54 protein-coding genes (2 of these 54 only partly in view) are annotated in these 56,731 nt (G+C 69.2%); 17 read left to right on the plus strand and 37 right to left on the minus strand.

Annotated elements, in window-relative coordinates; translation table 11 throughout:
• From BLR21_RS44735 to BLR21_RS29040, 3 genes are all read right to left on the minus strand, one after another.
• On the minus strand, positions 1 to 389 hold the start of the coding sequence (locus BLR21_RS44735; RefSeq protein ID WP_090010842.1) for an ABC transporter ATP-binding protein. The gene continues 532 nt to the left of window position 1, outside the view; 389 of the gene's 921 nt are visible here — the first part of the coding sequence; it begins with the start codon at positions 387 to 389; the stop codon falls past the left edge of the window.
• Positions 389 to 2,032 (minus strand): ABC transporter substrate-binding protein, encoded by a 1,644-nt coding sequence (locus tag BLR21_RS29035; RefSeq protein WP_090010845.1) that lies wholly within the window; start codon positions 2,030 to 2,032, stop codon positions 389 to 391. The genes BLR21_RS44735 and BLR21_RS29035 overlap by 1 nt, the downstream gene beginning before the upstream one ends.
• Positions 2,033 to 2,147: 115 nt before the next feature.
• Positions 2,148 to 3,143 carry a LacI family DNA-binding transcriptional regulator gene (locus BLR21_RS29040; protein WP_090010848.1) on the minus strand — a complete coding sequence of 332 codons (996 nt, stop codon included), beginning with the start codon at positions 3,141 to 3,143 and terminating at the stop codon, positions 2,148 to 2,150.
• Positions 3,144 to 3,407: 264 nt separating this feature from the next.
• Between BLR21_RS29040 and BLR21_RS29045 the strand changes: the two genes are divergently transcribed.
• Entirely contained in the window at positions 3,408 to 3,947 is a 540-nt protein-coding gene (locus BLR21_RS29045) for an MOSC domain-containing protein (RefSeq protein ID WP_218130990.1), read from the plus strand.
• A gap of 463 nt (positions 3,948 to 4,410) precedes the next feature.
• On the opposite strand, the gene BLR21_RS29050 is transcribed toward BLR21_RS29045, so the two are convergent.
• On the minus strand, positions 4,411 to 5,106 hold the full coding sequence (locus tag BLR21_RS29050) for an alpha/beta fold hydrolase (protein WP_256334995.1): 696 nt from the start codon (positions 5,104 to 5,106) through the stop codon (positions 4,411 to 4,413).
• A gap of 187 nt (positions 5,107 to 5,293) precedes the next feature.
• On the opposite strand from BLR21_RS29050, the gene BLR21_RS29055 reads away from it, so the two are divergent.
• From BLR21_RS29055 to BLR21_RS29065, 3 genes are all read left to right on the plus strand, one after another.
• A complete protein-coding gene (locus tag BLR21_RS29055; protein ID WP_256334996.1) occupies positions 5,294 to 6,226 on the plus strand; it encodes an anti-sigma factor RsbA family regulatory protein in 933 nt (310 codons plus the stop codon).
• 61 nt (positions 6,227 to 6,287) lie between these two features.
• Complete coding sequence (locus BLR21_RS29060; protein WP_090010856.1) at positions 6,288 to 7,586, plus strand: wax ester/triacylglycerol synthase family O-acyltransferase; 1,299 nt, start codon at positions 6,288 to 6,290, stop codon at positions 7,584 to 7,586.
• A gap of 22 nt (positions 7,587 to 7,608) precedes the next feature.
• On the plus strand, positions 7,609 to 8,274 hold the full coding sequence (locus BLR21_RS29065) for an HAD family hydrolase (protein ID WP_090010859.1): 666 nt from the start codon (positions 7,609 to 7,611) through the stop codon (positions 8,272 to 8,274).
• Between the two features lie 25 nt (positions 8,275 to 8,299).
• On the opposite strand, the gene BLR21_RS29070 is transcribed toward BLR21_RS29065, so the two are convergent.
• The 3 genes from BLR21_RS29070 to BLR21_RS29080 form a co-directional block, all read right to left on the minus strand.
• Positions 8,300 to 9,580: a serine/threonine-protein kinase gene (locus BLR21_RS29070; protein ID WP_090010862.1), complete on the minus strand. Its 1,281-nt coding sequence runs from the start codon at positions 9,578 to 9,580 to the stop codon at positions 8,300 to 8,302.
• 156 nt (positions 9,581 to 9,736) lie between these two features.
• Entirely contained in the window at positions 9,737 to 10,354 is a 618-nt protein-coding gene (locus tag BLR21_RS29075) for a ScbR family autoregulator-binding transcription factor (protein ID WP_090010866.1), read from the minus strand.
• Positions 10,354 to 10,761, minus strand: a complete 408-nt coding sequence (locus BLR21_RS29080) for a nuclear transport factor 2 family protein (RefSeq protein WP_090010869.1) — start codon at positions 10,759 to 10,761, stop codon at positions 10,354 to 10,356. The genes BLR21_RS29075 and BLR21_RS29080 overlap by 1 nt, the downstream gene beginning before the upstream one ends.
• Positions 10,762 to 11,014: 253 nt before the next feature.
• On the opposite strand from BLR21_RS29080, the gene BLR21_RS29085 reads away from it, so the two are divergent.
• From BLR21_RS29085 to BLR21_RS29100, 4 genes are all read left to right on the plus strand, one after another.
• The gene (locus tag BLR21_RS29085; protein ID WP_256334997.1) at positions 11,015 to 11,323 is read left to right on the plus strand and encodes a helix-turn-helix transcriptional regulator; all 309 of its coding nucleotides are present in this window, start codon (positions 11,015 to 11,017) and stop codon (positions 11,321 to 11,323) included.
• 149 nt (positions 11,324 to 11,472) lie between these two features.
• Positions 11,473 to 11,991: a lamin tail domain-containing protein gene (locus BLR21_RS29090; RefSeq protein WP_176929845.1), complete on the plus strand. Its 519-nt coding sequence runs from the start codon at positions 11,473 to 11,475 to the stop codon at positions 11,989 to 11,991.
• Positions 11,992 to 12,127: 136 nt separating this feature from the next.
• On the plus strand, positions 12,128 to 12,763 hold the full coding sequence (locus BLR21_RS29095) for a lamin tail domain-containing protein (protein ID WP_090010880.1): 636 nt from the start codon (positions 12,128 to 12,130) through the stop codon (positions 12,761 to 12,763).
• A 187-nt stretch (positions 12,764 to 12,950) separates the two neighbouring features.
• Positions 12,951 to 16,694: a S8 family peptidase gene (locus BLR21_RS29100; RefSeq protein WP_256334998.1), complete on the plus strand. Its 3,744-nt coding sequence runs from the start codon at positions 12,951 to 12,953 to the stop codon at positions 16,692 to 16,694.
• Here BLR21_RS29100 and BLR21_RS29105 read toward each other — a convergent pair.
• Positions 16,679 to 17,650, minus strand: coding sequence for a helix-turn-helix domain-containing protein (locus BLR21_RS29105; protein WP_090010886.1), 972 nt, complete (start codon positions 17,648 to 17,650; stop codon positions 16,679 to 16,681). The two genes, BLR21_RS29100 and BLR21_RS29105, sit on opposite strands and share 16 nt — an antisense overlap.
• Positions 17,651 to 17,760: 110 nt before the next feature.
• Between BLR21_RS29105 and BLR21_RS29110 the strand changes: the two genes are divergently transcribed.
• A complete protein-coding gene (locus BLR21_RS29110) occupies positions 17,761 to 18,564 on the plus strand; it encodes an intradiol ring-cleavage dioxygenase (RefSeq protein ID WP_090010888.1) in 804 nt (267 codons plus the stop codon).
• On the opposite strand, the gene BLR21_RS29115 is transcribed toward BLR21_RS29110, so the two are convergent.
• A complete protein-coding gene (locus BLR21_RS29115; RefSeq protein WP_090010891.1) occupies positions 18,538 to 19,800 on the minus strand; it encodes a PucR family transcriptional regulator in 1,263 nt (420 codons plus the stop codon). The two genes, BLR21_RS29110 and BLR21_RS29115, sit on opposite strands and share 27 nt — an antisense overlap.
• Before the next feature lie 81 nt (positions 19,801 to 19,881).
• Here BLR21_RS29115 and gabT point away from each other — a divergent pair, with 81 nt between their 5' ends.
• The 3 genes from gabT (at position 19,882) to BLR21_RS29130 (ending at position 23,002) form a co-directional block, all read left to right on the plus strand.
• Positions 19,882 to 21,165 carry a 4-aminobutyrate--2-oxoglutarate transaminase gene (gene gabT / locus BLR21_RS29120; RefSeq protein ID WP_090010894.1) on the plus strand — a complete coding sequence of 428 codons (1,284 nt, stop codon included), beginning with the start codon at positions 19,882 to 19,884 and terminating at the stop codon, positions 21,163 to 21,165.
• Positions 21,060 to 22,472 carry an aldehyde dehydrogenase family protein gene (locus BLR21_RS29125; protein WP_420843920.1) on the plus strand — a complete coding sequence of 471 codons (1,413 nt, stop codon included), beginning with the start codon at positions 21,060 to 21,062 and terminating at the stop codon, positions 22,470 to 22,472. The genes gabT and BLR21_RS29125 overlap by 106 nt, the downstream gene beginning before the upstream one ends.
• 278 nt (positions 22,473 to 22,750) lie before the next feature.
• Entirely contained in the window at positions 22,751 to 23,002 is a 252-nt protein-coding gene (locus BLR21_RS29130) for a type 1 periplasmic-binding domain-containing protein (RefSeq protein ID WP_090010900.1), read from the plus strand.
• Between the two features lie 342 nt (positions 23,003 to 23,344).
• On the opposite strand, the gene BLR21_RS29135 is transcribed toward BLR21_RS29130, so the two are convergent.
• Positions 23,345 to 23,839, minus strand: a complete 495-nt coding sequence (locus BLR21_RS29135; RefSeq protein ID WP_090010903.1) for a hypothetical protein — start codon at positions 23,837 to 23,839, stop codon at positions 23,345 to 23,347.
• A gap of 116 nt (positions 23,840 to 23,955) precedes the next feature.
• Here BLR21_RS29135 and BLR21_RS29140 point away from each other — a divergent pair, with 116 nt between their 5' ends.
• Positions 23,956 to 25,287, plus strand: coding sequence for an amino acid permease (locus BLR21_RS29140; protein WP_256334999.1), 1,332 nt, complete (start codon positions 23,956 to 23,958; stop codon positions 25,285 to 25,287).
• 69 nt (positions 25,288 to 25,356) lie between these two features.
• On the opposite strand, the gene BLR21_RS29145 is transcribed toward BLR21_RS29140, so the two are convergent.
• The 3 genes from BLR21_RS29145 to BLR21_RS29155 form a co-directional block, all read right to left on the minus strand.
• Positions 25,357 to 25,614, minus strand: coding sequence for a helix-turn-helix domain-containing protein (locus BLR21_RS29145; RefSeq protein WP_090010909.1), 258 nt, complete (start codon positions 25,612 to 25,614; stop codon positions 25,357 to 25,359).
• 267 nt (positions 25,615 to 25,881) lie between these two features.
• Positions 25,882 to 26,517 (minus strand): UdgX family uracil-DNA binding protein, encoded by a 636-nt coding sequence (locus tag BLR21_RS29150; RefSeq protein WP_090010911.1) that lies wholly within the window; start codon positions 26,515 to 26,517, stop codon positions 25,882 to 25,884.
• A complete protein-coding gene (locus BLR21_RS29155) occupies positions 26,495 to 26,674 on the minus strand; it encodes a CsbD family protein (protein ID WP_090010912.1) in 180 nt (59 codons plus the stop codon). The genes BLR21_RS29150 and BLR21_RS29155 overlap by 23 nt, the downstream gene beginning before the upstream one ends.
• 201 nt (positions 26,675 to 26,875) lie before the next feature.
• Between BLR21_RS29155 and BLR21_RS29160 the strand changes: the two genes are divergently transcribed.
• The gene (locus BLR21_RS29160; RefSeq protein WP_256335000.1) at positions 26,876 to 27,220 is read left to right on the plus strand and encodes an ANTAR domain-containing protein; all 345 of its coding nucleotides are present in this window, start codon (positions 26,876 to 26,878) and stop codon (positions 27,218 to 27,220) included.
• On the opposite strand, the gene treZ is transcribed toward BLR21_RS29160, so the two are convergent.
• The 8 genes from treZ to BLR21_RS29200 all read right to left on the minus strand — a co-directional run bounded on the left by treZ (position 27,139) and on the right by BLR21_RS29200 (position 37,193).
• Positions 27,139 to 28,821: a malto-oligosyltrehalose trehalohydrolase gene (gene treZ, locus BLR21_RS29165; protein ID WP_090010914.1), complete on the minus strand. Its 1,683-nt coding sequence runs from the start codon at positions 28,819 to 28,821 to the stop codon at positions 27,139 to 27,141. The two genes, BLR21_RS29160 and treZ, sit on opposite strands and share 82 nt — an antisense overlap.
• A complete protein-coding gene (gene treY, locus BLR21_RS29170; protein ID WP_090010916.1) occupies positions 28,818 to 30,896 on the minus strand; it encodes a malto-oligosyltrehalose synthase in 2,079 nt (692 codons plus the stop codon). The genes treZ and treY overlap by 4 nt, the downstream gene beginning before the upstream one ends.
• Positions 30,896 to 33,001, minus strand: coding sequence for a glycogen debranching protein GlgX (gene glgX, locus BLR21_RS29175; protein ID WP_090010919.1), 2,106 nt, complete (start codon positions 32,999 to 33,001; stop codon positions 30,896 to 30,898). The genes treY and glgX overlap by 1 nt, the downstream gene beginning before the upstream one ends.
• Positions 33,002 to 33,133: 132 nt before the next feature.
• Positions 33,134 to 33,406, minus strand: coding sequence for a hypothetical protein (locus BLR21_RS29180; RefSeq protein ID WP_090010920.1), 273 nt, complete (start codon positions 33,404 to 33,406; stop codon positions 33,134 to 33,136).
• A gap of 119 nt (positions 33,407 to 33,525) precedes the next feature.
• Positions 33,526 to 33,828, minus strand: coding sequence for a hypothetical protein (locus BLR21_RS29185; protein WP_090010922.1), 303 nt, complete (start codon positions 33,826 to 33,828; stop codon positions 33,526 to 33,528).
• Positions 33,829 to 33,922: 94 nt separating this feature from the next.
• The gene (locus BLR21_RS29190) at positions 33,923 to 35,737 is read right to left on the minus strand and encodes a 4-alpha-glucanotransferase (RefSeq protein WP_090010924.1); all 1,815 of its coding nucleotides are present in this window, start codon (positions 35,735 to 35,737) and stop codon (positions 33,923 to 33,925) included.
• Between the two features lie 105 nt (positions 35,738 to 35,842).
• A complete protein-coding gene (locus BLR21_RS29195) occupies positions 35,843 to 36,268 on the minus strand; it encodes a RidA family protein (protein WP_090010926.1) in 426 nt (141 codons plus the stop codon).
• A 10-nt stretch (positions 36,269 to 36,278) separates the two neighbouring features.
• Entirely contained in the window at positions 36,279 to 37,193 is a 915-nt protein-coding gene (locus tag BLR21_RS29200) for a LacI family DNA-binding transcriptional regulator (RefSeq protein WP_090011017.1), read from the minus strand.
• A gap of 31 nt (positions 37,194 to 37,224) precedes the next feature.
• On the opposite strand from BLR21_RS29200, the gene BLR21_RS29205 reads away from it, so the two are divergent.
• Complete coding sequence (locus BLR21_RS29205) at positions 37,225 to 37,674, plus strand: peroxiredoxin (RefSeq protein ID WP_090010928.1); 450 nt, start codon at positions 37,225 to 37,227, stop codon at positions 37,672 to 37,674.
• Here the strand turns inward: BLR21_RS29205 and BLR21_RS29210 are convergent.
• The 11 genes from BLR21_RS29210 to BLR21_RS29260 all read right to left on the minus strand — a co-directional run bounded on the left by BLR21_RS29210 (position 37,661) and on the right by BLR21_RS29260 (position 50,539).
• Complete coding sequence (locus BLR21_RS29210) at positions 37,661 to 38,179, minus strand: MmpS family transport accessory protein (protein ID WP_090010931.1); 519 nt, start codon at positions 38,177 to 38,179, stop codon at positions 37,661 to 37,663. The genes BLR21_RS29205 and BLR21_RS29210 overlap by 14 nt on opposite strands.
• Before the next feature lie 88 nt (positions 38,180 to 38,267).
• On the minus strand, positions 38,268 to 38,837 hold the full coding sequence (locus BLR21_RS29215) for a TetR/AcrR family transcriptional regulator (protein ID WP_256335001.1): 570 nt from the start codon (positions 38,835 to 38,837) through the stop codon (positions 38,268 to 38,270).
• 2 nt (positions 38,838 to 38,839) lie between these two features.
• On the minus strand, positions 38,840 to 39,790 hold the full coding sequence (locus BLR21_RS29220; protein WP_090010935.1) for an LLM class F420-dependent oxidoreductase: 951 nt from the start codon (positions 39,788 to 39,790) through the stop codon (positions 38,840 to 38,842).
• Between the two features lie 61 nt (positions 39,791 to 39,851).
• Entirely contained in the window at positions 39,852 to 40,508 is a 657-nt protein-coding gene (locus tag BLR21_RS29225; RefSeq protein ID WP_256335002.1) for an O-methyltransferase, read from the minus strand.
• A gap of 13 nt (positions 40,509 to 40,521) precedes the next feature.
• A complete protein-coding gene (locus BLR21_RS29230) occupies positions 40,522 to 41,280 on the minus strand; it encodes a hypothetical protein (protein WP_090010937.1) in 759 nt (252 codons plus the stop codon).
• Positions 41,280 to 42,788, minus strand: a complete 1,509-nt coding sequence (locus tag BLR21_RS29235; protein ID WP_090010939.1) for an HAL/PAL/TAL family ammonia-lyase — start codon at positions 42,786 to 42,788, stop codon at positions 41,280 to 41,282. The genes BLR21_RS29230 and BLR21_RS29235 overlap by 1 nt, the downstream gene beginning before the upstream one ends.
• Before the next feature lie 96 nt (positions 42,789 to 42,884).
• On the minus strand, positions 42,885 to 43,610 hold the full coding sequence (locus BLR21_RS29240) for an SDR family NAD(P)-dependent oxidoreductase (RefSeq protein ID WP_176929846.1): 726 nt from the start codon (positions 43,608 to 43,610) through the stop codon (positions 42,885 to 42,887).
• Positions 43,607 to 45,055 (minus strand): AMP-binding protein, encoded by a 1,449-nt coding sequence (locus tag BLR21_RS29245; protein WP_256335003.1) that lies wholly within the window; start codon positions 45,053 to 45,055, stop codon positions 43,607 to 43,609. The genes BLR21_RS29240 and BLR21_RS29245 overlap by 4 nt, the downstream gene beginning before the upstream one ends.
• A gap of 73 nt (positions 45,056 to 45,128) precedes the next feature.
• Entirely contained in the window at positions 45,129 to 45,911 is a 783-nt protein-coding gene (locus BLR21_RS29250) for a M23 family metallopeptidase (RefSeq protein ID WP_256335004.1), read from the minus strand.
• A gap of 1,378 nt (positions 45,912 to 47,289) precedes the next feature.
• Positions 47,290 to 49,407 carry a transglycosylase domain-containing protein gene (locus BLR21_RS29255; RefSeq protein WP_256335005.1) on the minus strand — a complete coding sequence of 706 codons (2,118 nt, stop codon included), beginning with the start codon at positions 49,405 to 49,407 and terminating at the stop codon, positions 47,290 to 47,292.
• Positions 49,408 to 49,504: 97 nt separating this feature from the next.
• Entirely contained in the window at positions 49,505 to 50,539 is a 1,035-nt protein-coding gene (locus tag BLR21_RS29260; RefSeq protein WP_090010943.1) for a carbohydrate kinase family protein, read from the minus strand.
• Between the two features lie 51 nt (positions 50,540 to 50,590).
• Here BLR21_RS29260 and BLR21_RS29265 point away from each other — a divergent pair, with 51 nt between their 5' ends.
• Complete coding sequence (locus BLR21_RS29265) at positions 50,591 to 51,787, plus strand: MFS transporter (protein WP_090010945.1); 1,197 nt, start codon at positions 50,591 to 50,593, stop codon at positions 51,785 to 51,787.
• 51 nt (positions 51,788 to 51,838) lie between these two features.
• Here BLR21_RS29265 and shbA read toward each other — a convergent pair whose 3' ends face one another.
• The 5 genes from shbA to BLR21_RS29290 form a co-directional block, all read right to left on the minus strand.
• Positions 51,839 to 52,534: an RNA polymerase sigma factor ShbA gene (gene shbA, locus BLR21_RS29270; RefSeq protein WP_256335006.1), complete on the minus strand. Its 696-nt coding sequence runs from the start codon at positions 52,532 to 52,534 to the stop codon at positions 51,839 to 51,841.
• Between the two features lie 146 nt (positions 52,535 to 52,680).
• Positions 52,681 to 53,907, minus strand: coding sequence for an SAM-dependent methyltransferase (locus tag BLR21_RS29275; RefSeq protein ID WP_090010947.1), 1,227 nt, complete (start codon positions 53,905 to 53,907; stop codon positions 52,681 to 52,683).
• Positions 53,904 to 54,584, minus strand: a complete 681-nt coding sequence (locus BLR21_RS29280) for a DUF1365 domain-containing protein (protein WP_256335007.1) — start codon at positions 54,582 to 54,584, stop codon at positions 53,904 to 53,906. Before BLR21_RS29280 ends, BLR21_RS29275 begins: the two co-directional genes overlap by 4 nt.
• Complete coding sequence (locus BLR21_RS29285; protein WP_256335008.1) at positions 54,581 to 55,819, minus strand: NAD(P)/FAD-dependent oxidoreductase; 1,239 nt, start codon at positions 55,817 to 55,819, stop codon at positions 54,581 to 54,583. Before BLR21_RS29285 ends, BLR21_RS29280 begins: the two co-directional genes overlap by 4 nt.
• Positions 55,812 to 56,555: an alpha/beta hydrolase gene (locus tag BLR21_RS29290; RefSeq protein WP_420843921.1), complete on the minus strand. Its 744-nt coding sequence runs from the start codon at positions 56,553 to 56,555 to the stop codon at positions 55,812 to 55,814. The genes BLR21_RS29285 and BLR21_RS29290 overlap by 8 nt, the downstream gene beginning before the upstream one ends.
• An 18-nt stretch (positions 56,556 to 56,573) precedes the next feature.
• Between BLR21_RS29290 and BLR21_RS29295 the strand changes: the two genes are divergently transcribed.
• Positions 56,574 to 56,731 carry the beginning of an alpha/beta fold hydrolase gene (locus BLR21_RS29295; RefSeq protein WP_090010953.1) on the plus strand. It continues 667 nt past the right edge of the window, so 158 of the gene's 825 nt are visible here — the first part of the coding sequence; its start codon is at positions 56,574 to 56,576; its stop codon lies off the right edge, out of view.

A 56,731-nucleotide genomic window follows, 5' to 3' on the forward strand; every position in this document is an offset into this window, starting at 1 on the left:
TCCGCCGGGAGGTTCACCCGCTGCAGCAGCTCCTCCACCGTCTCCGTCCGCTTGTGGATCTTCAGCGGGCGGGTCAGGTGGTAGCGGATCGTGTGGACGGGGTTGAGGGACGCGAAGGGGTCCTGGAACACCATCTGGACCTTGCGCCGGTACTCCCGGACCCTGCGCACCTTCTCGCCGTCCAGCAGGATCTCGCCGGAGGTGGGTTCCACGAGCCGCGCGAGCAGCTTCGCCACCGTCGACTTGCCCGACCCGGATTCGCCGACGAGGGCGGTCACGCGCCCGCGGCGCAGGACGATGGAGACGTCCTGCACCGCGCGCACGCGCTTGTAGGTCTTGACCAGACCTTTCGCTTCAAGCGCTGCCTCAAAATAAGGCACTGTGTTCATCAAGACCCCGCGGGCTTCAGCTTCATGACGATCTGCAGGGCGTTCGGCAAGGTGGCCTGCGGCGGACCGTACGGGTCCTCCTCCGTCGGCCAGCCGACCCAGTTCTTCGTGCTGTACTCCGCACCGATCGGACCGGCGGAGGTCGGGATCATGGGGACCTGCTCGACCATGATCTTCTGCAGCACCGCGAGGGCCTTGGCCCGCGCCGCGTCGTCCGGCGCGTTCGCGTACTCGGCCAGTGCCGCGGTCGCCTCGGGGTTGTTGTAGCGGCCGAAGTTCACCGCCGCGGTCTGCCCCATCGGCTTGATCTCCGCGCCGTCCATGATGTTCTGGTACATCTCGTACGGCGTCGCGCCGGTGTTGGTCCAGCGCAGCGAGCCCTGGAACGAGCCGTTCGCGAAGTCGGTCGTCCACGCGTCCGCGGTCTGCGTGCGCACGGTCGCCTCGATGCCGATCTTCTTCAGGTCGCCCTTGATGATGTCGAGGACCGTCAGGTAGTCCGACCAGCCGGACGGGTTCGTGAGCTCGATCGTGACCGGCTTGCCGTCGGGCGCCTTGAGCACGTCACCCTCCAGCTTGAAGCCGGCGGCCGTGAGCTTCTGCTTCGCCCCGTCGACGTCGATCTTGAACTTCGCGTCCTTGTACTCCGGCGCGAGGAACGAGTCACCGGCGGGCAACGGCATGCCGGTCTTCGACTCGAGCTTCGGGAACAGGCGGGCCTCACCCTTGACGAAGATCGCCTCGCGGTCGATCACGTCGCTCATCGCGGACCGCAGCGCGGCGTTGTCGAACGGCGCCACCGTCGTGTTCAGCCACAGGCCGTGGATGCCGAGACCGGCCGGGAACCAGAGCTTGTGGTGCGCCGGGTCCTTGTCGACGTACAGCTTCTGGTAGTCCGGGATGAAGACGTAGGACCACTGGGTCGCACCCGACGCCAGCGCGGTGGTCTGGGCCGTGTTGTCGTTGTACGAGGTGTACTGGATCTCCGGGACCTTGGGCAGTTCCTGCCAGTACTCCGCGCGCCGCGCGATCGTGACGGTCTGCGAGGTGAACGACTTCAGCTCGTACGGACCGGTGCCGACGGGCTTCGGGTTCGTGTAGGTCGTCGGGTCCGGGATGGTGCTCCACACGTGCTGCGGAACCACCATCGCGCTGATGACCTTGTTGCGGTTCACGAACTGCGGGCTCGCGAACGCGACCTCGACCTTGCCGTCCGGCGTGGCCGTGGCGGTCTCGACCTTGAGCGAGTCGCGGTTGTTGAGCGCCGGCCACTTCTTGAGGATCTCGTACGAGAAGGCGACGTCAGCGGCCGTGAGCGGCTTGCCGTCGGACCACTTCACGTTCTCCCGGATCGTGAAGGTGACCTTCCTGTAGTCAGGCGTCCAGTCCCACTTCGTGGCGAGCCACGGCACCGGGTCCTGGGCCGGGCGCGTGTTGTTCACGAACGCCAGCGGCTCGTAGATCTGGTATCGGTAGCCGAGCGAACCCGCTGCCGACGTGGGCAGGAACGGGTTGTGGTTCTCGGTCAGTGGCCCGTTGGGCATGCCCACGGTCAGCACTCCGGCGGCCTTGGTGGCGCCACCAGAGGAGCAACCGGTCGCCGCGAGCGCCAGTGCCAACGCGACGATGACTGTTCTGCGCATGGGGGAATCTCCCGATACGACGATGTATGAGAGCGCTCTCTCATACGTACGGCGAACTAGCCAGGCCGCATGCGGTGGCCTGGCCGGTCCGTTCAGTTGTGATGGAGCGGGTGGGTCAGGGCGCGGATTCGCGCACGATCAACGAGGTCGGCAGCACCAGCGGGTGGTCGGGCATCGGCTGTCCCTCGAGCGTGGAGAGCAGCATCCGCGCGGCGGCGGCACCCATCTCCTGTGCCGGCTGGCGGATCGTCGTCAGCCGAGGTTCGGTGTGTCCCGCGACCGGGACGTCGTCGAAGCCGACCACCGACACGTCGCCGGGGACGGTCCTGCCGGATTCCCGCAGCGCCCGCAGCACTCCGACCGCCGAAAGGTCGTTCTGCGCGAACACGGCGTCGAACGGGATTCCACTCGCGACGAGCTTGTCGACGGCGACCTCACCACCTTCCGTGGTGAAGTCGCCGTCGACGACGAGGTCCGGGTGCAGCGTCAGGCCCGCTTCCGCCAAAGCGAGCCGGAACCCGTCCAGCCTCGCCTGAGTGCACCCGAAGTGCGGTGGTCCGGTGACGACGGCGAACCTGCGGCGGCCCGCCGCGACGAGATGCCTCGCGACATCCGCGCCTCCCTGCCGGTTCGTCGTCGTCACCGAAGGGAACTCCGGGTGCGAGCCGCGATCGTCGATCATGACGACCGGCAGGCCCGCCCGGTAGAGCGTGGAGATGTAGTGCAGGGCGTCCGGTGGCTCGACGACCAGCAGCCCGTCGAAAGCGTTGGCGGACACGTGGTTCGCGAACTGGTTGAGCGACTCAGGCCCGCGGTTCAGCGTGTAGAGCAGCAACCCGTAGCCGTCGGCTTCAAGCGTGTCGACGATGCCCTGCAGCACCTCACCGATCCACGGCCAGGTGAGCGACGGCGCGAGCATCGCGACGGTGCGGGTACGACCCCGGGCCAGGCCGACGGCGCGGGCACTGGGCACGTACCCGATCTCGTCGATGACCTTGCGAACGCGCTGCGCGGTGGAGGCGTCCACGTCCGGCTTGCCGTTCAGCACACGTGACACGGTCGCTTTGGACACCTGGGCGCGTTGGGCGACCTCCGCGATCGTGACACGCATGCCGAACTTCCTTCCGCCGCCTCCTGAAACCGGTTTCGGTACCGGTTCCGACGAGGTGTGACGGAGTCAACAGCCTGACCTCAGGATCAGTCAAGAGCCTTGCCGGAAGTTCGTGAGAGCGTTTCCACGGCCCGGCACATCGGCGCAGGTAGAACACTGTCAGGTGGCACGAACTGAATCACCTTGACCGATTCGTCCTTCCGGGTGCCCTTGCGCCGAACGGAGTACCCGTCGCGTCTCAACTGATCGTGCACAATGGCGCTCATGGGGGTTGTGACAGCGGTCAGCCGCAACGAGGAGTACACGTTCACCAAGCCCGTGCGCGAGAGCATCACTTTGCTCGCCGGACTCGGTGTCGAGGGCGACGTCCACCAGGGCGTCACGGTCAAACACCGATCACGGGTCGCACAGGACCCGACCCAGCCGAACCTGCGCCAGGTCCACCTGATGCACGCCGAACTCTTCGACGAACTGCACGACAAGGGCTTCTCCGTGGCCCCAGGCGAAATCGGCGAGAACATCACGACGCGGGGCATCGACCTGCTCGCCCTGCCCACCGGAACGTTGCTCCACCTCGGCCCGGAGGCCGTGGTCGAGGTGACCGGCCTGCGCAACCCGTGCGTGCAGATCGACGCCTTCTCGAAGGGCCTGCTCAAGGAGGTCGTGGCCAAGGGCCCGGACGGCGAACTCATCCGGCGCGCGGGCATCATGTCGGTCGTGCTGACGGGTGGCGTGGTCCGCCCCGGCGACGAGATCCGCGTCGAGCTGCCCGCGGAACCGCACCGCCCTTTGGCAAAGGTCTAGCCCGGCCACCCGAGGGACCACCCTCGCAAGGCGACCGCCCGCACGGCAGGCGACCCCTCCGCTGGAACAGGAACCAGCCACCACAAGGCAACCCGCGCGGTGCCACCAGACACCCGCCAACGCAAAGCAACCACGCACGCAGCCTGGCGTGGCGATGCGAAGCGAGCCGTCCGAACCTCAACGCTCTGGGTGGCGGTTCGGGTCCGCTCATGGCGATTGGGGCTCTACCTTGAGTGGGCGGGATGCTCCCCTCACGGGCACGGCCGGGCGCTTTTCAGCCCGGCCCTTTTCCGGCCGTCAAGCATCCCGCCAGAGGCTCAAGGTCAAGCCCCAATCGCAACCCCGCGCAGTTCCGTCACGACCTGACGGACCACCCTCGCAAGGCGACCTCTCGCCCGGGAACGCGACCAACCCCGCTGGAACAGGAACCACCCGCCCGCAACAAGACCCGCACACGCCCCAGCTACCCGTTGCCAAAGTGATCATCAAGGATCACCGAGATCGTCCAAGGCGCCTCGACCACCGCCAAATGCGCCGCATCCCCCACCACATAAAGCTCAGAATCCGGCAACTCATCCGCGATGTGCCGCACCAACTCGGTAGGCGTCGCATGATCCTGAGCCGCCGCGATCACCACGGTGGGCACGTCGATCTTCACCAGATCCGGCCGCAGATCCATCCCGCGGACGGCCTCGACACACGCGAGATAGGTCGGCAGGTCGACCTTCAGCAACTCCGCGCGGAAGCGCTGGACGACGGCCGGCGCGCAGGCCGGCGTGAACCACAGCGACACCACCGCGTCGGCGACCGCCTCCATCCCGCGCGAGCGCACCAGCGAGATCCGCTCGTCCAGCCGGGCCTTGTCCGGAACCCACGCGGTGGTGCACACGAGCGCCAGCCGGGAGATCCGGTCGGTGTGCGCGGCCAGCCACATCCCGACCATGCCCCCGAGGGACACGCCGCAGTAGTACACCTGCTGTAACCCCAGGTGGTCCAGCAGTTCCACGACGTCGCCCGCCAGGTCCTCGATCGAGCACGGCCCGGCGACCGGTGCGCTGGCGCCGTGGCCGCGGTGGTCGAAGCGCAACACCCGGAACGGCAGGGAGAACTCGCGCCACAGGTCGGTGGTCGTGCCCAGTGCGTTGCCGAGCACCAGCACCGGTGCGTCCTCCGGCCCGGTCAGCGTGTGGTGAACGAGCACGGCGCCACCTCCTAGCGAGACCCCGACAACCGGGAGTCTGCCTGGGGTGTTCGCCGCTCGCACGGCGAATCCCGCCTGGTGCCCGTGCTCGCTCACAACCACCGGCCTGGCCCCCGCCGAAACACTGTTACGGGGAGCAGAATGGGTGCCGCCCGCAGCCACCGACCCCACCGGGAAGCCGATGAACTCCGTTGCCCCGTTCGCACACGAAGCCCTGTTCTACCGGGACGAGGAGTCCTTCCTCTCCGGTACGGCGAGATTCGTGACGGAGGGTGTCGACAGCGGCGAGCCGGTGCTGGTGGCGGTGCCCGAGGCGAGCATCGGCCCGCTGCGCGAACGACTCGGCGACGCGGCGGAGCAGGTGCACTTCATCGACATGATCGAGGCCGGCCGCAACCCCGGCCGGATCATCCCCGGTGTGCTGATGGCGTTCAGCGCGAGCACGCAGCGCCGGTTCCGTGTGGTCGGCCAGCCGATCTGGCCCGGCCGCACCGAACTGGAGTACCCGGCGTGCGTGCAGCACGAGGCGTTGGTCAACACGGCGTTCGAGGGACGGCCGGGCGTCATCCTGTGCCTGTACGACGCGACGGCGCTGCCCGGCCACGTACTGGAGGACGCGTGGCGCACCCATCCCGTGGTCATCGACGGCGAGCGGCGCGTGGCGAGCGAGTGGTATACGGAGCCCACCGCGCTGGCCGACATCTACAACGTGCCGTTGCCGCCTCCGCCCGCGGACGCCGAGGAGCACTCGTTCTCCGTCGGCACGCTCGCGCACATGCGCAAGCTCGTGTCGGCGTACGCGCACTGGCTGCGCCGCGAACAGGTCGAGGACCTGGTGCTCGCGGTGAACGAGCTCGCGACGAACAGCATCCTGCACGCGTCGGGCCGCGGGGTGCTGCGGCTGTGGCGGGAGGGTGGCACCGTGGTGTGCGAGGTGAGCGACACGGGCGCCGGCTTCCCGCCGTCGTTCACCGGCCTGTCCGGCTTCGGGATCGTGATGGTGAACCTGTTGTGTGACCTGGTTCGCACCCACACGAGTCACAGCGGTACCACCGTTCGAGTGTACTTGGGGCGGTAGGGAGTCACCGCCATCTCATCGCAATGCGCTCGACACGATGACCTGTTTTCCTTGCACGGATATGACAGACCACCTCTCCCCCCTCGACATCGCTTTCCTCGCTATGGAGGGCGACACCAATCCGTTGCACCTCGGCGCGGTCGCGACCTTCGCACCGTCCACTCCGGTGCATCCGGCCCGCATCGCCGCTGTGCTCTGCGAACGGGCGCAAGAGATTCCGCGCCTGCGCCAGCGCGCCCGCACCTCGCTGCTCGGTGGCGCGCGCTGGGTGGAGGACCCCGGTTTCGCGCCGGAGGACCACGTCTTCACGCACCACACGCGCGGTCGTGACCGGTTCGCCACCCTGGTCTCGCACCTCATGGCGCAGCCGCTCGACCTCGCGCGCCCGCCGTGGGAGCTGCACGTCATCACCGGCCTCGCGGGCGGCAGGTTCGCCGTCGTCGCGAAGCTGCACCACTCGCTGTGTGACGGCATGAAGGCCGTCGGCCTGGGAATTCAGCTCTTCGACCCGTCGCGGTTGTCCATTCCGGACGCCGCGGAGCCGGCGACGAAGTCGATCATTCCGTCCCTCCCGTCGCTGCGCGGGATCAAGGACACGATCGACATCGCGTCGAGCGTGCTGATGAACACCCGCCCGCCGACGCTGAACTCACCGGTGCTCACCGCGTCCGCCCGGCCACGCCGCGTGGTCATGTCGCGCCTGGATCTCGCGGACGTGCACCGAATCCGCCGCGCGCACGGCGGCACGGTGAACGACGTGTTGCTCGCCCTCGTCACAGGTGCGTTGCGCCACTGGCTTTCCGCGCACGGCAGCGCCGGTCCCGACTCGGTCGTGCGCGCCCTGATCCCGGTTAACCAGCGCTCACGCTCCGGCGACGGCGCCTCGGGCAACCAGATCTCCGGTTTCCTGGTCGCACTGCCGGTCGGCGAGGCGGACCCGGTGCACCGGCTGCGGAACGTCCGCGCGCAGATGGAGTCCGCGAAGGCGGCCGGCCCGGACCGGGGTGCCGGCGCGTTGCCGCTGCTCGCCGACAAGGTGCCGCCGCTGGTTCACCGCCTGGCCGCGCCCGTCATGGGCCGCTGCGCTCCCCTGCTGTTCGACACGCTGGTCACCTCGGTGCCGCTGCCGTCCGTCCCGCTCTCCCTGGACGGCGCCGCGCTGTGCGAGATGTACCCGGTCTCGCCGGTCGCACCCGGCCACGCCGTCGGCATCGCGCTGTCGGTCTACCGGTCGTCGGTCCACGTCTGCCTGAACACGAACCAGTCGTGGATGTCGGACGCGCACTGGCTCGACAGCGTGCTGCGCCGCGAGCTCGCCTCGTTGCAGGAGAGCAGGGAGCTGGTGGGTTTGCCTAGGTAGACGTGCGGGCAAACCTGGTTTCATGAGCAACACCGTGGTCCTCGACGTGGACGGCACCCTGGTCGACACCAACTACCACCACACGGTGGCGTGGCTGCGCGCCTTCCGCACGGTCGACGTCACCGTTCCGGGGTGGCAGGTGCATCGTGCGGTCGGCATGGGCGGCGACAGGCTGGTGGCCGCCGTGGCGGGCGACAAGGTCGAACAGGACCACGGCGACAAGGTGCGCCAGGCCTGGGAGCGGTACTTCGACGAGATGCTGGACGAGATCCAGCCGCTGGAGGGCGCACACCGGCTGGTCCGCGCCGCCACCGGTCTCGGGCTGGCCGTGGTGCTCGCCAGCTCGGGCAAGCGCAAGCACGTCGAGCACTACCTGAAGCTGCTCGACCCCGGCGACGTTGCATGGACGACCTCGGACGACGTCGAGGACAGCAAGCCGGCACCGGACCTGATCGAGGTGGCGCTGCGCGAGGTCAAAGGTGAGCGCGCGGTCGTGGTGGGCGACTCGGTGTGGGACTGCGAGGCGTCCGCACGGATCGGGCTGCCGTCGATCGGACTGCTGACGGGCGGGTTCGGGGAGGACGAACTCGTCGACAGCGGTGCCTCAGCGGTCTACGCGGACCTGGACACGCTGCGGGCGGAGCTGGCCGACCTGCCGTTCGCCGTGGTGGAGGAACCGAAAGCCTGAAAGAAGCCCGGAACGTCTGACAGGTCTACGGCCGAGGAACGACCGACGGAACCGGAATATCCGAGGGCCTGCCGCGGTCCTTCCTCTCCTTGCTGGGCCTCGTCTCCTCACTCGGCTCCGCCTCGGTGATCTCCACGACCGGAGTCGACGACGGAACGACCCCACCGGCACCCGGCTGCGGCGCCCCGGGCACACCGGGCGCGTCCGAGGTGTTCGACAGTTCCGACCCGTCCGGCGTCTGCACCACGGTCACGGTCGAAGGCGTCACCGTCACGACCTGGGTGCGGGCGTCCGGTGCCACCGGCTTGTCCGCCGCCGGCGCCTCGTTCCCGCCACCGGCGAAGTTCGCCACCACGACGGCCACCGCGGTGACGGCGACGGCCGCGGCCGCGATCGCCGCGCGCTTGCCGCGCCAGGACCTGGGCTCGGGCACGGCCGCGGGCTCGTCCGGTGCGACGGCCGCGTCCGGCAGCAACGCCGGCAACCCGCGGCTGGCCTCGAAAGCGGCCTCCAACGACCGGGAACACTGAGCGGCGGATGGACGGCGCACCGGGTCCATGTCCGTCATCGCGGACAGCAACGACACCCACGCCAGCGGCAGGTCGACGGGAATCCGCGGCGACCGGGCGAGGCGGGCGAGCGCGGCCTCGGCGTCGCCGCCGGGGTACTCGGTCCGCCCGGTCAGGCACTCCAGCAGCACGAGGCCCAGCGAGTAGACGTCCGCGGACGGGCCGACATCGGCGCCGCGCACCTGCTCCGGCGACAGGTACCCGGCCGTGCCGACCAGCACGCCGGACGTCGTCACCCGCGTCACCTCGGCCACCAGCGCGAGGCCGAAGTCCGCCAGGTAGGCCTGCTTCTCGGTGTCGTCGAGCAGGATGTTGGACGGCTTGATGTCGCGGTGCACGACGCCCAGGTCGTGCACGTGGTCCAGCACCGCGGCGATCTGGCTGCCGACCCGCGCCACGAACCGGGGCGGCAGCGGTTCGCGCATCCGCTGGCGCAGCGTGCCACCGGTGATCTCGCGCATCACGAAGTACGGGCGGCGCGACACCGTCCCGGAGGCGTAGACCGGGATGATGCCGGGGCAGTCCAGCGAGACCAGCATCGAGGCCTCGCGCTGCAGGCGCAGTTCGTCGTCGGGCAGGCCGGGGCCCGAGAAGATCTTGATCGCCACCGAGGACGTCGTCGATCGGTCGTACGCGCGGTAGACCTCCGCCATCCCGCCGGACCCGAGGAGCGTGCCGACCACAAAACGGTTGTCGATCACCGACCCGGTCAGATCGCCGTCCCAAGGTGCGCTCATGGGCCTCCGCTCGCCTCACAGCAACCTAACGGGTCGCCTGGAATTCCGGTACCCGCCCATCCGGAAGATCAAACTACGATATGCCCGGCTTCGATCTCCCGGACCACCGCCACGCACCTTGTCGTCGCGGAGGTTCGGCTTGTTAACCAGCGACAGTCACTCGAACCGCAGCTTCTCCCGGACGGGAGCGGTCACGAGACAGCCGGAGGTGGCCCGCCAGAGCCGGCTCAGCCGGACGCGGAGGTCGGTGCCGCCGGTCAACGCCTGTGCCACGAACTGCAACCCGAGCAGCTCGGCCACTATCTGTTCGGCCGCGTGCCGCACGTTCACCTCCGGCCGCAACTCGCCGCGTTCGGACGCCAGCGACAGCAGGTCCCGCACCACCGTGACCCAGCCGATCACCTGCGCGGCCGCCGCGACGTCGAAGAACACCGCCTCCCGCAACAGCTTCGCGCTCACCCGCACGGTCAGGTCGGTCTCGAGCCGGCCGACGAACTCGAACGACATCACGATCAGCGCCTGCACCGGTGACGACTCGACCGCGAGCACCTCGTCGCGCAGCCGGTGCCACAGCAGGGACTGCTCCTCGATGATGGCGACGCCAAGGGCTTCCTTCGAACGAAAATGGCAATACAGCGCACCTTTGGAAACATCCGCCCGCGCGCACACGGCCGTGAGGCTCGATCCGGAGAACCCCTCGCGGTCGAAGACCTCCGCCGCGGCCCGCAGCAGTTTCGCCCGCGTGTGTGCCGACTTCTCGCGTTTGGAACTCATCACTTGATCCGCGCGACGCCGGTCGCGACGGCTGTGGCGAAGGTGTCCGGCATCTGCCAGTACTGCTCGATCTCCCCCAGGTGCACCGAAAGCACCGCGGCGAAGCGCACCTCCACCGGGCTCCCGCCGGCGCGGACCCGCCAGCGCGCCGAGCCGATCACGGCGGCGTCTCCTCCGTCGACGATCACCTGGCGCACCGAGAGCTGCTCCAGGTCGAACGTGGCGAACAAGGTCAGGAACTGGGACTCGACCTCACGCCGGGTGCGCCTGCCGGCCGCCCAGCGGACGCCGTTCGGGTCGGGCGCCTCCCATTCCACGACCGGTGCGCACAACCGCGCGATGCCGGGTGCGTCCTGTGCCGCGAGTCGTGCCAGGAAGACCTGCACCGCTTCGACCGTCGAGAACATTTCACTCACCTTCACCTCCCGGCCATTGCTGCGGCAATGAACTCGGTGCAGCCACACTAGCGAGGCGCTCGAAATGTGAGCGCGCACACCCCATCGGACCAGCTTCGTTTCACCCAAACATCCGATCGGCCGATTCCGCTGGTATCTGAACTTTCAACGACCGCCGGTATCACCGCAATGCACGGCACGAACTCCCGGACTTTGAGGCATGGTTGATGGCGCACCCGTCATCTCACTGAAACGGAGCAGAACCGTGCTCAAGGCAGCCACTCAAGCCCACGAGCACCAGGACACCCCGCCGATTACAGCCTTGATTCCACAGGCACGGCGAGAACAAGGGCTCACCCAGCGCGACCTCGCGGACCTGTTGTGCGAGATCTCACAGAATGACAGCGTCACTCGTGAGGAAGTGTCGAGATGGGAACGCGGTAAACGCATTCCCGGCCCTTACTGGCGTGCCTGGATCAGCGAGGCCCTCGACGTGCCGCACGCAGCCCTCGACCGGGCCGCCGTGATCGAGCGGGAATGCCGCAGGGCGAAGGAGGAAGACCACTTCTGCTAGCGGTGCGCGGGCAGACGGCAGGGGTCTGCCCGCCCGCAGGAGGGCGGTGCCCGCGGCAGCCGACGCGGGCACCGCCGTACCACAAGCCCCAGGCAGCAAGGACCTTTGGCCCCCTGTGCGTCCGCGCACAGGGGGCCAGACTGCGTCACGTGACAGCCTTCGGACACTCCGTCGCGACGTTGCTGCTACTCGCCGGTAGCACGATCGGCGGCACACCGGGCGTTTCCCCGGTCAAGGTCAACGAGATGACACTCGGCCCCGCCGGATTCGTCGAACTGCGCAACACGGCCTCCACCACCGCAGACATCGGAGGGTGGACGGTCCGGACCTGCACCGGCGGCACCGCCGAAATCCTCGCCACCATCTCACCGGGGACCAGTCTGCCCCCAGGCGAATACTTCGTCATAGTCGGTTCCGCGTTCAGCGGAACAGTGCCGAACGGCCTGATCGTGGAGACCGTGGACGGAAGTGGCGTAATCGCCAGGAACCGGCACGGCGCACACACCGACAGCGTCGGACTCAGCTCCTCCTCGCCGTGCCGGGAAGCGGGAGCTGCGACACCCTGCGCAGATTCATCGCTAGGCCGTGACGGCTCCTCGCGCGACACGGATCACAACTCGGCCGACTTCACCTGCCGCATTCCTTCTCCGGGAGAAAGCAACCACTGATCAATCGACAATGGCCCCTTTCGAGTCCGAACGAATGCGAGCAAAGTCAGTCCCAGCGGCAATACAGGTCGTTCCCCCCGACCACAGGGCCGCTCTGAGGAATATCCCGAATTCACTTTCTCGAAGGGACAGGACAATGCGTCGACTGCTGAGCGGAGCTGCCGCCCTGGCAATCGCGAGCACCATCGCGTTCGCCGGACAGGCAACGGCCGCCGAGGAGCCCGAGTCTCCCGAGGTCATGCAGCTGCCGGCAGTGCTGATCAACGAGGTCTCCACCATGGGACCGAACGGCCCGCTCGACGAGGCGATCGAGATCATCAACACCACGGGCGAGCAGGTCGACCTGAGCAACTGGGTCATCAGGATCTACAACCAGCGCAACGAGGTCATCCAGACGATCCCGCTGGTCGACCCGCTCGGCGGGCCGCTCACGCTGGCGCCGGCGAACAACGTCGGCAGCACGCTGGTGCTGACGGGTGCGGAGTTCTCCGGCACCACGTCCACGCCGAACGTTCTCCCGGTGCGATTCACCGGTACCGAAGGCATCCCGGCTCTCGGTGGCGTGGCGGTGTTCGGCAGCCTGGCCCCGACGGCCTTCAAGATCGACGGTGTCGCATTCTCGTCGCCGGTGACCACCGCCAAGGAAGGCGTCCACGCCCAGCCCGAGAACCAGCGCACCGCGCAGCTCGCCGGTTCCAACACGCGCAACCTGCTGAACCATGACACCAACAACAACCAGCGGGACTTCTCGTTGCAGGAACGCACCTTCTGATCAACTTGAGCTGACCGTCAAGCGGGTGCACCGATCGAAGTGCCCGGACCACCTCCCCTCGGTGGTCCGGGCACGTCCATGTGTGTGGCGTGAAGTCGCCAACGGCGACTAACCGCCGCTTTTTACTGTTTCCCAACGATTTGCGGCCCCTCATCCTGCTGTGACCTGATCACTGAGGGAGGGCGCCGTGATTCGACAAGTTCTGGCACTTGCCGTAGCTGCCGCAACGCTCGTCGCACCAGCCGCGTCCGCCGCGTCACCACCGCCGCAGGCGCAGACATCCGAGGCCTCACACCGGATCACGCTCATCACCGGTGACGTCGTCGACTACACCGAACGCTCGGACGGGCGAAAATTCGCCCGGATCCACGCTGCGCCAAGGGAGGGCGAGCAGCCGATCTTCCACACGATGACGACGGCAAAAGGTCTGCACGTCTACCCGTCGGACGCGATGAGCGCCGTCACGTCCGGAACGGTCGAGCGCACGCTCTTCAACGTCACCGATCTCGTGCGCACCGGGCAGTCCGACGACCGCACGACCACGGTTCCGGTGCTGATGACCGGTGGCTTCTCCGCCAGTGCCCACACCCGGATCAGCAGTCTGGACGCTTCCGGCATCCGGGTCGAGAAGTCGAAGGCGCAGGAGTTCTGGCGCTCCCTGGACATGAGCGCGAAGTCCGGCGTGCGGCTGAAGTACGACCGCCCGGTCCGCGTCGCGCTCGACCAGACCACCGGGCAGATCGGCGCCCCGGAGGCGTGGCAGGCCGGCCTGGACGGCACGGGTGTCACGGTCGCCGTCGTCGACACCGGCATCGACGCGAACCACCCCGACGTCGCCGGCAGGATCACCGCGACGGAGAACTTCTCCGACGAACCGGACGTCGTCGACCGGCACGGCCACGGCACGCACGTCGCCTCGACCATCGCGGGCACCGGCCAGGGTTCCGCCGGCAGGTACAGGGGCGTGGCCCCCGGCGCGACCCTCGTGATCGCCAAGGTGTTCAACGGCGCCGGCGAGGCGGACACCTCCCAGGTGCTCGCCGGCATCGAGTGGGCGGCCCGCTCCGGGGCGAGGATCGTCAACCTCAGCCTCGGCGGTGACGTCACGGACGGCAGTGACGAGATGAGCGCGCTGGTCGACCGGCTCGCCGCGGAGACGGGCGCGCTGTTCGTGGTGGCGGCGGGGAACAACGGCCCGGCCGGCCGTTCGGTCACCTCACCCGGTGCCGCCGCGTCGGCGCTCACCGTCGGCGCGGTGGACCGGCAGAACAGGCTGGCGCCGTTCAGCAGCACCGGTCCGCGCATCGGTGACGCGCACGTGAAACCCGAGATCAACGCGCCTGGTGCCGGCGTCGTGGCCGCCCGCGCGGCGAACACCTCGATGGGCGCCCCGGTCGACGGCCGCTACACGGCCGCCTCGGGAACGTCGATGGCGACACCGCACGTCGCGGGCGCCGCGGCACTGCTTGCGCAGCAACACCCCGACTGGGATGCGCGGACGGTGAAGGACGCGCTCGTCACCAGCGCCGCGGACGTCGGCATGCCGTGGTACGAGCAGGGTGCCGGCCGTCTCGACGTCGCGCGGGCCGTCACGCAGAAGGCGACGGCTACCGCGTCGGCGAGCTACGGGCGCCACGAGCGCGGTGCGGGTGGCGTGCTCACCAGGGAGCTCCAGTACGTCAACACCTCCGGCACCGCACTGACCCTCGACCTCACCGCGACGATCAGGGGCTGGGACGGGAAGTCGACGACCGGGTTCGCCCTCGGCGCCTCCCAGGTGACCGTTCCCCCCCGCGGCAAGGCGTCGGCCACCCTCACCCTGGACCCGGAGGTGGGCCCGGCCGGCGTGTACGGCGGCGTGGTCACGGCGACCGGGACCGGGACGACGTTGCGCACCCCGGTCAGCGTGTACGAGGCACCCCGGACGTTCCCGGTCTCCGTGCGGGTCCGCGACGCCGCCGGCAAGCCGCCCGCACCGGCGATGGGACAGCTCATCGACGACACCAACGGTGGCGACGACGTCAACGACCCGTTCGACGAGACCCTGAGCTACTACTTCGACGTCGTGAACGGTGAAGGCATCGCGAACGTGCCGACGGGCCGCTATTCGGCGGTGACCTGGGCGACCGAGAACACGGCGGGAGTACGGCGCTGGTCCGCGCTCGCCGCACCGGAGCTCACCGTCACCGGCGCCGCCGCCATCTCGCTCGACGCACAGCAGACCGTGCCGATCGAGGTCGTGCCACCAGGCCCGGCCGAACAGCGCGACCGCACCGTGACGATGCGTCGTGTGGTACTGGCGGAAGGGGAGAAGGCGCCGCTGATCACCGAGATGGCCGCCTCGCTCGGCAGCGCACCGTGGGAGATCCGAGCGACGCCTTCCGCGGCGGCGAAGAAGGGTGCGATCTCGTTGCAGGACAACGTGACCCTGCAGACCGCGACGGTCACCGCGTCGTCTGGAGGCCGCACGCTCACGACGGACGGCGACGTGGCCGTGCTGTCCGCGAAGTGGCCCGGAGAGCGCGACCTGACCATCGGCGGGGACACGGCGCTGGTGAAGATCAAGCCGGACACGCCGGCCAACATGGTCAAGGCGGCGAACACCGCCGCCACCGCCGCGGCCCAGGCCGGCCAGAAGGCGATCCTGTCCTATGTGGACGCACCGGGTGCGCTCGCGCTCACCGGGCTCTCCAGCGCCGCGCTCCCGGCACTGGGCGTCGGCAACGCGGACGGGGAGTTCCTCGCGAAGCAGAAGTCCTTGAGACTGACCGTCAAACCCGGCCCGGAGTCGGTGTTCAACCTGAGCTTCCTGGACGCCAACGGCATCCCGGCCGGCCACCGCCGAGTGGTGGACCCCGCCAAGCTGGTCAAGCGGCAGACGGCCTACCACGCCGACAAGCCGGGCCTGACCGTGCAGAAGACGTGGTACCCGTTCCCGACCGGTCTGTGGCAGACGCAGATCCTGCGCGGCACCACGTTCACCCCGCCGGCCGCGTGGACGGAGTACATCGGCCCGGGAGACGACCGGATCGTCTGGAAGCGGCACGTGACGCTGAGCGGAACCGACGCCGGGGGCCGGCGTGCGGCCATGACCATGTTCCAGGAGAACGTGTTCCGCGAGGGTGCCGCTCCCGCGCCGGAACGGTGGTTCGCGGGACCGATGCACAGCACCGCGGTAGCACTGCAGTCCGACCACCCGGCCCGCTACCCCGCCGCGAACGGCGCGTGGCGGCAACTCTGCTCGAACTGCCGGACGGGCGACACGTTCGTCCCCGCCCTGCAGTGGACCGACGGCAACCCCGGCCACTACACGAATCCTTATCAGAACAGCAAGTTCTTCACGACCACCAAGGTCCGCCTGTTCCGGGGCGACGCGGAGATCCCGGCCACCCAGCAGCCGCTGGCCTTCTACCCCACCTTCACGATGGCGCCGGAAAAGGCGGTCTACCGCCTCGAAACGGTCGAGACGCACGCTCCGGGAGCCGTGGCGGGCGCGGTCAACCCGGTGCTGTTCACCCTCGCCCCGCGCACCGAGACCACGTGGACCTTCCAGTCCTACCGCTCGCTGAACCCTCCTCCTACCGGATACGCGTGCCACGCGGGTCAGCCGGCCTGCCAGTTCCAGCCGCTCATCCGGCTCCGCCACGACCTGCCGCTCGACCTCACGAACTCCGCGCCGGCGGGCACACCGTTCACCTACCACGTGCACGCGTCCAACAGCGCACCCATCACCGTCGTGAAGGTGCGGTGGTCGGCGGACGAGGGCAGGACGTGGAGCCAGGCGGCGACCCGGCCCAGCGGAGATCGGTGGCAGGTCACGATCGACAAACCCGGCGGCGACGTATGGCTGCGTACCGAAGCCAGGGACGGGGCCGGGAACACGGTCGTGCAGACCATGCAGAAGGCGTTCCGCACTCACTCCGGTAGCTGAGGTGGCAGCAGAGAGGTAGCACCCCGTGCCGCGGCGCGCAGACCCGCCTGGAACCGGGTCTGCGCACCCAGCTCGTCCATCAGCCGGTGCAGCCGCCGCTGGAAGGTCCGATAGCTCAGCCCGAGCTGCTTCGCGATGCTGCGATCCGGCAACCCGGTGGCCAGCAACGCGAGCAGTCGCGCGTCCTCGATCGAGATCTCGGTGCTCGCGGGCTGCCCCGGCAACGACAGCGGCACCGCGTCCTCCCACAACCTCGCGAACAGCGCGCCGAGCGAGTCGAGCAACGCCGACCGGTGCACGATCACCGCGCTCTCCAGCGCCGTCTCGGTGCTGTGCAGCGGGATGAGCCCCAGCTGGGCGTCCGCGAGGATCATCTTCGTCGGCGCGGCGGCGACCACCCGCGCCTCCTCCCCCAGCGACAGCCCCATCTCCAGGTCGGCGCGCAGGTCGTGCAGCTCCAACGCCTGACGCTCGTAGATCCCGCGGAACCGGACGCCGCGGCTCAGCAGCTCCTCCTCCACCGGGTGCAGGGACGTGGGCGCCTTGGCATACGGCGGTTTGTCCACGAAGCAGACCTCCCGCCGCGCGGTACGCATGACCAGGTCGACGCGCCGCGAGATCGCCTCGGCTCCGTGCACGACCTCGACGAGATCGGCGGGCGCACGCACGCCGGCCGCGCGTTCGTACCGGACCTGCAGCTCACCGGCCAGCAACCGGTCACGCCGCAGGTCGTCCTCCCGGCGCAGGAAGTGCATGGCCAGCGCGACGTCCGGGGCCACGGCCGTGTGCAGCCCGTTGACCTGGTGGACGAATCCCAGCTCAGTCAACGACCTCAGCGCGGGGCGGACGACCGGCTCGGCCAGGTCCATGGCGAGGCAGAGTTCGGCCACACCGAGCTGGTAGGAGTCCACGAGCGCCTCGTACACCGCGAACTCCGCCGGACGCAATCCGAGCACGCAAGCAGTATGCCGACTTCGGGCACTCGCCGGCGGGGGCCGGAACGGCCATAAAACACAGACAGGTTCTCCACAGGCGGCTCACAGGATTCGGCCGCAATCTGGATCGCATGACGGACAACCACGACCGCGGCCTCCAGTTCGACCTCGCCACGCTCTTCGGGCGCAGGCGGGCGTTGTCGCTGCTCGGCGGCGCGGGCGTCACGCTCGTGGCCTGCGCCCCGTCGACCACCACCGCGACGTCGACCACCACCACGGCCGGTTCGTCCACCACGGCGAACGGCTCGCCGCTGGAGACCATCCCCGAGGAGACCGCCGGCCCCTTCCCCGGCGACGGTTCCAACGGCCCGAACGCGTTGACGCAGAGCGGAATCGTGCGTTCGGACATCCGGTCCAGCTTCGGTTCGTCGAGCCGCACGGCCGAGGGTGTGCGGCTGACCATCGACCTGACGGTCCAGAACGACGACGGCAAGCCGTTCGCGGGCGCCGCGATTTACGTGTGGCACTGCGACATCAACGGCGACTACTCGATGTACTCGGACCGCGTGAAGAACGAGAACTTCCTGCGCGGGGTCCAGGAGACCGACGCGTCCGGCAAGCTGACGTTCGTCAGCGTCTTCCCCGGCGCGTATGCCGGGCGCTGGCCGCACATCCACTTCGAGGTCTACCCGAGCCTCGCCGAGGCGACCAAGGCCGGCAACAAGATCACGACCTCGCAGCTCGCGTTGCCCGAGACGACGTGCAAGGAGGTCTACGGCACGGCCGGGTACACGCGGAGCGTGCAGAACATGTCGCGGACCTCGTTGAAGCAGGACATGGTGTTCCGCGACGGCGTCGACCACCAGATGGCGACGATGTCGGGCGACGTCCAGTCCGGCTACACCGCCTCACTGACCTTCGCGGTGGAGGGCTAGCCACAGCTCCGCGCGCAGGCCGGGCGAGTCGAGCGAGCGGTTCAGCGCCTGCTCGGCCCTGCGCACCCGGTTGCGCAACGTGTGCCGGTGCACGCCCAGTTCCGTCGCCGCCGGGTCCCACGCGCCGTGGTGGCCAAGCCACACTCGAAGCGTCGCACGGGTTTCCGCGTCGAGCGGCCTCAGCAACGCGTCGGCGAACCCGGCCGGCAGCGGCAGGTTCCCGGCGAGCTCCTCGAACGTGCGGACGCCGGCCTGACGGGCCTGGCGGGCCTCGCGGTATCCCCGCGCGACGCCGGTCTGGTCCACTTCGGACGAAGCGACGCCGTCGAACTCGTCGGTGAGCACGACGATGTCGCCGTCGTGCTCGGCCCAGAACACGTTGTCGTCCGGTGGTTCGGCCGCGAGGAAGACCCGGAACCGGCCGGGCAGTCCGTCGACCGCGAGCCCTGCGAGCAGCATCCGGAACTGGCCTGCGCGGAGCTCTCTCCTGGCCGCGTCGACGGAGTCGTGCTGGGCGAGCGCGAGGACTAGCAGCGACGCGGCCGTGTTGACGATCCCCGGATCCGGCCTGGCGGTGCCGACCGCCAGTACGCCTCGGGCGCGGCTGCCAAGCACCTGCAGGAACACGTGCAGGCCATCGAGCTCGAACGCGACGCTGGCCAGGCCGCCCGCGGTCTTGAGCCGGGCGAGCTCGGCGGTCAGGTCCGGGACGAGGCGGGGGTTGTGGGCGTGCACGGGCTCACCGGCCGCGTCGAGGAGCACTGCCCAGCCGTCGATCCACTGGCCGAGCCTGCGCACCACTCCCCCGACGCCGGTCCGGACCGCGGCTCTGGTGAGTGCGCGCTGGGCTTCGCTGGTCCTGGCCAGCGCCGCGTACTCGTCGGCGGCCAGTGCCTTCGACACGGCCTTGCTGATCGCGATGAACGGCACCTCGCGCGGTACCTCGACCAGTCCCAGTCCCGCCTCTGCCGCCGATTGCACCAGTGCGGGCGGCACGACGTCGTGCCCCAGGCCGGTGCCGAAGCCGAGCCCGACGACCCCCGCGCGCACGAGCCGTTCGACATAGCCGTCCCGCAGGGCGTTGAGGCCCGTCGTGAGCAGCAGCTCGCCACCCTCCAGGAACGGGGTGGGGTCGACGAGCTCCGTGCCGTGCACCCACCCGACCGGCTTCGACACGTCCCCTGCCAGCACCGGCAACGCCAGCTTTTCCGCCAACTCCCGCACCGTGATGGGCATGTGCCAATTTGTACAACCTCAGGCCCAAAGATCGCCATTTCAGACACTGCGCACGCCGCTGACCAGGGCCATGCTGGGCACATGACCCGACTGCGCACCGCGATCCCCGGTCCCCAATCGCTGGAACTCCAGGCGCGGCGCAAGGGCGCCGTCGCCGCCGGGGTCGGTTCGACGCTGCCCGCCTACATCGACTCCGCCGACGACGGTCTGCTGATCGACGTCGACGGCAACCAGCTCATCGACCTCGGTTCCGGCATCGCCGTGACGAACGCCGGCAACCCCGCGCCCGCCGTCGCCGAGGCCGTGCACGCGCAGATCGACAGGTTCAGCCACACCTGTTTCATGATCACGCCGTACGAGAGCTACCTCGAGGTCTGCGAGCAGCTGAACGACCTCACCCCCGGCGACCACGAGAAGCGGTCGGTGCTGTTCAACTCCGGCGCCGAGGCCGTCGAGAACGCGGTCAAGATCGCCCGGCACGTCACCGGCAGGCAGGCCGTCGTGGTGTTCGACCACGGCTACCACGGCCGCACCAACCTCACGATGGCGTTGACCGCCAAGAACATGCCGTACAAGCACAGGTTCGGCCCGTTCGCGCCCGAGGTCTACCGCGTGCCGGCGTCCTACCCGCTGCACGACGGCCTGACCGGTCCCGAGGCGGCGTCCAGGGCGATCGCCGCCATCGAGAAGCAGGTCGGCGCGGACAACACCGCCGCCGTCGTGATCGAGCCGATCCAGGGCGAGGGCGGGTTCATCGAACCCGCCGAGGGCTTCCTGCCGGCGATCGCGCGGTGGTGCCGGGACCGCGGCGTGCTGTTCGTCGCCGACGAGATCCAGACCGGCTTCTGCCGCACCGGTTCGTGGTTCGCGCTCGACCACGAGGGCGTGGTGCCGGACCTGATCACCACGGCCAAGGGCATCGCGGGCGGGCTGCCGCTCGCCGCCGTCACCGGTCGCGCCGAGATCATGGACGCCGTGCACGTCGGTGGTCTCGGTGGCACCTACGGCGGCAACCCGGTGGCGTGCGCGGCGGCTCTGGGCACCATCCGCACGATGCGTGAACGCGACCTCAACGCCGCTGCCCGCCGCATCGAGGAGACGGTGCTGGGCCGGCTCAGGGCGGTCGCGGAGAAGACCGGCATCATCGCGGACATCCGCGGCCGTGGCGCGATGCTCGCCATCGAGTTCACCGAACGCACGCCCGACGTCGCCGCGCGCGTCGCGAAGGCGTGCCACGAACAGGGTGTCGTCGTGCTGACGTGCGGCACCTACGGCAACGTGATCCGCCTGCTGCCCCCGCTGGTCATCCCGGACGACCTGCTCGCCGAAGGACTCGACGTGCTCGAAGGAGCCCTGCTCGCATGATCGACTTCCACACCCCCGAAGACGTCGAGAACGCCGTCGCGAAGGCGCACGCCGTCGCTCCCGAACTGGCCGCGCTGCCCGCACACCGCCGAGCGTCCGCCCTGGACCACGTGTCGCGGCGCCTGGCCGAACGCGCCGAGGAGTTCGCGCAGGCCATCAACGACGACTCGGGCAAGCCGCTGAAGTGGGCGCGCGTCGAGGTGACCCGCGCGATCTCCACGTTCCGCTGGGCCGCGGAGGAGGCCCGCCGGTTCTCCGGTGAGCTGCAGCGCCTCGACACCGACCCGTCCGCCGAGGGCCGCCTCGCACTGGTCCGCCGGGTGCCGCGCGGTCCGGTGCTGGGCATCGCGCCGTTCAACTTCCCGCTGAACCTGGTGGCGCACAAGGTGGCGCCCGCGCTGGCCGTCGGCGCGCCGATCGTGCTGAAGCCCGCGCCCGCCACGCCGAAGGTCGCGTTCCTGCTCGGCGAACTGCTGGCCGAGACCGACCTGCCCGACGGCGCGTTCGCGATCCTGCACCTGTCCAATGAGGACACTGCCGCACTGGTCGGCGACCCGCGCCTGCCGGTCGTCTCGTTCACCGGTTCCGGCCCGGTCGGCTGGGGCATCAAGGAACGCGTGCCGCGCAAGCACGTCACCCTCGAACTGGGCGGCAACGCGGCCGCGATCGTCGCTCCCGACTGGCAGGACGTCGAGTTCGCGGCGCAGCGCATCGCCACGTTCGCGATGTACCAGGCCGGTCAGTCGTGCATCTCGGTGCAGCGCGTCTACGTGCACACCGACGTGTACGACGCGGTCTCGGAAGCCGTGGTGCAGCACGTGAACAAGCTCGACGTGGCCGGCGACGTCGGCCCGTTGATCAACGACGCCGCGGCCGACCGCGTCGAGTCGTGGGTGCGGGAAGCCGGTGCCACGGTCCTGACGGGCGGAACCCGTGACGGCCGCACGTACGCGCCCACCGTGCTGACCGACGTGCCGGAGGACTCGAAGGTCAACGCCGAGGAGGTGTTCGGCCCGGTCGTGACCCTCACGCGGGTGGACAGCGTCGAGGAGGCGTTCGACCGCGTCAACGCGTCCCGGTACGGCCTGCAGGCGGGCCTGTTCACCACGGACGTGCGGCTGGCTTTCCGTGCCGCGCAACGGCTCCAGGTCGGCGGCGTGATCGTCGGCGACGTGCCGAGCTACCGCGCGGACCAGATGCCGTACGGCGGTGTGAAGGAGTCCGGCATCGGCCGGGAGGGCCTGCGCGCGGCCATGGACGACCTCACCGAACAGCGCGTCCTGGTGCTGACCGGCCTGGAGCTGTGACCGCCGGACGTCCGGCGAACGGGTCGTTCTTGACCTTGACTGCGATGATTTGCCCGTGGCCGTCACGATCAGGGATGTCGCACTCCGCGCGCGCTGAGCGCGTCGGGACTCGTCAGGGAAGCCACCCGGCAACGGGTCCTGGACGTCGTCGCGGGGCTCGGCTACCAGCCGAACCGGGCGGCGGGCGAGGCGGGTACCTCGGTGTTCTTCTGCGACAGCAGGGAGGACCCGGACACCGAGGCCGAGCTCGTGCGGACGATGGCGACACAGGTCGACGGGTGCTGTGCGCGTCGCTGCTGTCCGACGACACGATCGCCGAACTGGCGGCGGTGACCCCGCTGGTGCTGATCAACCGCATCGTGCCGGGCGTCTCGTCGGTGCTGATGGACAGCGCGTCCGGCATGGACCAGGTGGTCGCACGCCTGGAGTCGCTGGGCCACGAGGACTACGTCTACCTGGGCGGGCCTGCCGCGGCGTGCTCACTCGGGCCGAGGGAGTCGCTTCGGGTGACTCCCTCACGCAGCCGATGAGTGATGTCTAGTCGTAACCGCGAACGTGCCCGTCCTCGTCGGCGAGAATTTCGTAGCCGTCCATGCCCAGCTCCTTCCGTTGGTGTCTGACCCATAAACAGTAGAGCCTCAGACGCGTCCTGTGGAGTGAATTTATATCGCAACCGGGGTAGCCGCCGATAACCCAGAGGAGTCGTGGTGACGGCTCTATCTCGATTCCGAAGCGTCAAGAACGGCGCAAGAATCGACTGATCACCTGCACGCAACAAAGCGTTCCCGGACGTAACAGGAAATCGATTCAGTGATCGTGAAAGTCCTGGAAGACAGGTATGGCGAATCGCGCCGTTACGACTACGCGAAGAGTCAGTGCGACCCGGCGGTCTCCGTGACCGCCCTCAGCGCCGCGACCACGGCCGAGAACGGCGGCAGGAACGGCTTCGCGGCCGGCACCTCGCCGAGCCACCGCACCCCGCCCCCGTCTATCCGCGACGGTGGCAACGGCACGAGCGTCCCCAGCCGGTGGGTCAGCGCACCCCGCGCCCGCAACCGGATCAGGTTCACCTGCGACGCCTCGTCGGCGGACTCGGTGAGGATGAGCCACCGTCCGGGAGCCGCCGCGGCCGAAGGCAGCACCACCACCGGACCGCCCAGCATCCGCACGGACAGGTAGTGCTGCACCTCCTCACCGATCCCCGCCGCCAGCTCCACGGCGGACACGGTGTGATCGGTGGTCAGCAGCAGCCGGTTCTCCGACCGCAGCACCAGCCATCCCCAGCCCGAGCAACGCTCGAGCGCACCGGCGAACGTGTCGAGCCGCGGCAGAACTCCGGACGGTAGTACTCCCTTAGGCGAGTTCATGGATCTCACCCTCACTTGTTTCAGTACGGTGTAACTCCGATCACACGATTTGACTCTCCGCCGCCATGAACTCACTATCGGCCCGCCATCGGCACACTCGAACGGGGCTGGAGAGCGTGAGTCACCTGCGGGAACGGCATGTCACCATGATCGCGCTGGGAGGCGTGATCGGAGCGGGCCTCTTCGTCGGGACGGGCGCCGGTATCGCGCTCGCCGGACCGGCGGTGCTCATCTCGTTCGGTCTCGCCGGAATTCTGGCGTTGCTCGTCCTGCGCATGCTCGCGGAAATGGCGGCCGAGTATCCGAGCGGCGGCGCGTTCTCCGTGCACGCGGAGAAGGCGATCGGGCCGTGGGCCGGTTTCACGGTCGGCTGGACGTACTGGGCGGCCGTCGGTGTCGTGCTCGCGGTCGAGGCGACCGGCGCGGCCAAGATCGCGTCGGGATGGCTCCCGGCGGTCCCGCAGTGGGCCTGGGTGCTGCTCTTCATGAGCGCGCTGACCGCCGTGAACCTCGTGGGTGTCCGCAACTTCGGCGAGTTCGAGTTCTGGTTCGCGGGCCTCAAGGTCGCCGCGATCGTCCTCTTCCTCGCACTGGGAACGGCGGCCATCGCGGGCCTGCTCCCCGGCGTCGACTCCCCCGGCACGCAGAACCTGAGCGACTTCCTCCCCCACGGCTGGGGTGGCGTCATCGCCGGGTTCATGGCGGTGGTGTTCGCGTTCGGCGGGCTGGAGGTCGTCACGATCGCGGCCGCCGACGCCGAGGACCCCCGGCACGCCGTCAAGAAAGCCGTCCGGACGTCCATGACCCGGCTGCTCGTCTTCTACCTCGGCTCGATGGCCGTCGTCGTGACGCTCCTGCCGTGGAACGACTCCGAGGTGGGCGCCAGCCCGTACGTCGCGGTGCTGAACCGGATCGGGATCCCGGCGGCCGGGCAGATCATGAACGTCGTCATCTTCGTGGCTCTGCTGAGCGCCATCAACGCCACGCTCTACGGCGCCGCCCGCATGCTGAGCTCACTGGCCGAACGCGGCGAGGCCCCGAAAGCCCTGCTGACCAAGAAGAACGGCGTGCCGCGCAACGCGGTGCTGGCCTCCACGGCGTTCGGGTTCTTCTCCGTGCTCCTCAACTACCTGTGGCCGGACACGGTGTTCCTGCTGCTTCTCAACGCGGTGGGCTCGGCGCTGCTGGTCGTCTGGGCGTTCATCGCGATCTCGCAGATCCGGCTGCGCCGCACGATGGCGAACCCGGCGGTCCCCATGTGGGGTTATCCGTACCTCTCCTGGCTGGCGCTGGCCGCGATCGCCGGCATCATCGTGCTGATGCTGAGCGACGAACAGGCTCGCGGGCAGATCCTGTCCACGGGCGTGCTCGTCGCCGTCGTCGCGGCGGTGGCGCTGGTCAGGTCGGCATTGCGCCTGCGCCACCACGACCGATCACAGCTGAAATGAATTTCACCATTTCCTACTGGATTTGCCGGTGATCCCAAACCATAGCTCGACCGAGCGAATTCTCCGCGATCAGGCCGATCGGCTCTGCGGAGTCAGCAGTTCGTTGATGGAATCGAGCGAGATCCCGAGTGCGCCCGCGAGGGCGGCGATGGTGAAGAACGACGGCGTGGGGGCACGTCCCGTTTCGATCTTGCGCACGGTCTCCGCGGACAGGCCGGCCCGGGCCGCGATCTCGACCATGCTCGCCTCGCCGCGGGCGTCCCGCAGCAACTGACCGAGCCGCCTGCCACGCTCCCGCTCCAGCGACGTCAGTGGGATGCGCACCATGGCTGCGGATTCTACGCGAATCAGGCGCACGGCGTGGCGTGAGAAAAGTCCGTTGCGAGCCCGGACGAGCTCGACGTAGGTTCGCTGTACACACGAGAGGAGGTGGTCCGAAGTTGTATAGCAACAGGACTCGTGAGGTGGCTGTCCGATAGGACCGCCTTTTGGTGACGCCTAGTCGTAAACCCAGGCAGCCACCCGGCCCCCGGACTTCGAGCGCTGGTCCCGCTCGGCCTGCTCGCGCAGGAGTCGTCCGGGGGTTGTCCCGTTTCAGGACTCCCGCACGGCCTTCAGGTCCGCGACGAACGCGTCGAACGCTTCGGTGAAGTTCTCCGCGCGCACGACGGACGACGGGTGCACCGTCACCCCGACCCGCAACCCGTCGTGGTCCAGCACCTGACCGCGGTGCTCGGTCAGCTTGAACGACGGCCCCAGCACCGCCTTGGCCGCCACGGCCCCCAGCACGACCACAAGCCGGGGCCGCACCACCCGGATCTCCTCGCGCAACCACGGGAAGCACGCCACGACCTCGCTGCGCCGGGGCTGCTGGTGGATCCGGCGCTTCCCGCGCTCGGTGAACCGGAAGTGCTTCACCGCGTTCGTCAGGTACGCCTTCGAACGATCTATGCCGGCGGCGTCGAACGCCTTGTCCAGCAACCGCCCGGCGGGCCCGACGAACACGTGCCCCTCGGTGTCCTCGCGATCACCCGGGCACTCGCCGACCACCATCAGGCGGGCCGGTACCGGCCCCTCGCCGAACACCGTCTGCGTCGCGTCCCGGTAGAGCTCGCAGCCGTGGCACCCCGCGGACGCCGAACGCAAAGCCGCCCAGTCCGCCCCCTCAGGGACGTACTGGGCGGCATCCGCGGTCTTGCCAGGACTCCTACTTGTCCGAGCGGAAGGCATCCTTGACCTTCTCGCCGGCCTGTTTGATGTCGGCCTTGGCGCGCTCCGCGCGGCCCTCGGCCTGCCACTGCTCGTTGTCGGTGGCATCGCCGACGGCTTCCTTGGCACGACCCTTGAGTTCTTCGGCCTTGTTGTCGAACTTCTCATCGGCACCCATGCAACCCGGTTACCCGGCGAGCACCGCCCGAAACAGTTGATCCCGAAACAGTTGATAAGGTGATCACTCGCGGTTGAGAACCCAGCCGCAGGCCGATGTGACGGCTTGCCCTGGGTGTGCCCGCCCTTCGCAATGCAGCTCCAGAGCACCGTCGTCACACCGGCATGCCGCTGTGACATGACGACGCGAAAGGAGCCGGCGGTGTCGTCCGCGAGAATCACCGCCCTCGAGGCCGAGGTGGCGGGGCTGCGCAAAGCTCTGGTGTCCCGGACTGTCATCGGGCAGGCCACAGGCCTGATCGCCGCACGCAAACCCTGCACACCCCAGCAGGCTTTCCAGCTGCTGGTGCACATCTCCCAGCACCACAACATCAAGCTGCACGTCGCCGCGGACCGGCTGGTCATGGCGTTCGTGCAGGCCTACCTGGGCCGGCCTGTCGACCTGGCCGACCAGATGCTGTGGGATCACGCCGACGCGACGACGGCGAACGAGTCCGGCGGGAGCGACGAAGGGTTCGCCGAGGAGGCGAGCAGCACTTCTCCGTGAGGCAGCGGAACGGGGGTCGTGCCGAGGTTCACCACCACGCGGATCGCTCCGCGGTGCAACACGAAGCACTCCCCGTTCTGCGTCACGACGAACCGGTCCAGTCGCGGGTCGGCCAGCTCCGGGCGGGAGCGCCGCAACGCGATCAGGGCTTTGTAGGTCTCCAGGACCTTGGCGTGGTCGCCTTCCCCTGCCTCGTCCCAGCGCAGACGCGAGTTCTCGACGGTCTGGGGCGACATCGGGTCGGGCACGTCGGACTCGCCCCAGCCGTGCCGCGAGAACTCACGCCGCCGGCCGGTCCGGACGGCCTCCGCGAGCTGCGGGTCCGGGAACGACGCGAAGAACTGCCACGGAGTGGACGCCGCCCACTCCTCCCCCATGAAGATCATGGGCGTGTACGGCGAGGTCAGCACGATTGCAGCGGCACACAACAACTTCCCCGTCGACACGCTCGCGGGCAACCGGTCGCCGGTGGCGCGGTTGCCGACCTGGTCGTGGTTCTGCGTGTACGCGAGGAACCGGTAGCCGGGGATCAGCGCGGTGTCGACCGGCTTGCCGTGGTGCTTCTCCCGGAACGAGGACCAGGTGCCGGCGTGGAAGAACACTTTCTCCAGCGTGTTCTGCAACGCTCCCGGCGCCGCGAAGTCCTCGTAGTAGCCGAAGGTCTCGCCGGTCAGCGCGACGTGCAGGCAGTGGTGCAGGTCGTCCGACCACTGCGCCTGCAGGCCGTAACCACCGGCTTCGCGCGATGTCACGAGCCTGGCGTCGTTCAGGTCGGACTCGGCGATCAACGTGAGCGGACGGCCGACGGAGGCCGACAGGGCGTCCACCTCGGCGGCCATCTCCTCGAGGACGTGGGTCGCCCGCTGGTCCGCCAGCGCGTGCACGGCGTCGAGCCGCAGGCCGTCGACGTGGAAGTCCCGCAACCACTGCAGCGCGTTGTCGATGACGTACCGGCGCACCTCGTCGGAGCCCGGCCCGTCCAGGTTCAGCCCGGGGCCCCAGTCGTTGCGCCCGGCGAAGTACGGCCCGAACTTGTCGAGGTACGCGCCGGACGGCCCGAGGTGGTTGTAGACGACGTCGAGCAGCACGGCCAGACCACGCGCGTGGCACGCGTCCACGAACCGCTTGAACCCGTCCGGCCCGCCGTAGGGCTGGTGGACCGCGCCCCACAGCACGCCGTCGTAACCCCAGCCCTCGGCGCCGTCGAAGCTGTTGACCGGCATGACCTCGACGAACGAGATGCCGAGGTCCACCAGGTGGTCGAGCTTGCCGATGGCCGCGTCGAACGTGCCCTCCGGCGTGAACGTGCCGATGTGCAGCTCGTAGATCACGCCACCCGGCAGCGCCCGGCCGGTCCACGTGCTGTCGGTCCACGCGAACTCGTGGGTGTAGACCCGGGAGGCCTCGTGCACCCCGCCCGGCTGCCACAGCGACCGCGGATCCGGGTACGCGTGGCCCTCGATGACGAACGCGTAGTCCGTGCCTGCCGGAGATTCGGCGGCGGAGTGCCACCAGTCGCCGTCGCGCTTCATCTCGTGATCGAAGCCGTCGACGCGCACGTGCACCGACTCGGGCGTCGGCGCCCAGACGGAGAAACTCACTGATCCCCCTGCACCAGCAGCGCTACCGGATAGGTGTCGAGCAACGACGCCAGGTCCTCCGTCGCCGGACGCCCGGTGAGGACGTCGGTCCACTTCGTCCCCGGCAGCGGCAGAACCGTGTCCTGCCAGCCCTTCTGCTCCAGTCCGACGGGCAGCCGCGTGGCCACCGTGATCACCCCGGACCGCTCGAACGCCAGCACGTGCCCGGCGGCCGGGCCCTCGGCGTGCAGCGGCCGGTAGCCGTGCAGGCCGCGCTTGCGCACGTGCAAAGCCTTCTGCACCACGAGGAGCTTGGCCGCGCCCGAGTCGTCGACCTCCGGCAGCCAGCCGGACTCGATGCGCGCCAGCAGGTCCCGGCGCACGTCGTAGTCGACTGGCCTGCGGTTGTCCGGGTCGACCAGCGAGAAGTCCCACAGTTCGGTGCCCTGGTACACGTCCGGCACGCCCGGTGCGGTGAGCTGCACCAGCTTCTGCCCCAGCGAGTTCGACCAGCCGGGCACCTTGATCCGTTCTGCGAACGCGGCGACCTCGGGCTCGTTCAGCGCCTTCGCCGGCCACGCGGCCACCTCGGCGTCGAACTCGGCGTTCCGGTCGACCCACGAAGTCCTGATCTTCGCCTCGCGCGAGGCCTTCTCCAGGTACTGGCCCAGCCGGTCCTCGGTGAGCGGCCACGCGCCGACGACCGACTGCCACGCCAGGCGGTTCAGCGTCGGTTCGGAGATGCCGTGCTTCTCGCTCATGGCTGTCTCGAACGCCAGGTAGGCGTCCGGGATCTCCGCCAGCACCGCGAGCCGTGCCCGTACGTCCTCCGAACGCTTCGTGTCGTGCGTCGACAGCGCCGTCATCGCGGCCGGCTCCGCGGACTCACGCCGGGCCGCGCGCTGGTGGAACTCGCTGACGGGCAGGCCGAACCTGTCCGGCGAGCCGCCGACCTCGTTGAGCGCCACGAAGTTCGTGTACCGGTAGAACGCCGTGTCCTCGGTGCCCTTCGCGACGACCATGCCGGACGTCTGCTGGATCCTGGTCGCCAGCTCGCCGTGCGGATCCGCGCGGACCTGCTCGTCCAACGCGCGCACGGCGGGCGACCTGCTCAGCCTGACCGCGGTCTCCCAGTACCGCAGGCCTTCCGGCAGGTACGACCGGTACACCGGGAAGTTGACCATCACCTCGGCGACGGCCCGGCACGCCTGGTCGAACTCCACCCCGTCGACGAGGCGCGCGATCCGGCGCACCTCCGCCACCAGGATCGAGTCCGCGACCTGCTGCCGTGAGGCGTGCTCGACCGCGTGGAAATCGCCGGCGTAGGCGTCCGTGGGCGCGATGAACACACCGCAGATCTCGCGCAACGCGTCGTAGCCCGTGGTGCCGTCGACCGGCCAGCTCTGCGGCAGCGACTCGTCCGGCCCGAGGATCTTCTCCACGACCAGCCAGCCGTCGAAGTGCTCGCGCAGCCGCCGGAAGTAGCCGCCGGGGTCGGCGAGCCCGTCCGGGTGGTCGATGCGCAATCCCGTGACACCCCACGACAACACCGCGCGGTGCGTCGCCTCGAACACCTCGGGGTCCTCGACCCGCACCGCCGCGAGCTCGGTGATGTCGAAGAACCTGCGGTAGTTCAGCTCGGTGTTCCCGCGCCGCCAGTTCGCTTTGAGATAGTGCTCGTGGACCTCGTCGGGAGCGTCCTCGGCCAGCACGGGCAGCAGCACCCTGCCCGATGACCAGTCGATGTCGAAGTACCGCGCGTACTTCGAGGCCTGGCCGTGCGCGAGCACGTCCTCCCACCACGGGTTCGGCACGACCATGTGGTTCGGCACGATGTCGACCACCAGGCCGAGGTCCAGCGCCTTCAGCCGGTCCTGCAGCGCGACCCGCCCGGCGTCGCCGCCCAGCTCCGGGCGCGCGAGCGTCGGATCGGTGACGTCGTAGCCGTGGTTCGAGCCCTCCCGCGCGTCGAGCATCGGCGACCCGTACAGCGCGCCGACTCCCAGGCGCGCCAGGTAGTCCGTGATGCCGGCGGCGTCGGCGAAGGTGAACGACGGGGTGAACTGGACGCGGTAGGTCGAGGACGGCGTGCCCATCAGCCGACCCGCTGCAGCACGACGAGCGATCGCGCGGTCAGCACCAGCCGCCCGGACGCGACGATCGGCTTCTCGTTACCGCCGACCTCCCCGGTCGTGGTGTCCACGACGACCCTCCACTCAGGACCGTACTCGGGATCGGGCAACGTGACCTGGATGTCCTCGTGGTGCGCGTTGAACGCCATCAGGAACGAGTCGTCGACCACCCGCATGCCGCGCGAGTCGAGGTCCGGGATGCCCTCGCCGTTGAGGAAGACGACGATGCACCTGCCGAAGTCGTCCTCCCAGTTCTGCTCGGTCATCTCCTCGCCCGCCGGCGTGAACCACGCGATGTCGCGCAGCTCCTCACCCTTGCGGATCGGCCGGCCGGCGAAGAACCTGCGGCGCCGGAACACCGGGTGCGCCTTGCGGAACGCGGCGAGCGCCGAGGTGAACTCGGCCAGCTCGGCGTTGGCCTCCAGCAGCGACCAGTCGACCCACGAGACCTCGTTGTCCTGGCAGTAGGCGTTGTTGTTGCCGTTCTGCGTGCGGCCGAACTCGTCGCCGTTCACGATCATCGGCACGCCCTGCGACAGCAGCATCGTGGCCATCAGGTTGCGCCGCTGCCGCCGCCGGAGCGCGAGGATCTCCTCGTCGTCCGTCGGCCCCTCGACGCCGCAGTTCCAGGACCGGTTGTGGCTCTCGCCGTCCTGGTTGTCCTCGCCGTTGGCCTCGTTGTGCTTCTCGTTGTACGACACCAGGTCGTTCAGCGTGAAGCCGTCGTGCGCCGTCACGAAGTTGATCGACGCGTAGGGCCGGCGGCCGTCGTCCTGGTAGAGGTCGCTGCTGCCGGTGATGCGCGACGCGAACTCGCCGAGCGTCGCGGGCTCACCACGCCAGAAGTCGCGGACCGTGTCGCGGTACTTGCCGTTCCACTCCGTCCACAGTGGAGGGAAGTTGCCGACCTGGTAGCCACCGGGCCCGACGTCCCACGGCTCGGCGATCAGCTTGACCTGCGACACCACCGGGTCCTGCTGCACGACCTCGAAGAACGTCGCCAGCCTGTCCACGTCGTAGAACTCGCGCGCCAGCGTCGCCGCGAGGTCGAACCGGAAACCGTCGACGTGCATCTCGGTGACCCAGTACCGCAGCGAGTCCATGATGAGCTGCAGGGTGTGCGGCGAGCGCACGTTCAGCGAGTTGCCGGTGCCCGTGTAGTCCGTGTAGTACTGCGGTTCGTCGTCCTCGAGCCGGTAGTACGACTCGTTGTCGATACCGCGCATCGACAGCGTCGGCCCGAGGTGGTTGCCCTCCGCCGTGTGGTTGTAGACGACGTCGAGGATGACCTCGATGCCCGCCTGGTGCAGGGCCCTGACCATGCCCTTGAACTCCTGCACCTGGTTGAGCGGCAACGCCGAGTAGCCGTCGTGCGGCGCGAAGAACCCGATCGTGTTGTAGCCCCAGTAGTTGCTGAGCCTGCGCTCCGCCAGCGTGTGATCGCTGATGAACTGGTGCACCGGCATCAACTCGACCGCGGTGATGCCGGTCCTGACGAGGTGGTCGATCATCACCGGATGCGCGAGACCCGCGTACGTGCCCCGCAGGCGCGGCGGGATCTCCGGGTGGTCGATGGTGAGACCGCGAACGTGCGTCTCGTAGATGACGCTCTCGTTGTACGGCGTCTTCGGCAGCCTGTCGTTCGTCCAGTCGAAGAACGGGTTCACCACCACGGACTTCGACACGTAGGGCGCGGAATCCTCGTCGTTGCGCTCGTCCGGCGACCCGAACTTGTACCCGTACAGCGCCTCGTCCCACGACAGGCCGTTGGAGATGGCCTTGGCGTACGGGTCGATCAGCAGCTTGTTGGGATTGCACCGCAGGCCTCGCGCCGGGTCGTACGGGCCGTGCACGCGGTATCCGTAGCGTTGGCCGGGGCCTACGCCCAGCAGGTAGCCGTGGTGGACGAAACCGTCCACCTCCGGCAGCCTCACGCGTGTCTCCGCGCCGTCCTCGTCGAAGAGGCAGAGCTCGACGTACTCCGCGACTTCGGAGAACAGGGCGAAGTTGGTGCCCACGCCGTCGTAGCCGGCGCCAAGCGGGTAGGACCTACCGGGCCAGGGTCGCACAATGCTCCTCGTCACAAAAAACTAGCTACCGAAATGACCCTATCCGTGCAACAACGGCGTGGCATCACGTCGCTGTGGCACGGCAGGCCGGGTTGTCAGCTGATCCGGTTTGCCCGGTGCGGGGTCGACGTTTCAAGGCCACCAGCCCGCGTGCAGCGGGTCTTCCGGTGCGTCGGCTCGGCCTTCACCGCACCACGAACCGAGGGGGGTCTTGGACGACGGGAACCAGGCCACGACCGCACAAGTACCCCGCCGACGCGATTTGTACTCCTGCCATCGCCGGAACTCCGCGAGCGGGAGCTGACGCGGCGAGGCGCGCGCGAACCTCGCGGCACCACGGTGCGCGGGCAACGCCCGCACCGGGGCCGGGTTCGGTGCGAACCGGTAGGCCTGGTGGACGATCACACTCGAACCCTACGAGCGGGCACCGACGATTCCGGCCCGCTGCGGCAAGGTTCTCACGAGAGTGGGAGCGGCTTTATTCGATCGTGTGATCGTCACCCGCCGGCGACTACCGGACGCAGTCAAACTCCTTCGTGCGCCAGCACCAACTGGCCGCGGGCGGCGGTCAGCAATGTGCGGGCTTCCTGGATCTCCACGTACTTCAGGTGTTCACACGCGGCCTGCGCACACGCCAGCGCGTGCTGCAGGGCGATGTTGTCGTCCACGGGACCGGCGTCCCGCAGCGCGTCACGCAGGGATTCCTCCGCGCGCCGTGCCCCGACGACCGGGTCGCCGAGCGCGGTGGGCCTCACCGAAGCGAGGACCTGCTCGACGGCCAGTTCAAGCACGCCGGTCGATGTCCGGGTGCCCACGGCTGAGCTCATTTGGTACGCCACCTCCAAGAACGTTCGTCTTCCGCCGTCCGGTGACGGCCTTAGGGTACTCCTCAGGTCTATGACCTGCCGTTACGCAAAAGTTTCATCTTCCGCGGTTGCGGAGCGGCCGGGTGATCTCCCGGACGCGGGGGAAGAACTCGTCCAGTACCACCGGCAGGGGGATTCTCCAGTTCGGGTGCTCGTCGATCGTGCCCGGCACGTTCGGCTGCCGGGTTTCCCGCAGAGCGTCCTGAGGTGAAGTCAGGACCAACGCGCAGGGTGCCTGCGCGAGCAGTTCGTGGGCGCCCTCGACCCGGTCGGCGGGCTTGATGCCCTCCTGGCGCATCAGCTCGTCGAAGTCGGGGCCGTCCGGTCCGGCGAAGAACGTCGCCGCGGTCGGCAGGTCGTGCGTCGAGATGCTGGCCATCTGGTTCGGGTTCCACTGCGACGGCGGGATCAGCGGGTGCCCCTCGGCGTAGTAGTCGCGCTGGAAGTAGAGGACGGCGCTGGTCAGCATGCCGTTCTCCTGCAACGTCTTCGTGACGATCGGTTCGACCGTGCCCAGGTCCTCGCCGACCACGACCGCGCCCGCCCGGTACGCCTCCAGCGCGAGCACGCCGAGCATGGCGTCCGCGTCGTAGTGGACGTACGTGCCGCGTGACGGCGGTTCGCCCGGCGGGATCCACCACAGCCGCCACAGACCCGCGACGTGGTCGATGCGGATGCCGTCCGCGTGCTGCAGGACGCTGCGCAGCACCTGCCGGAACGGCCGGTAGCCGGTCTCGGCGAGCCTGTCCGGGCGCCACGGCGGCAGGCCCCAGCCCTGGCCGTCCGCGCTGAACGCGTCGGGCGGCGCGCCCACCGTGACGTCGATGGCGAACGCGTCGGGGTCGGCGAACGTGTCCGCGCCACCCGGATCGACGCCCACCGGCAGGTCGTGGATGACGCCGACGGCCATGCCGGCCTCGTGCGCGGCGAGCCGGACGTCCTGGAGCTGGCGGGTGCAGAGGTGCTGCAGCCAGGCGTAGAACCCGACCCGTTCGGCGGGTGGGTCGGCGCGGTCGGCCGGCCACCGGCGCCAGTCCTTGCCGTGGATCTCGGCGAGCGCGCAGTAGGTCGCGAACTTCTCCAGCTCGGCGTCCATCTCGACCTCGCCGCCGGGGAAGAGCAGCTCCAGGGCCTGCTTCTTCGCCTCCCACACGGCGTCGTAGTCGATCAGGTCCTGGTTCGCGGGCTTGAGGTCGCGGATGAGCTGCCGGGTGCGCGGGCAGGCCTGCAGGAACTCGGCCGTGTCGGTGACGCGCAGGTACAGCGGGTTGACGAACCGGCGGCTGGTCGGCGAGTACGGCGAGCGCTCGACGGGGTGTGTCGGGCTCGGCGCCTGCACCGGGTTGACCAGCACGACCCCGGCGTCGAGTTCGAGGGACGACCTGCGGGCGATCGTGGCGAGGTCGGCGAAGTCGCCCATCCCCCACGACTCCTTCGACCGCGCGGCGTAGAGCTGCAGCATCCAGCCCCACGTGCGGGGCACTTCGGGCAGCGTCCTGGGCGCGACGGCGAGCGTGACGGTCTGGTCCTCGGTCACCACGCGGTGCCAGCCGAGCGGCACCGAGTCCGGGACGTGCCGTTCGACGGCGAACGAGGTGCCGTCCTCCAGCTCGATGGTCGCGGGCCCGCTCAGGTCGTACGTCTCGTACTCGCGGATGACGATCGTGGACGGGAGCTTCCGCTCGGCCCTGCGCCGCTCGACCTCGGCGAGCTCGCGGGCGACCGAGTCCTCTGTGGACGCGTCGACTCCGAACTGGGCGAGGATCTTGACCACGACGTCGCGATCGACCGAGACCTCTTGCTGGTCCGCGTTTTCGTACCGAGTGGCCACGCCCCAAGCGTCCGCCAGCCGCGTCACCGACTCCTCCACAGGTACAAGCTATGTCACAGCTCGGTCCGCATTACCAGAGCAAATGGTCCCTGGTCACCCGATGGGTGCAGGCCGGTTGGGACACACACGCAGAGATGCTTTTACTTAGACATCCGATGCTTCACCTGGAATTGCGACGACGGCCTCGACCTCGACCAGGAAGTCGGGCCCGAACAACGCCGCGACCTGAACCAGCGTGCTGGCCGGGTTGTGCACCTGGCCCAGCGCGGGCCGCAGGATTTCGTCACGCACGGCACGAATGGTCTGAATGTCTGACACGTCGAGCACGAACCAGGTGAACTTGACGACATCCGACCAGTCGGCGCCCAAACTGCGGATGACGTGATGAAGATTGCTCAGTGCCTGCCGCGTCTGCGCCGCCAGGTCGTCGACCCCGACCACGCACCCGGCCGCGTCGACCGCCACCTGACCGGAGACGAACGCGAGCCTGCCGGTGACCGCCACGGCGTGGGCGTAGCCGGGGGTGGCCGGCAGCGCGGCAAGCTCGGTCAGGCGTTCCTCGGCGGGCATGGCCGCCAGCCTACTCAGGCGACGGGCCGCTGGAGTTGCGCACGACCAGCCGCACCGGGTGCTCCGCCGGTTCGATCTCCCCGCCCCTGATCAGCGTGAACAGGTCGGCGACGGCCCGCTCCCCCTGCGTCTTCGCGGCTCCCTCGACGGCGGTCAGCCCGACGACGCGGGTGAGCTCCTGCCCGTCCAGCGACACGATCGACACCTCGTCCGGCACCGCCCGCCCGTCCCGCTGCATGCGCAGGAAGATCCCCACCGCCGCGGCACCGTTCGAGCTGATCACCGCGGTGGGCAGGCGTTCGCCGTCGAGCAGCACGTCGACCACCTGCTCGCCGCCGTCGACGGTCGGCGAGCACCACACCGTCCACTCGGGACGCACGGTGAGCCCGGCGGCGACCAGGATCTCGTCGTACGACTCGTCCACGCCATCAGCCAGCACCAGGGCCACGTCGCGGTGCCCCAGCCCCTGCAGGTGGGACACGGCGGTCCGCAGCGCGTGGCGCAGGTCGGTGTCGTCGACCGTGACGTGCGGGACCTCCAACGACTCCAGCGCGACCTGCTCCACCGGGGACAACGACATCGACAGCAGCAGCACACCGTCCACCCGGCGCCCCAGCGGCAGTTCGCCGAAGAACTTCGCGCGCGCGTCCGCGTCGCCCAGCACGTAGAGCAGCACGTCGTACCCGGCCTGCCGCAACGCGCCCTCCGCGCCCGCCAGCACAGGGCTGACCTCGGACGTCAGCACCGCGATCGCGTACCGGCGGCCACCGGCCAAAGAGGAGGCGTCACGCGCGATCGCGTACTTCATCCGCCGCGCGATCTCGCTCACGTGCTGCCTGGTCGCCTCGGACACGCCCGGTTCGCCCCGCAGCGCACGCGATACGGTCGCGGCGGACACCCCTGCGGCCTTGGCCACGTCGGACATGCTGGTCACGGCCCGAGCGTATTGGAGATCCATGAAGCCCGGCGACCTCGCCCCCGACTTCACACTGCCCGACCAGGACGGCACCGACCGCAAGCTGTCGGCACTGCTCGAGGCCGGCCCGGTCGTGCTGTTCTTCTACCCCGCCGCCATGACGACTGGGTGCACCGCGCAGAGCTGCCATTTCCGCGACCTCGCCGCCGAGTTCGAGGAGGCGGGCGCCCAGCGCGTCGGGATCTCGATGGACGACGTGGCGAAGCAGAAGCAGTTCGCCGAGCTGAACGACTTCGACTACCCGCTGCTGTCCGACACCGGCGGCGACGTCGCGGAGCAGTACGGCGTGCGGCGCCGGTTCGGGCCGATCCCGGTCAAGCGGCACACGTTCGTCATCGGTACCGGCCGCGAGATCATCGAGGTGATCAAGAGCGAGTTCTCGATGAACGCGCACGCGGACAAGGCGCTGGCGGCGCTCAGGAGTCGGTGATCGTCAGGACGCCGTAGGGCCCGGAAGCCTTGCCCTCGCGGACAGTCGCGCCGTCGATCGTGTACCTGCCGTGCACCTCGGCGCCGTCCGGGCCCGCCACCACCACGAGCATCACGGACTCGGCCGCGGGGTCGGCGGGCACCTCGACGGTGCGCGTCCACGGCAGCGTCACGCCCGTCTCGTTGTGGATGGACGTGCCGACGGTCGCGGTGACGTTGAACGCCTTGCCGGTGCCGGTCACCTCGAACACCACGACCCGCTTCGACGGTGGGGCGGGCGGTTCCGGCTGCACCACGGGCGGCGGCGGCCCGGGCTCTGGTTCGGCCTGCTGAACGGCGTCGCGCACCGCGTCCACCGCGCGAGGCCCGTACATCACGCCGCCCACGGCCAGCAGCGCGATGATCAGGAGAAAGATCCACGGACCCTTGCGGGTCCTGCGCACCTCGTCGTGCAACGGCGGTGCGACGCCGTACTCCGGTGGCTGGTGCGGTGGCAAATGCGACATGTGACCCCCTGCTCAGGGAGTCGATCTCGCGCCTCCCGCTGTTACTCGGGAGCTGGGACGCGGCGCGGCACCGAAAGGATCCGTGCGGTTATCTCAATCCGGCCAGCACGAAGTCCGCGATCTCCCCGGCCAGCTGGGCGGGCGTCTTCTGGCCGTCCGGCCGGAACCACATGGGCAGCTGGTTCACGACGCCCAGCGCGATCCGCACGACGGTGTCCGCGGGCACGACGGAGCTGAACTCGCCGTCGGCCTGCCCCTTCTCCACGACCGCGAGGAACGTCTCGTGGTAGCGGCGGCGTTCGGCGCGGAAGTCCGTCATCCGGTCCTCGCCGAGCCGGTGCAGCTCCCGGACGAACACCGCCGTCTCGTCGACCCGTTCGGCCGTCGAGGTGACGAGCGACGCCAGGATCTCGCGCACCGTCTCGGCGGCGGACAGGCCGAGGCCGATGATCCGGTCCATGTCGGCGGACTGGGACGTGATCAGCAGCCGGTAGATCTCGAAGAGCAGGTCGTCCTTCGAGCGGAAGTAGTGGTACAGCGCGCCCTTGGTGACCTCGGCGGCCTTGACGATCTCCTGCACCGAGGTCGCGTCGTAGCCCTGCGACGCGAACAGGCGCACGGCCGCATCGATGATCTTCTGCTCGGTCGCGCTGGGCACGGTTATCCCCTGGGTGCGAGCGCGCGTGCCTGCTCGGCCTGGTCGCCCCCGGTCGGGAGCAGCGCGATGATCGGGGTGTCGACGCCGTTGGCCTGGTACTCGGCCACGCGGTCACGGCAGTGGCCGAGCGACCCGTGCACGACCAGCGCGTCCACGACCTCGTCCGGGATCGCCTTCGACGCGGCCTTGCGGTCGCCCGCCGCCCACGCCTCGTGCATCGGCCGCAACGCCTCGCCGCGGCCGAGCCAGTCGTGGAACGCGGCGTAGGCCGGCACGGTCAGGTACGTGCTGATCAGCATGCGTCCCAGCGCCCGTGCGGCGTCGGCGTCCTCGGTCGGGCACACGAAGATCCGCGCCGCGAGCTCGGCGTCGCCCAGTTCGGAACGCACCTGGGCCACGTCGGAGGCGGCGAGCCAGTTCGTGATCGCGCCGTCGGCCTCACGACCGGCCAGGCGCAGCATGTTCGGGCGCAGCGCGGCCAGCATGATCGGCACCTTCTCCGCGGGCCGGCGCTCCAGCTTGAAGCCCTTCACCGAGAACGTGTCGTAGTCGGCGGAGACCTTCTCCCCCGCCAGCGCGGCCTTCAGGAAGCGCAGCGTGTCGCGGGTGCGCTTGAACGGCTCCTCGAACGGGATCGCGTTCCAGCGCTGCACGATGGCGGGTGACGACGAGCCGATGCCCAGCACGAACCGGCCGCCGGTCACCTCCGCGAGCGTCGCCGCGGTCATCGCCAGCGTGGCGGGGCCGCGCGTGTAGACGGGCGCGATCGCCGTGCCGAAGCGCAGCTCCGAGGACCACTGCGCGGCCAGGGCGAGCGGCGTGAACGCGTCGGTGCCGGTCGTCTCGGCCGACCACACGTCCGTGTAGCCGAGCCCGGCGAGCTCGGACACCAGCGCGCGGTGTTCCAGCACCGGCACACCGAGCAGTGGCAGCGTGATTCCCCATCGAGCCATGAACGCCTCCAGTTCAGCGACTTCAGGGTCACCCTACCGACCGGTCGGTATGCTCACAACCTCACCTCTTGCGAGCCATGGTCAGCCCGTCCGCGATCGGCACCAGCACGGACTCGACCCGCTGATCGCTGAGCACGAACCTGTTGAAGGCGTCGATCGCGGCGGCGTTGCCCTCGGGCTGCTCGCCGGCCGCCTCGCCGTAGTAGAGGGTGTTGTCGGCGAGCAGCAGGCCGCCCTGCCGCACGCGCGGCACCAGCAGGTCCCAGTAGTGCACGTACCCGACCTTGTCCGCGTCGATGAACACCAGGTCGATGACCGGTTCCTCCGGCAGCTCGGCGAGCGTCTGGGCGGCCGCGCCGAGCCGCAGGTCGATCCGGTCGCGCACGCCCGCCGCCTGCCACGCCTCCTCCGCGATCGAGGTCCACTCGGCGGAGACGTCGCAGGTGATGACCTTGCCGGACGGGGGAAGCGCCTGCGCGAACGCCAGCGTGGAGTAGCCGGTGTAGGTGCCGACCTCGACCACGGTCTGCGCGCCCGTGATCTTGACCAGCAGCGACAGCAGCACCGCCTGCTCGTGCGGGATCTGCATCTCCGCCGAGTCGCCGAGCTCCAGCGTGCGGGCGATCAGCTTCTCCTGCACCGCGCTGGGCCGCCCGGCCTGCTCGCGCACGTAGCGGTAGATCTGCGGGGTCATGACCACGGCCTTGAAGTCGTTCACGCGCGGCCTTCTCTCATAGTCGGGTGGCGAACGTCCTGAGTGTCTCTCCGTACTCGGGGCTCAGCGGCTGTTTCGCGAGGTCGTGACCGATCGCGGACAGAACGGCGGCGCGGTGCGCGCGGTAACGGCTCACGCACACGTTCTCCCGGCTGACGAGGAAGAACTCGTCGAACCGGGCCCGTTCGGCGTCGGTGGTGGACATGCGCGCACGGCCGGACTCGCGCAGCAGCGACGGGCCGCCGGGCACGAGCCTGCGCATGACCTCCATGTGCGCCACCAGGTTCGCCTTGCTCGCAGAGGTGAGCGGTGCGGCCGCCACGGGCCCCAGTGCGGCACGCGCCCGGCGCAGCAGGCCGGGCAGTGGTTCGTGGTCACGTGCCCATCGCCCGCTGAACGCCGGGTCGAACGTCACCATCATCGGCCGGATGACGTCCTCGTACACCTCACGGGAACAACTGCCCGAATAGGCGAGCATCACCGAGTACGCGTCGTATCCAAGCGCAGCTTGGCGAACCAGCTGCGAATCAGGTTCACGTATCAGCCGATCGAGTGAAGCCGAAAGAAACCTCCAGACCAGGAACGCGCCGTGGTGGCCGAGGAACCACCGGTGCACGGCGCGCTCGACCGGATCTTCCGGGGTGTCGATGGCGATCGGCAGCTGGAAGCAGCCGGTCGCGCACGGGATCAGTTCCTCCTCCGGCATCGGCAGCCGCAGGACGGGCAGGTCGACCCAGGTGTGCCCCCACTGGGGGAGGCAGACGGGAGCACTCATCAAGCACCCTCCACTTCGGACACGAGACTGTCGAGGACGTCCGCCACCCGGCCCAGCGTGGTGTCGAGCGGCCGGTCCTCGGTGATCGGTGGCACCTCTTGCGCGAGCCGGTCGAACACCGCCGCGAGCCGCGGCGCCTGCGGACGGCGTGCGCCGACGTGCACGGCCTGGCGCAGCCCGATGGCGAGTCCCGCGTGCAGATAACGCAGCAGCCGCGCCTGGTCGAGCGCCGTCAGCGCGGCCTGGGTGCCGAACGGGACGACGTCCTGGTTGTGCAGGTTCGTCGGCAGGCTCTGCATCGAGGCCGGTGTGGCCGCCCTGCGCATCGCGGCGACGGTGGCGGTCGCGCAGAGCTGAACGCCCTGCAGCGCGTGGTGCTGACCGGGCAGCGGACTGAGCATCGGCGGCAACCCGTTGCTGCGGCAGGGATCCACCAGCAGGTCGAGCTGACGTTCGGCCAGGTTGCCCAGCTGCACCAGGGCGACGTTGAGCTGGTCGGCCGCGAAAGCGCTGGGCTGGCCGAAGAAGTTGCCGCCGTGCACGACCTCCCCGGTCTCCGGGAAGAACAACGGGTTGTCGCTCACGCCGTTGAGGTCGCGGCGCACCACGTCGCCGGCGTGCCGCACGCTCGTGCCGGCCGCGCCGATCAGCTGTGGTGTGCAACGGATGCTGTACGGCTCCTGCAACGGGCGCGCACCGGATGGCGTACTGCCGTCGAGCCAGGTCCTGATGGACGCGCCCGATTCAGCGACGTCCGGATGCCCGAACGCGGCCAGTAGTCCAACCGACGTGAACTCGGTGCCGCAGCCGAGGACGTCGGTCATCAAGGCGGACAACAACTCCGCCATCCGGCGCACGCGAACCGCCTGCGCGACAGCGAGTCCGAGTGCTGCGGCGGTCACCGAGATGCCGTTCACCAGCGCGAGCGCGTCACGACCGTCCAGCACGAGTCTCTGGAGCCCGGCTTGTGCAAGCGCTTCCACGGCGGGCATCAGCCGCCCCTGGAAGAAGGCGTTCCCGTTACCGCGCAAAGCATGTGCCACGTAGGCGAGCGGCTGGAGATCACCACTCGCACCGACTGAGCCCAAGCGTGGTACGGCTGGGGCGAACTCGGTGTCCAGCATGGCAGTCAGCGAGTCCACGACCTGCTCGGACACTCCGGATCGACCTTGCGCCAACGAGAAAAGCCGCGCGAGCACGGCCGCCCGCGCGACGGCGGGCGGCAGCAGTTCACCGTGGCCGACGATGAGGTGGAAGAGGGTGTTGTCACACTGACCGGCGCTGTCCGGACGGCCCGCGAACTCGACCAGCGGGCCGAAACCCGTTGTGACACCGTAGATCGCGCGTCCGGACGCGCTGACTTCGAGCACGAACGCGCGGCAGCGCGCGATCCGGTCGCGCACGTCCGCCGGCAGTTCGACGCGCACCGGGTCGCGGGCGAGTTCGAGGTGAGCCGGTTCGAGGTGTTCGGCCAGATTCAGGGCAGCAGGGGATGTTCCGACAGGCACGACGCCTCCTGAGGACTTGGGGAGCCACTCGCGACGATCCCCGTTGACCCGTCGGCGAGGAAGGGCCTTAGGTACGCATCAAACGAGGAAAATCTCTCAGCTGTCCTTCGGTGTGATCAAGCCACCGGAGAGGTGATCGAACTCTCCGCGCACGATTCGGGCCAAAAGATCGGCCGACTGCTCCACCGGGGTGAACCTGCCCGCGGCTCGCTGAGACCTCGCCCACTCCGCGATCCTGCGCCGGTGCGGATCGCCGGAGTCCATCGTGGCGCCGCGGCGCATCAGGCCGATGTCGACCATGCCGGGGTCGTAGCTCAGCACGGTGATCGGCCGGTTCTTCAGCTCGACCGCGAGGTTCTCGGTCAGCTTGACCACGGCCGCCTTGGACACCGAATACGCCGTGACGAAAGGCCATCGGTGCACACCGGCGTTGCTGACCACGTTGATGATCCGCCCGCTCGTCATAGTGCGAATGGCGGCGTTCGCGGCGAAGGCGGTGCCGCGCAGGTTCACCTCGAACGTGTGCCACCAGTCGTTCTCGTCGACCTGCCACGTCGGACCGACCGGCCCGCCGAGCGCACCGTTGTTGACCAGCACGTCGATCCCGCCGAGGCTCTCGATCAGCTTGGCCGTCGCGTGCGGATCGCCGAGGTCCGCGACGTGGGTCTCGACGGCGACGCCCTGGGCCTTCAGTTCGGCTTCGGCGGTGCCGAGCGCCTCCTCGTCGCGGCCGGTGAGGACGAGCTGATGTCCCTGTGCGCCAAGGACACCGCTGAACGCCCTGCCGAGCTCCTTGGCGCCACCGGTGATCAGCACCTTCACTGCGAGGGGTCCTTCAGCAGGCGACGAAGGATCTTGCCTGACACGGATCTCGGTATCTCTCGCACGAACTCAACCTGGCGGATCTTCTTGTAGGGCGCCACCTCCGCCGCCACGAACCCCATGAGTTCGTCCGCCGAGACGTCGCCTTGCGTGACCACGAAGGCTTTCGGGATCTCGCCGTTAACCCGATCGGGCGCACCGATCACCGCCGCGTCCCGCACTGCGGGATGGCGCCGCAACACCGCCTCCAGCTCGGCAGGCGCGACCTGGTAACCCTTGTACTTGATCATTTCCTTGATGCGGTCCACGACGTGGAACCGGCCGTTGTGGACGCGCACCAGGTCGCCCGTGCGCAGCCAGCCGTCCACGAAGGCTTCGCGGGTGGCCCGTTCGTCGCCGAGGTAACCGTCCATGACCTGCGGGCCGCGGATGAGCAGCTCGCCCTCCGCCGCGTCCGTCGTCGTGCCCGGCTCGACGATCCGCGCTTCCGTGCCGGGACACAGCACACCGACGCTCATGGGATCGGATTCCATGTCATCGTCGAATGTCTGGTGTGTGCCACCGGCTTCGGTGAGGCCGTAGCCCTGGCGGACGGGCGCCTGCAGTGTGCGCTCGGCTTCCCGGCGGACGGCGTCGTCGAGTGGCGCGGCGCCGCAGAGGACGAGCTTGAGGCCGAGTCCCGGGACCGGTTCTTCGTGGTCCGCGATGGCCGCGGCGAGTGGCGGCACCAGGAACGCCCGCGTGACGCGGTGTTCTTCAAGGCGCCGCAAGTAGGTGCCGGCGTCGCCGCGGGGCATGGTGACGAGCGTGGCGCCGCCGAGCAGACCGGAGTTGAGGATGATCGTGAAGCCGTAGACGTGGAAGAACGGCAGGTTCGCGGCGAGCACGTCGGTCTCGTCGATGCGCCAGCCAGGCCGGTGCTGCTCCAGGTTCGCGACGAGCGCGCGGTGGCTCAGGCCGACGGCTTTGGTGAGACCCGTTGTGCCGCTGGAGAAGAGGACGACGGCGGTGCCGGCGGGGTTTCCCGGTGGGAGCGAATCCGTGTCGCTCGCGGGAAGGTCGTCGAGGTCGAGCGTCTCCGTGACGTTCGCGAGTTCCTTGAGCCGCGCGATCTCCGGCGGCGTGAGCATCGGGTTGATGAGCGCGGCCGTCGCCCCCGCGGCCAGGACCGCGTGCAGGCCGACGGCGTAACGCGGCCGGTTCAGGCTGACGATCGCGACGGTGTCACCGGGCCTGATCCCGTTACGCACCAGGCCTTTGGCCGTCGTCTCGACCTGTCGCGCCAACTCGGCGTACGTGAGCGACTCGCCCGTGACGGCGTCCACGAGAGCGAGCTTGTCGTTGTGCCGTGCGCGTTCCAGCACATGCTCGGGGACGGTGCGTTCGGGAACGGCCACCGCGGGCAGGGGGCTGCGGTAGATCACTGGCTCGGCTCCGGTCTCCACGCCGCCGCACGTCATGCACGGCGGCGTGGCCGGAGACTATCGAGACTTCTCGTGATCGTGTGACCGGATTCGGTCAGAGACTCACACCGCGCTCGGCCAGCCAGCCGACGGGGTTGACCTTCTGCCCGCCCGCGACCCACACCTCGAAGTGCAGGTGCGGCCCGGTCGACTGGCCGCGGTTGCCGATCGTCGCGATCTGCTGCCCGGCCTTGACCTTCGCACCCTGCGCGACGTCGATGGTGTTCATGTGCCCGTAGACGGTGATGGTGCCGTCCCCGTGCTGAACGCGAACCCACAGCCCGAACCCGGACGCAGGCCCGGCCTCGACGACGGTGCCCTCCATGACGGAGACGATCGGCGTGCCGATGGCGTTCGCGATGTCGACGCCGTTGTGGCTGGTACCCCAGCGGGCACCGAACCCGGACGTGAACGACCCTTGGGCGGGCCGCACACACTTGGGCCGCTTCGCCTCCTCCTCGGCCGCGATCCGCGCCTTCTCGGCCGCGACCCGCGCGGCCTCGGCCTGGGCGACCGCCTGCCGCTGCGCATAAGCGCCCTCGGCGGACTTGAGCGCCCCGGCGACGTGGAACTGCGCCTGGATCTGCTCGGCCTGCAACAACTTGCGCGCCTCAGACCCGGCGTTGACGTCGTGGATCGTCTGCGGACCCTGCGGCCGCGCCTCGGCGGTCATCACCGCGGCGAGGTTCTTGGTGGCCGCGACGGGGGCGATCATGCGGTCCACCGGGCTGACGGTAGTCGCCGCCTGGGCGAAACCGGCGCCGGCGAGGGCGCCTGCGGCGACCACCACCGCCACTACCTTCTTGCGGTCCAGGTCCACCTTGGTGATGACGTCCACCAGGGGACCCTTCGTACGATGCCGTGCCAAACCTGTCTCCATGCACTCGGGGGAGTTCGGCATCTGCGCTTCGCCTGGCGTCGGGGGGCCTGGCTGCGGGCTTCGGGGGCCCGGTGGTGGACTGGACCGCTTCGGGGGAGATCCGTGTCCTTGCAGTTATCGAACCGTGACATGCGGCGCAGAACGTAACCTCGCGTGACCGATGCGGGCAAGCGATGTGGGCGTTCAGGTGATTAGGCCCACTGTTGGTTACTTTGAGTAGTTGGTTGGTTTGGGGCTTGGTCAACTCGGTTTGGACCAATCCTTGGGTTGGTGTTTGTACTGGTCAGTCGCTTTATCGTGAAAGGTTTGGGGCGGGGTGGGGTGGGGTTGACCTTGTTCTGGGTGGTCATTTCGGGTGGTTGGGTCGTTTGGCACCGGGTGGGTTGGTTTGTGTTGGGCTTGTCGCGTTCTAGCGGGGTCGCCTGCCGTGCGAGTGGTCGCCTTGCGCGGGCGGGCGGGGTTGGCAACCGCGCGGGTCGGCTTGCGTGGGCGTGTCGCGTACCAGCGGGGTGGTCACCTGCCGTGCGAGTGGTCGCCTTGCGTGGGTGGCCGGGCGGGCAGTACCGGGCCGGTGCCGGTCATCGCCGCTGCGCGTCGATAGCGATTGGGGCTTGACCTTGAGCCTCTGGCGGGATGCTTGACGGCCGGAAAAGGCCGGGCTGAAAAGCGCCCGGCCGTGCCCATGAGGGGAGCATCCCGCCCACTCAAGGTCAAGCCCCAATCGCCGGGTTGGTTGCGTCATCACCGCTTGACCAGAGCGAAGAGGTTCACACGCCTCGGCTCCGCCATCGCCGTGGGCGATAGGGGTGGCTTGGCTCCGCCATTGCCCTTCACGTGCGGGGGGACGCCTCGGCTCCGCCATTGCGTTGGGCGGCAGAGTAGCTCGGCTCCGCCGTTGCCCGTTGTGCGTGGAGGGACGCCTCGGCTTCGCCATTGCCGTTGGCGGCAGGGCGGCGCGGCTCCGCCGTTGCCCTGTGCGTGCGGGAGGGACGCCTCGCTCCGCCGTTGCGGTGGGCGGCAGGGTGGCGCGGCTCCGCCATCGCCCTCCGCGCCCGCGTCCTGCCTCGCTCCGGCCGGTCCACCCTCGCTGGCCTCACAACCCCAGCCCTTGCCGTAGCCCGGCCGCTCCGCCCGGCGTCACCGCAGGCCTCGACACGACCCGCCGTCGCCGCTCGGCCGCTCCGCTCCGCCACTCCGCCTTGCCGTCACTCTGGGCTGCTCACATCCTCCGGCCCCACCCCGGCCTCAGCCCGCTCCGCCTGGCCCTGGCCCCCCGCCCAACGCAAAGGGCCGCCGGACGCGCGTGGCGTCCGGCGGCCCTCTGGCCGAGCGGGGCTTACTTGTACCTGGGTGCTGCCGGAGGCAGTGGTGCCACCGGGAGGCCCTCGTGGATCACCTTCATGGCGTTGAACCAGGTGGGTGCGGCTACCTGGCCACCGAAGACGCCCTGCGAGCTACCTGGGCAGAGGCGGATCGGGTTGGCGCAGATTACCTGCGGGTTGTTGCCGTCGGCGTAGGTCATGACGGCGCCCGCGTACTGCGGGGTCGCGGCCAGGAAGGCTACCGACTTGTGCTCTTCGGTGGTGCCGGTCTTGCCGATGGCCGGGCGGTTCCAGCCGGAGCCGCTCGCCGCGGCTGCTGCGGTGCCGCTGCCGGTGGTGTCGTGGGACATGCCCTGGGCGAGGCTGTTCGCCAGGTCCGGTTCCACGGCCTGCTCGCAGGGCATTTCCTTCAGCGGGACGTCCTTGCCGTAGCGGTCGATGACCTTCTCTACCGGGGTCGGCGGGCACCAGGTGCCGCTGGAGACGATGGTCGCGGCCACGTTGGCCAGTTCCAGGACGCTGGTGGCGCCGGGGCCGAGGGTGTAGGAGCCGGCGTTGTTCTGCTTGGTCCAGTCGCCCTGGGACGGGCCGTTCGAGCCGTCGGACTTCAGGGGCTCCGCGCCGCGGTTGACGCCGGAGAGGGTCTCGCGCATGCCGAGCTTGTAGGCCATGTCGACGACGTTGTTGAGGCCCGCCTGCTCCTGCAGGATCACGAAGCCCGTGTTCGGGGACGTCGCGAGGGCCTGGGTGAGCGTCATCTCCTCGGGGTAGTCGCCCGCGTTCTGGACGCGCCAGGCCGAGCCGCCGTTCGGGTAGACCCGCGAGTTGTAGACCTTCGGGACCTTGATCTTGCGGTCGATTCCGGTGACACCGTTCTTCATCGCGGCGGCGGCGGTGAAGATCTTGTTCACCGAGCCGGGACCGAACGGCAGGACCTCGGCGGGCACGGGGCGGGCGACCTGGCCGAGTTCGGCCTTGTTGCCGTAGTCGCGGGAGGCGACGAGGGCGCGCACGCGGTGCTTGTCGGTGCCCGGCTGCACGACGGACATGACGTTCGCGATGCCGTTCTGGGTCTTCGGCACCTGCTGCTCGGCCGACTGCTTCGCGGCCTTGGTGGCCTTCGGGTCCATCGTGGTCTTGATGGTGAGGCCGCCGCGCTGCAGCTGCTTGTTCGTGATGCCGGAGGCGCGCAGGTAGTCGAGCAGGTAGGAGCAGAAGAAGCCGTAGATCGGGCCGTCACCCGCGCCGACGCAGCCCTTGGGCAGGATCTGCAGGTTCTCGACGATGCCCATCGGCTCGGCCTTGAATTCCTCGGCCTTCTTCCTGGCCTCGGTCTCGTCGGCGCCGAACGCACCGTTCTCGCGCATCTTGTCGATGACGATGTTGCGGCGCTCCAGCGCCTTCTCCGGGGACGCGCCGGGGTTCAGCGACGACGGGCGGTTCGCGATCGCGGCGAGCAGTGCGGCCTGCGGAACCGTCAGCTTGTCGGCCGTGGTGTTGAAGTACGCCTTCGCGGCGGCACCGACGCCGTAGGTCTGGTTGCCCAGCGGCACGATGTTGAGGTAGCCGGTGAGGATCTCGTCCTTCGTCATCTGCTGCTCGAGCTGCAACGCGACGCGCGCCTCGCGCATCTTGCGGCCGACCGTCGCCTCGGTGGCCTTCTCCCAGGCCTCCTGCTCGTTGTCGGCGCCGAGCACGAACGCCATGTAGTTCTTCACGTACTGCTGGGTGAGCGTCGACGCGCCCTGCGTCGCCCCACCGTCCACACCGGCCTTGGCGGCGGCGCGGGCGATGCCCTGCCAGTCGACGCCCTGGTGCTCGTAGAACCGTTTGTCCTCGATGGCCAGGATCGCGCCCTTCATGGTGTCCGCGATGTCCTTGGTCTCCAACGGGATGCGGTACTGGTCGTACAGATAGGCGATCGGGTCGCCGTTCATGTCCTGAATGGTGGTGACGAGCGGCAGCTCGCCCTTCGCGAGGTCGCCCGACGTCTGGTCGACCGTGTCGGCCGCGCGGTTGGACGCGAGCCCGAGACCTCCGACGAACGGGAACACCATCGCAGCGAGGAGGACGCCCGCCGTCAGGCACAACCCCAGCAACTTGACCAAGCCTGACGCGCGTGCGGCGAACAACCCGCAACTCCTTCCGAACAAAACCCCAGAGACTCTCTACGTATTAAGTCGCGCGGGAGGCCCGTGAGGTTGCGTCCGCTGATCGACTGTTTCCAACCTACCGGAGTAGCCGGAGGCCGATCGTCGGACTGGCCCTGCGCACCTCGACGCCCGTGTGCTCGGGAAGCAGGTCGTCCAGGAACCCGTAGCGCGACAGTTCTTCGTCCGGCCGCCTGCTCACCGTCCGCCACCAGACCGCGATGTCTCCCCAGCCAGGTGCCGACAGCGAACCACCGAAGTGCTGCACGGACAGCGCGGCACACAGGTTCGCGAACCGCACCCGGTGTTCGAGCGGCCACCCGGCCAGAGTGCCCATGACGAACCCCGCGCCAAACACGTCACCGGCACCTGTCGCGTCGAGTTGCGCGACGTTGAGCCCCGGCACGTCCACGCATTCGCCGGTGGCGCCGTCGACCGCGACCGCTCCCCCGCCGCCGCGTGTGACGACCACCACTGGCACGTGCTCGGCGAGCCGGCGCGCGGCGGCCTCCGGCGTGTCGGTGCGGGTGTATCCCTGCGCCTCCACGTGGTTCGGGAGGAACACGTCATAGCCGGCGAGTCTGCGCAACAACTCCGGCGACCACGCTCCGGTGCGGTCCCAGCCGATGTCGGCGAAGAGCTTCGCCCCGTTGTCCTTCGCCGTGCGCACCCACTGCTCGTCTTCCGCCTGGATGTGCACGAAGCACGCCCGTGTCGACGGCGGCGGAGAGAAGAGGTCATCGGCGATGACAGGCGACTTGTGCCCGTGAGTGACCATGCTGCGGTCGCGCTCCATCGCCATGGACACGGTCACGGGCGAATGCCACCCGTAGAAACGGCGACAGTAAGAGAGGTCGACGCCTTCCTGGTCCGCCAGCACGTCCCAGCAGAAGTCGCCGTACGCGTCCTCCCCGAACGCCGCCGCCAGCGCGGTCCTCAGTTCGAGCCGGCGCAACGCCACGGCGAGGTTCGCGATGCCGCCGGGACACGACCCGAGTCCCTCCGCCCACACCTCGGTCCCCGGCTCCGGCGGCCGGGGCAGACCGGTGAAGATGATGTCGAGGAAAACGGTGCCGGTGAGCAGCACGTCGTAGGCGGGTTCCGGGTCGGCCATGCGTGAACCTTGCCATCCGCGGCCGGTGATCATGCGATAGAAACGTCGGCCATGGGGGTTCCGCTCAGGAAGAACGTTCAGTTCCAGCTGCTCTGGCTGGGAGGCGCCGTCTCCCAGCTGGGCACCACGATGACGACGCTGGCGATGCCGCTGCTGGTCGTCGCGCTCACCGGCTCGTACCTCCTGCCCGGCGTGATCGCGGGCGCGCGGGCCGCAGCGCTGCTGTTCACCCTGATGCCGGCCGGCGTGTGGGTCGACCGCTGGGACCGCGGGAGGACGCTGGTCTGGAGCCAGTCCGTCCAGGCCCTCGCCGCTGCCCTGCTGGCCGCCGCGATCCTCACCGGCCACGCCTATGTCGTGGTGTTCGTCGCGCTCGCGATCGTCGACGGCGTCTGCACCGCGTTCTCCGGCCCGGCCCGCACCGCCGCGATCCAAACCGTCGTGCCCAGGGACCAGCTCACCACCGCCTATGCCCAGGAGGAAGCCCGCGGCCACGCGGCACGGGTGGCCGGACCACCGCTGGGCGCCCTGCTCATGGCCGTCGGGCGGGCGCTTCCGTTCGTGGCCGACGCGATCACGTTCGCCGTGGCCGCGATCTGCGCCTGGTTCGCCAGGATCCCGGCGCGAGCCGATCAGCAGCCCCGCCGGCGCATGCACCACGACGTGAAGGACGCGGGCCGCTGGCTGTGGCACCAGACCGGCCTGCGCAACCTCACGATCATCTTCCTCGTGCTGAACCTGCTCGGCGGCGCCTCGATGCTGCCGGTGTTCGCGCTCGTGGCCGAACGCGGTGGCAGCGGCATCGACACGGGCCTGGTGCTCGCGGGCATCGGGGTCGGCGGCATCATCGGCTCGCTGCTGTCCCCGAGGATCACCGTCGCACCCGGTCCGCTCATGGTCGCGGTGCTGACCGTCTTCGGTGCCTGCACCCTCGCGATGGCACTTCCGTTCGGCGTCTTCTGGCCGTTCGTGCCGCTGGCGCTCAGCGCGGTCGTCACGCCGCTGATCAACGTCTCGGTGTCCGCGCTGCACACGGCACTGGTCCCCGAGGACATGATGGGCCGCCTCGACGCGATCTCGACGCTGACCTCCCGTGTGCTGACGCCACTCGCGCCGGCGCTCGGAGGGTTGCTGGCCGGCGTGTTCGGTGGCGCGGTCGCGTTGCTGGCGTTCGGCGCGTTGATCCTGGTGACGGCAGCGGGGGCGGCGTTCACCGACCTGCGGACGGTGGTTCCGCAGAAGCCCTGAGCGCGCGCTTCACAACGACGACCACGCTGGTCGCCGCGATCATCGAACGCGTCAGCCTTCCTCGGCGATCATCTCCCGCATCCGCGTGAGCGCGCGGTGCTGTGCGACCCGCACCGCACCCGGAGTCGACGAGACCGCCAGCGCGACCTCGTCGGCGGACAGGCCCACGGCCACCCGCAGCACGAGGATCTCGCGCTGGCGGGGCGGCAGCTTGTGCAGCAGGCGCGTCACCTGGGCCATCATCTCGCCGTTGACGGCGTGCTGTTCCGGGCCCGTGTCGAGCGACGGGCAGTCCGGCAGTTCCGGCACGACCTCGGCGCGGTTGCGGACGGCACGACGGCGGGCGTCGGCGACCTTGTGCGCGGCGATGCCGTACACGAACGCGAGGAACGAGCCGGGTTCGTAGCGGTACTTCGACAACGCGCCGAGCACCGCCACACACACCTCCTGCGCTATGTCCTCGGCTGAGACCAGCGTGCGCTCACGGCCGCCGACCCTGGCGCGGCAGTAGCGCACGATCAGCGGCTGGATCCGGCCGAGCAGGTGCTCGACCGCCCGTCTGTCTCCGGCAAGAGCGGCATCGACGAGGTCGGCGAACTCGGCTTCGGCGAGCCACTGATTGGAGACCGGTGCCTGGAGCACCCGACGGCGCATGGGCACCGTTGGCCGGTTCCAGGCCCCCGTGCCTTCACCGGGCACGAGAACCGCGACACCGCCACCGGCCCGCACGGCTGTGGGTAGAACCATCCCGGCGACCTCCTCCACTACAGCGACACTTGGGGCTTCACTGAAGAAGAGACAGCAGCGAGCCGATTGATACCGCCTGCTTCAAAGAGGACCACGAAGTCCGCACGGGTGGGGGAACCAGCACCCTTTTGGGGTAGAAGGTGGTCCTAACGGCCCAGTCGTTCGGCCATGCCGAACTGCTGTACCCCGAGGTATCCGACGCGGAAGCCCGCCTCCGAGTAGGCCAGGTAGAACTCCCACATCCGGCGGAACGTGTCGTCGAAGCCCAGCTCCCGCACCTCGTCCCAACGGGTGAGGAACGTTTCGCGCCAACGGCGAAGCGTCTCGGCGTAGTCGAGGCCGAACGACCTCGACTCGACGATCTCGAGCCGGGTGTGGTCGCGCACCGAGTCCTCGATCGACCGCACGGACGGGATGAGCCCGCCGGGGAAGATGTACTTGTGGATCCAGGTGTAGCTGGCCTTGCTCGCGATCATGCGGTCGTGCGGCATGGTGATCGCCTGCAGCCCCACCCGGCCACCCGGCGCGAGCAGGCGGTCGAGCACCGAGAAGTACTCGGGCCAGTATTCGGCACCGACTGCCTCGATCATCTCGACGCTGACGACGGCGTCGTACCGGCCGTGCTCCTCTCGGTAGTCACGCAGCTCGACCGTCACTCGATCGTGGAGACCCGCGTCCCTCACCCGGTCCAGCGCCAGCTTGCGCTGTTCGGCGGAGATGGTCAGCGACGTGACCGTGGCACCCCTCTGGGCGGCGCGGATGGCGAGCGCGCCCCAGCCCGTGCCGATCTCCAGCACGCGGGAGCCCTCGCGCACTCCCGCGTAGTCGAGCACGCCGTCGATCTTGCGCAGCTGGGCCGTGCGCAGGTCGGCGTTCCCGCCCTCGAACAACGCCGACGAGTACGTCATCGTCTCGTCGAGGAACACCGCGAACAGCTCGTTCGACAGGTCGTAGTGCCGGTGGATGTTCTGCCGTGAGCCCGCGACGTCGTTGATCTCGGTCTGCCGCCGCTCCGCCCACCGCCGCATCAGCTGCAGGCTGGGCGGGATCAGCGTCGAGAGCTTCGCCGCGAACACCGAGAGCACGTCCGCGAGCTCGTCGGACTCCCAGTCGCCCACCATGTAGGCCTCGCCGAAGCCGATCTTGGCGTCGGCTCCGAGGCGGTGGAAGAACTCGCCGGGCCGGACGATCCGCATCACCGGGCCGCCCGCTCCCCACGTCCTGCCGTCGGGGAACCGGACGGTCACCGGCAACGGGCGCACGGCCTTGCGGAACAACGCCTCGGCGATGCGGGCGCGCATCGGCGAACGCGGTGCCGTGAACAGTCCGGGCCACATGCCCTGGCCGGGACGGGGCAGGGACAACGTGCTCATCCATCACTCCTGGGGATGATCGGAATACGCCTCAGATAGAGGGCGATGCCATGACGGCGGATCAACGCGGACACGCGCTGGGGCATCAGCGGACGGCGCAGCAACATGCGCAGTCCCGAACTGCGCTCGCCCTTCATCGTCGCGCTGAAGGTCGTCTTCCCGTTCTGCCGCAACGCGATCGTCACGGACAGCTGGTCTCCCGGCTTCGGCATCTTCATGACGTAGTGGCCGTCGACCTCGAGAAACGGAGAGACGTAGAACTCCTTGTCCACCGACGCACGACCCTTGTCGTCGGTGCGCAGCAGATAGCAATGCCGTCCGCCGTAGGTGTTGTGCACTTCCGCGGCGACGCACACGAGCTCTCCGGAGGCGTCGTGGCACCAGTACACGGACAGCGGGTTGAAGACGTAACCGAGCACACGCGCGTTGGCGAGCATCAGGACCTGTCCGCCGCCGAGGTCGATGCCGTGCCCGGCCAGCCACTCGTCCAGGTTCTCCCGGATGGTCCTCGACGGTGACCCGAGGTGGTCACGGGCCTCGAACTTCGCGAACGGGCGTGCCCACCAGGGCAGCCGCGGTAACTCGGCCAGGTCGACCAGCCACATGTAGGCGCGGTGGCTGAACGACCGGTCGATGAGCTCGCGGCGGGCGTGCGTGATGACGACGTCGTAGATCACCACGTGACCCCGAGGTGCTGGGCCGCGCGCACTCCCGACGCGCAGCCGTCCTCGTGGAAGCCCCAGCCGTGGTACGCGCCGGCGTAGGCGGTCACGCCGGTGTTGATCTCGGGCAGACGTCGTTGCGCCGCAACGGATTCCGGCGTGTAGATCGGGTGCTCGTAGACCATCTTCGCGAGCACGCGGTCCGGGTTCACGTCGTGCGGGTTGAGCGTGACGACGAAGTCGCGCGGTTCGTCCAGGCGCATCAGCCGGTTCATGTGGTAGCTGACGAGCACCTGGTCGTTCGCTTCGTGGCAGGCCCGCTTGTAGAGGTTCCACGACGCCCGCGCGGCGCTCGTGCGCGGCAGGATGGAGGCGTCGGTGTGCAGCCAGGTCTCGTTGCGCGAGTACTGGAACGCGCCGAGCACCTCCTTCTCCTCGCGCGTCGGGTCGGCCAGCAGTCCCAGCGCCTGGTCCGGGTGCGTGGCGATGACGACGTGGTCCGCGGTGTGCAGCACGTTGTTCTCGTCGCGGATCTCCACGCCGGTGCCGCCGCGCGTGACGGCCCTGACGGGTGTGCCGACGTGCACGGCCTTGAGGCCCTTCACCGCGCGGTCGACGTACGTGCGCGAGCCGCCGACGACGGTCTTCCACTGCGGGGTGCCGCCGATCGCGAGCATCCCGTGGTTCGCGAGGAACTCGAACAGGTACCAGGCCGGGTACTTCATGCTCAGCGCCGCGCCGGACGACCACACCGCGCTGACCAGCGGCACGATGAAGTGGTCGACGAAGTAACGGCTGTACCCGCCGATCGCGAGGAACGCGCCGAGCGTGACGTCGTGCGCCTCCTCGTGGTCGAGAACGCGCTGGGCGTGCTTGTAGAACCGCGTGACCTCGGCGAGCATGCGCAGGTATCGGGGATTGGCGGCGTTCTTCGGCTGCGCGAACAGGCCCGGCAGCTTCCGGGCGCCCGCGTACTCCAGACCGCAGCCGTCGCACCGGACGCTCATCGACATCTCGGAGTCCTGAGTGGACACGCCGAGCTCGCGGAAGAGCCTGATCAGGTTCGGGTAGGTCCGTTCGTTGTGGACGATGAACCCGGAGTCGACGTGCACGCCGTCCAGGTCGTGCGTGTGCGCGTGGCCGCCGAGCCGGTCGTCGGCCTCGAACAGCGTGACGTCGTGCTTGCGTTGCAACACATAGGCTGCCGTAAGCCCGGCGACCCCTGCTCCGATGACGGCGACCTCAGCCACGCGAGCCTCCCAAAGGCACGTCGAGGCCTCGTGGCGAGGCCTCCCGCATGGCATTCGCGATGTCGGGTGCGACCGGTTCGAACCCGAGTTCACCGTGGACGAACGAGACGACCAGCCGGGTCCAGTCCCGCGCCCTCCTGAGCATCGCGTGCCCGTCGCCGACAACGCTGAACCGCGCCACCCGGTCCGTCACGGTCTTGGCCTGGCGGGCGAACAACAGCGACCTGGCCGGGTCCGTCATCCGTTCCTGGTCGCCGTGTGCGATGAGCAGTGCCTTGCCCCTGAGTTGCTCGAACGGTTCGCCGGGCACGAGCCACGGCGCCAGCGCGCACACCGCGACCACGCTCGGATGCCCGGCCACGCGCAGCGCGGTCCGGCCGCCCATCGAGTGCCCGACCAGCACGACCGGCCTGCCGGGGTGGAGCTCGGTGATCTTCTCGAGCGCCCACCGCGCGTCCTTCACCGGATCGAGGCTCGGCGCGTTCCAGCCGCGGACCCGGTAGCGCATGTTCCAGACCTCGGCACCGGGCGCGCGCAGCGCCCTGGCCAGCGGGACCATGCGCAGGTACGCGAGGTTGTGGCGCCGGACGGGTCCGGTGCCGTGTTCGCGGCCGCCGTGCAGCACGAGCACGACAGCGTTCGTACCGCCCTGCGGTTTCAGCACGTCTACCTGCGGATGCACACCTGCTGTTCGTGAGGCCAGGCTCTTCGGCTCGCCCGTTGAGAGCCAGGTCACACCGGTAGGGTCGAGTCCGTGATCGACCACATCAGCATCCCCACCGAGGCAGGCACTTTCGACGCCATCGCGTCCGGCCCCGAGGACGGCCGCCCGGTGTTGCTGCTGCACGGCTTCCCCGAGGCCGCGATCGAGTGGGAGCACCAGGTGGCGGTGCTCGGCGTGAACGGTTTCCG

This window comes from Lentzea albidocapillata subsp. violacea (genome assembly GCF_900100275.1).
In the GTDB taxonomy this organism is placed as follows: Bacteria; Actinomycetota; Actinomycetes; order Mycobacteriales; family Pseudonocardiaceae; genus Lentzea; species Lentzea violacea.

What these genes read in the sequence shown, in the direction of transcription:
- BLR21_RS29035 (WP_090010845.1), bottom strand. Translation starts at nt 2,032, where the DNA reads ATGCGCAGAACAGTCATCGTCGCGTTGGCACTGGCGCTCGCGGCGACC.
- BLR21_RS29040 (WP_090010848.1), bottom strand. Translation starts at nt 3,143, where the DNA reads ATGCGTGTCACGATCGCGGAGGTCGCCCAACGCGCCCAGGTGTCCAAA.
- BLR21_RS29045 (WP_218130990.1), top strand. Translation starts at nt 3,408, where the DNA reads ATGGGGGTTGTGACAGCGGTCAGCCGCAACGAGGAGTACACGTTCACC.
- BLR21_RS29060 (WP_090010856.1), top strand. Translation starts at nt 6,288, where the DNA reads ATGACAGACCACCTCTCCCCCCTCGACATCGCTTTCCTCGCTATGGAG.
- BLR21_RS29065 (WP_090010859.1), top strand. Translation starts at nt 7,609, where the DNA reads ATGAGCAACACCGTGGTCCTCGACGTGGACGGCACCCTGGTCGACACC.
- BLR21_RS29070 (WP_090010862.1), bottom strand. Translation starts at nt 9,580, where the DNA reads ATGAGCGCACCTTGGGACGGCGATCTGACCGGGTCGGTGATCGACAAC.
- BLR21_RS29075 (WP_090010866.1), bottom strand. Translation starts at nt 10,354, where the DNA reads ATGAGTTCCAAACGCGAGAAGTCGGCACACACGCGGGCGAAACTGCTG.
- BLR21_RS29080 (WP_090010869.1), bottom strand. Translation starts at nt 10,761, where the DNA reads ATGTTCTCGACGGTCGAAGCGGTGCAGGTCTTCCTGGCACGACTCGCG.
- BLR21_RS29095 (WP_090010880.1), top strand. Translation starts at nt 12,128, where the DNA reads ATGCGTCGACTGCTGAGCGGAGCTGCCGCCCTGGCAATCGCGAGCACC.
- BLR21_RS29110 (WP_090010888.1), top strand. Translation starts at nt 17,761, where the DNA reads ATGACGGACAACCACGACCGCGGCCTCCAGTTCGACCTCGCCACGCTC.
- BLR21_RS29115 (WP_090010891.1), bottom strand. Translation starts at nt 19,800, where the DNA reads ATGCCCATCACGGTGCGGGAGTTGGCGGAAAAGCTGGCGTTGCCGGTG.
- gabT (WP_090010894.1), top strand. Translation starts at nt 19,882, where the DNA reads ATGACCCGACTGCGCACCGCGATCCCCGGTCCCCAATCGCTGGAACTC.
- BLR21_RS29135 (WP_090010903.1), bottom strand. Translation starts at nt 23,839, where the DNA reads ATGAACTCGCCTAAGGGAGTACTACCGTCCGGAGTTCTGCCGCGGCTC.
- BLR21_RS29145 (WP_090010909.1), bottom strand. Translation starts at nt 25,614, where the DNA reads ATGGTGCGCATCCCACTGACGTCGCTGGAGCGGGAGCGTGGCAGGCGG.
- BLR21_RS29150 (WP_090010911.1), bottom strand. Translation starts at nt 26,517, where the DNA reads ATGCCTTCCGCTCGGACAAGTAGGAGTCCTGGCAAGACCGCGGATGCC.
- BLR21_RS29155 (WP_090010912.1), bottom strand. Translation starts at nt 26,674, where the DNA reads ATGGGTGCCGATGAGAAGTTCGACAACAAGGCCGAAGAACTCAAGGGT.
- treY (WP_090010916.1), bottom strand. Translation starts at nt 30,896, where the DNA reads ATGGGCACGCCGTCCTCGACCTACCGCGTCCAGTTCACCCCGTCGTTC.
- BLR21_RS29185 (WP_090010922.1), bottom strand. Translation starts at nt 33,828, where the DNA reads ATGAGCTCAGCCGTGGGCACCCGGACATCGACCGGCGTGCTTGAACTG.
- BLR21_RS29195 (WP_090010926.1), bottom strand. Translation starts at nt 36,268, where the DNA reads ATGCCCGCCGAGGAACGCCTGACCGAGCTTGCCGCGCTGCCGGCCACC.
- BLR21_RS29200 (WP_090011017.1), bottom strand. Translation starts at nt 37,193, where the DNA reads ATGTCCGACGTGGCCAAGGCCGCAGGGGTGTCCGCCGCGACCGTATCG.
- BLR21_RS29205 (WP_090010928.1), top strand. Translation starts at nt 37,225, where the DNA reads ATGAAGCCCGGCGACCTCGCCCCCGACTTCACACTGCCCGACCAGGAC.
- BLR21_RS29210 (WP_090010931.1), bottom strand. Translation starts at nt 38,179, where the DNA reads ATGTCGCATTTGCCACCGCACCAGCCACCGGAGTACGGCGTCGCACCG.
- BLR21_RS29220 (WP_090010935.1), bottom strand. Translation starts at nt 39,790, where the DNA reads ATGGCTCGATGGGGAATCACGCTGCCACTGCTCGGTGTGCCGGTGCTG.
- BLR21_RS29230 (WP_090010937.1), bottom strand. Translation starts at nt 41,280, where the DNA reads ATGAGTGCTCCCGTCTGCCTCCCCCAGTGGGGGCACACCTGGGTCGAC.
- BLR21_RS29260 (WP_090010943.1), bottom strand. Translation starts at nt 50,539, where the DNA reads ATGGCCGACCCGGAACCCGCCTACGACGTGCTGCTCACCGGCACCGTT.
- BLR21_RS29265 (WP_090010945.1), top strand. Translation starts at nt 50,591, where the DNA reads ATGGGGGTTCCGCTCAGGAAGAACGTTCAGTTCCAGCTGCTCTGGCTG.
- shbA (WP_256335006.1), bottom strand. Translation starts at nt 52,534, where the DNA reads ATGGTTCTACCCACAGCCGTGCGGGCCGGTGGCGGTGTCGCGGTTCTC.
- BLR21_RS29275 (WP_090010947.1), bottom strand. Translation starts at nt 53,907, where the DNA reads ATGAGCACGTTGTCCCTGCCCCGTCCCGGCCAGGGCATGTGGCCCGGA.